At 67.8% G+C, this 57,671-nt stretch carries 46 protein-coding genes and 2 pseudogenes; 14 read left to right on the top strand and 34 right to left on the bottom strand.

Annotated elements, in window-relative coordinates; genetic code table 11:
• Positions 1–12 precede the first annotated feature (12 nt).
• The gene (locus QMK30_RS32315; protein ID WP_283521878.1) at positions 13–390 is read right to left on the bottom strand and encodes a nuclear transport factor 2 family protein; all 378 of its coding nucleotides are present in this window, start codon (positions 388–390) and stop codon (positions 13–15) included.
• Between the two features lie 137 nt (positions 391–527).
• Between QMK30_RS32315 and QMK30_RS32310 the strand changes: the two genes are divergently transcribed.
• From QMK30_RS32310 to QMK30_RS32300, 3 genes are all read left to right on the top strand, one after another.
• Positions 528–1,505 carry a transposase family protein gene (locus QMK30_RS32310; RefSeq protein WP_283521877.1) on the top strand — a complete coding sequence of 326 codons (978 nt, stop codon included), beginning with the start codon at positions 528–530 and terminating at the stop codon, positions 1,503–1,505.
• Positions 1,506–1,674: 169 nt separating this feature from the next.
• A complete protein-coding gene (locus QMK30_RS32305; protein WP_283521876.1) occupies positions 1,675–2,337 on the top strand; it encodes an NUDIX hydrolase in 663 nt (220 codons plus the stop codon).
• On the top strand, positions 2,334–2,744 hold the full coding sequence (locus tag QMK30_RS32300) for an NUDIX hydrolase (protein ID WP_283521875.1): 411 nt from the start codon (positions 2,334–2,336) through the stop codon (positions 2,742–2,744). The genes QMK30_RS32305 and QMK30_RS32300 overlap by 4 nt, the downstream gene beginning before the upstream one ends.
• A gap of 100 nt (positions 2,745–2,844) precedes the next feature.
• Here the strand turns inward: QMK30_RS32300 and QMK30_RS32295 are convergent, their stop codons facing one another.
• From QMK30_RS32295 to QMK30_RS32180, 24 genes are all read right to left on the bottom strand, one after another.
• The gene (locus tag QMK30_RS32295) at positions 2,845–3,663 is read right to left on the bottom strand and encodes a class I SAM-dependent methyltransferase (RefSeq protein WP_283521874.1); all 819 of its coding nucleotides are present in this window, start codon (positions 3,661–3,663) and stop codon (positions 2,845–2,847) included.
• Between the two features lie 125 nt (positions 3,664–3,788).
• Positions 3,789–4,991: a bifunctional class I SAM-dependent methyltransferase/NUDIX hydrolase gene (locus QMK30_RS32290; protein WP_283521873.1), complete on the bottom strand. Its 1,203-nt coding sequence runs from the start codon at positions 4,989–4,991 to the stop codon at positions 3,789–3,791.
• Between the two features lie 29 nt (positions 4,992–5,020).
• The gene (locus tag QMK30_RS32285; RefSeq protein WP_283521872.1) at positions 5,021–5,923 is read right to left on the bottom strand and encodes an NUDIX domain-containing protein; all 903 of its coding nucleotides are present in this window, start codon (positions 5,921–5,923) and stop codon (positions 5,021–5,023) included.
• A gap of 130 nt (positions 5,924–6,053) precedes the next feature.
• Positions 6,054–7,247 carry a M15 family metallopeptidase gene (locus QMK30_RS32280; RefSeq protein WP_283521871.1) on the bottom strand — a complete coding sequence of 398 codons (1,194 nt, stop codon included), beginning with the start codon at positions 7,245–7,247 and terminating at the stop codon, positions 6,054–6,056.
• Positions 7,248–7,318: 71 nt separating this feature from the next.
• A complete protein-coding gene (locus tag QMK30_RS32275; RefSeq protein ID WP_283521870.1) occupies positions 7,319–8,791 on the bottom strand; it encodes an NUDIX domain-containing protein in 1,473 nt (490 codons plus the stop codon).
• A 57-nt stretch (positions 8,792–8,848) separates the two neighbouring features.
• Positions 8,849–9,931, bottom strand: coding sequence for an NUDIX hydrolase (locus QMK30_RS32270; RefSeq protein ID WP_283521869.1), 1,083 nt, complete (start codon positions 9,929–9,931; stop codon positions 8,849–8,851).
• A gap of 110 nt (positions 9,932–10,041) precedes the next feature.
• Positions 10,042–11,979: an ATP-binding cassette domain-containing protein gene (locus QMK30_RS32265; protein ID WP_283521868.1), complete on the bottom strand. Its 1,938-nt coding sequence runs from the start codon at positions 11,977–11,979 to the stop codon at positions 10,042–10,044.
• Between the two features lie 233 nt (positions 11,980–12,212).
• Positions 12,213–13,325 carry a hypothetical protein gene (locus tag QMK30_RS32260; RefSeq protein ID WP_283521867.1) on the bottom strand — a complete coding sequence of 371 codons (1,113 nt, stop codon included), beginning with the start codon at positions 13,323–13,325 and terminating at the stop codon, positions 12,213–12,215.
• A 4-nt stretch (positions 13,326–13,329) separates the two neighbouring features.
• On the bottom strand, positions 13,330–15,375 hold the full coding sequence (gene fxlM, locus QMK30_RS32255) for a methyltransferase, FxLD system (RefSeq protein ID WP_283521866.1): 2,046 nt from the start codon (positions 15,373–15,375) through the stop codon (positions 13,330–13,332).
• A 36-nt stretch (positions 15,376–15,411) separates the two neighbouring features.
• Positions 15,412–16,479: a lanthionine synthetase C family protein gene (locus tag QMK30_RS32250; protein WP_283521865.1), complete on the bottom strand. Its 1,068-nt coding sequence runs from the start codon at positions 16,477–16,479 to the stop codon at positions 15,412–15,414.
• Positions 16,476–18,515: a lantibiotic dehydratase family protein gene (locus QMK30_RS32245; RefSeq protein ID WP_283521864.1), complete on the bottom strand. Its 2,040-nt coding sequence runs from the start codon at positions 18,513–18,515 to the stop codon at positions 16,476–16,478. Before QMK30_RS32245 ends, QMK30_RS32250 begins: the two co-directional genes overlap by 4 nt.
• Positions 18,516–18,645: 130 nt before the next feature.
• Positions 18,646–18,834 (bottom strand): FxLD family lanthipeptide, encoded by a 189-nt coding sequence (locus tag QMK30_RS32240; RefSeq protein WP_283521863.1) that lies wholly within the window; start codon positions 18,832–18,834, stop codon positions 18,646–18,648.
• 130 nt (positions 18,835–18,964) lie between these two features.
• Entirely contained in the window at positions 18,965–19,432 is a 468-nt protein-coding gene (locus tag QMK30_RS32235; RefSeq protein WP_283521862.1) for a DUF6082 family protein, read from the bottom strand.
• Between the two features lie 72 nt (positions 19,433–19,504).
• The gene (locus tag QMK30_RS32230; protein ID WP_283521861.1) at positions 19,505–20,080 is read right to left on the bottom strand and encodes a DUF6624 domain-containing protein; all 576 of its coding nucleotides are present in this window, start codon (positions 20,078–20,080) and stop codon (positions 19,505–19,507) included.
• Positions 20,077–20,649: a hypothetical protein gene (locus tag QMK30_RS32225; RefSeq protein ID WP_502963267.1), complete on the bottom strand. Its 573-nt coding sequence runs from the start codon at positions 20,647–20,649 to the stop codon at positions 20,077–20,079. The genes QMK30_RS32230 and QMK30_RS32225 overlap by 4 nt, the downstream gene beginning before the upstream one ends.
• 68 nt (positions 20,650–20,717) lie before the next feature.
• A complete protein-coding gene (locus QMK30_RS32220; protein ID WP_283521859.1) occupies positions 20,718–21,197 on the bottom strand; it encodes a helix-turn-helix transcriptional regulator in 480 nt (159 codons plus the stop codon).
• 134 nt (positions 21,198–21,331) lie between these two features.
• A complete protein-coding gene (locus tag QMK30_RS32215) occupies positions 21,332–22,585 on the bottom strand; it encodes an acyl-CoA dehydrogenase family protein (protein ID WP_283521858.1) in 1,254 nt (417 codons plus the stop codon).
• 87 nt (positions 22,586–22,672) lie between these two features.
• Complete coding sequence (locus tag QMK30_RS32210) at positions 22,673–23,314, bottom strand: GAF domain-containing protein (RefSeq protein WP_283521857.1); 642 nt, start codon at positions 23,312–23,314, stop codon at positions 22,673–22,675.
• Positions 23,314–23,901 carry a GTP-binding protein gene (locus QMK30_RS32205; protein ID WP_283521856.1) on the bottom strand — a complete coding sequence of 196 codons (588 nt, stop codon included), beginning with the start codon at positions 23,899–23,901 and terminating at the stop codon, positions 23,314–23,316. The genes QMK30_RS32210 and QMK30_RS32205 overlap by 1 nt, the downstream gene beginning before the upstream one ends.
• Positions 23,902–23,953: 52 nt before the next feature.
• Entirely contained in the window at positions 23,954–24,367 is a 414-nt protein-coding gene (locus QMK30_RS32200) for a DUF742 domain-containing protein (protein WP_283521855.1), read from the bottom strand.
• A complete protein-coding gene (locus tag QMK30_RS32195; RefSeq protein WP_283521854.1) occupies positions 24,364–24,879 on the bottom strand; it encodes a roadblock/LC7 domain-containing protein in 516 nt (171 codons plus the stop codon). Before QMK30_RS32195 ends, QMK30_RS32200 begins: the two co-directional genes overlap by 4 nt.
• A 74-nt stretch (positions 24,880–24,953) precedes the next feature.
• Positions 24,954–26,471 carry an ATP-binding protein gene (locus QMK30_RS32190; protein WP_283521852.1) on the bottom strand — a complete coding sequence of 506 codons (1,518 nt, stop codon included), beginning with the start codon at positions 26,469–26,471 and terminating at the stop codon, positions 24,954–24,956.
• A 28-nt stretch (positions 26,472–26,499) separates the two neighbouring features.
• Entirely contained in the window at positions 26,500–28,401 is a 1,902-nt protein-coding gene (locus QMK30_RS32185) for a glycoside hydrolase family 15 protein (RefSeq protein WP_283521851.1), read from the bottom strand.
• A gap of 233 nt (positions 28,402–28,634) precedes the next feature.
• Positions 28,635–29,060 (bottom strand): DUF6415 family natural product biosynthesis protein, encoded by a 426-nt coding sequence (locus tag QMK30_RS32180; RefSeq protein ID WP_283521850.1) that lies wholly within the window; start codon positions 29,058–29,060, stop codon positions 28,635–28,637.
• A 261-nt stretch (positions 29,061–29,321) separates the two neighbouring features.
• On the opposite strand from QMK30_RS32180, the gene QMK30_RS32175 reads away from it, so the two are divergent.
• Positions 29,322–30,707, top strand: coding sequence for an NsdA family TPR-like regulatory protein (locus tag QMK30_RS32175; RefSeq protein WP_283521849.1), 1,386 nt, complete (start codon positions 29,322–29,324; stop codon positions 30,705–30,707).
• 72 nt (positions 30,708–30,779) lie between these two features.
• Positions 30,780–31,262: an SAM-dependent methyltransferase gene (locus QMK30_RS32170; RefSeq protein WP_283521848.1), complete on the top strand. Its 483-nt coding sequence runs from the start codon at positions 30,780–30,782 to the stop codon at positions 31,260–31,262.
• Between the two features lie 227 nt (positions 31,263–31,489).
• On the opposite strand, the gene QMK30_RS32165 is transcribed toward QMK30_RS32170, so the two are convergent.
• Together QMK30_RS32165 and QMK30_RS32160 are read right to left on the bottom strand one after the other, a co-directional pair.
• Positions 31,490–31,960, bottom strand: a complete 471-nt coding sequence (locus tag QMK30_RS32165; protein WP_283521847.1) for an ATP-binding protein — start codon at positions 31,958–31,960, stop codon at positions 31,490–31,492.
• On the bottom strand, positions 31,960–32,541 hold the full coding sequence (locus tag QMK30_RS32160; protein WP_283521846.1) for a hypothetical protein: 582 nt from the start codon (positions 32,539–32,541) through the stop codon (positions 31,960–31,962). Before QMK30_RS32160 ends, QMK30_RS32165 begins: the two co-directional genes overlap by 1 nt.
• Before the next feature lie 246 nt (positions 32,542–32,787).
• Here QMK30_RS32160 and QMK30_RS32155 point away from each other — a divergent pair, with 246 nt between their 5' ends.
• From QMK30_RS32155 to QMK30_RS32140, 5 genes and pseudogenes are all read left to right on the top strand, one after another.
• A complete protein-coding gene (locus tag QMK30_RS32155; RefSeq protein ID WP_283521845.1) occupies positions 32,788–34,113 on the top strand; it encodes an NsdA family TPR-like regulatory protein in 1,326 nt (441 codons plus the stop codon).
• Positions 34,114–34,129: 16 nt separating this feature from the next.
• On the top strand, positions 34,130–34,684 hold the full coding sequence (locus QMK30_RS32150) for a GNAT family N-acetyltransferase (protein WP_283521844.1): 555 nt from the start codon (positions 34,130–34,132) through the stop codon (positions 34,682–34,684).
• A 14-nt stretch (positions 34,685–34,698) separates the two neighbouring features.
• Positions 34,699–35,184: a gamma-glutamylcyclotransferase family protein gene (locus QMK30_RS32145; RefSeq protein ID WP_283521843.1), complete on the top strand. Its 486-nt coding sequence runs from the start codon at positions 34,699–34,701 to the stop codon at positions 35,182–35,184.
• A 664-nt stretch (positions 35,185–35,848) separates the two neighbouring features.
• A complete protein-coding gene (locus QMK30_RS38955; protein ID WP_502963266.1) occupies positions 35,849–36,019 on the top strand; it encodes a helix-turn-helix transcriptional regulator in 171 nt (56 codons plus the stop codon).
• A gap of 287 nt (positions 36,020–36,306) precedes the next feature.
• Positions 36,307–36,601: pseudogene (locus QMK30_RS32140) on the top strand (leucine zipper domain-containing protein); the annotation flags it as partial.
• A 165-nt stretch (positions 36,602–36,766) separates the two neighbouring features.
• Here the strand turns inward: QMK30_RS32140 and QMK30_RS32135 are convergent.
• From QMK30_RS32135 to drmD, 7 genes are all read right to left on the bottom strand, one after another.
• Entirely contained in the window at positions 36,767–37,015 is a 249-nt protein-coding gene (locus tag QMK30_RS32135; protein WP_283521880.1) for a hypothetical protein, read from the bottom strand.
• 92 nt (positions 37,016–37,107) lie between these two features.
• Positions 37,108–40,182: an NB-ARC domain-containing protein gene (locus QMK30_RS32130; RefSeq protein ID WP_283521842.1), complete on the bottom strand. Its 3,075-nt coding sequence runs from the start codon at positions 40,180–40,182 to the stop codon at positions 37,108–37,110.
• A 729-nt stretch (positions 40,183–40,911) separates the two neighbouring features.
• Positions 40,912–41,646 carry a DISARM system phospholipase D-like protein DrmC gene (gene drmC, locus QMK30_RS32125; RefSeq protein WP_283521841.1) on the bottom strand — a complete coding sequence of 245 codons (735 nt, stop codon included), beginning with the start codon at positions 41,644–41,646 and terminating at the stop codon, positions 40,912–40,914.
• On the bottom strand, positions 41,639–43,672 hold the full coding sequence (drmB, locus tag QMK30_RS32120) for a DrmB family protein (RefSeq protein WP_283521840.1): 2,034 nt from the start codon (positions 43,670–43,672) through the stop codon (positions 41,639–41,641). The genes drmC and drmB overlap by 8 nt, the downstream gene beginning before the upstream one ends.
• Complete coding sequence (drmA, locus tag QMK30_RS32115; RefSeq protein ID WP_283521839.1) at positions 43,669–47,421, bottom strand: DISARM system helicase DrmA; 3,753 nt, start codon at positions 47,419–47,421, stop codon at positions 43,669–43,671. Before drmA ends, drmB begins: the two co-directional genes overlap by 4 nt.
• On the bottom strand, positions 47,418–51,455 hold the full coding sequence (locus tag QMK30_RS32110) for an Eco57I restriction-modification methylase domain-containing protein (protein WP_283521838.1): 4,038 nt from the start codon (positions 51,453–51,455) through the stop codon (positions 47,418–47,420). The genes drmA and QMK30_RS32110 overlap by 4 nt, the downstream gene beginning before the upstream one ends.
• Positions 51,452–54,655, bottom strand: coding sequence for a DISARM system SNF2-like helicase DrmD (gene drmD, locus QMK30_RS32105; protein WP_283521837.1), 3,204 nt, complete (start codon positions 54,653–54,655; stop codon positions 51,452–51,454). Before drmD ends, QMK30_RS32110 begins: the two co-directional genes overlap by 4 nt.
• 193 nt (positions 54,656–54,848) lie before the next feature.
• Here drmD and QMK30_RS32100 point away from each other — a divergent pair, with 193 nt between their 5' ends.
• From QMK30_RS32100 to QMK30_RS32085, 4 genes and pseudogenes are all read left to right on the top strand, one after another.
• Positions 54,849–55,175, top strand: a complete 327-nt coding sequence (locus tag QMK30_RS32100; protein WP_283521836.1) for a transposase — start codon at positions 54,849–54,851, stop codon at positions 55,173–55,175.
• 5 nt (positions 55,176–55,180) lie between these two features.
• The gene (locus QMK30_RS32095) at positions 55,181–55,939 is read left to right on the top strand and encodes an IS3 family transposase (RefSeq protein WP_283521879.1); all 759 of its coding nucleotides are present in this window, start codon (positions 55,181–55,183) and stop codon (positions 55,937–55,939) included.
• Positions 55,940–56,134: 195 nt separating this feature from the next.
• Positions 56,135–57,199, top strand: a complete 1,065-nt coding sequence (locus QMK30_RS32090) for an IS110 family RNA-guided transposase (protein ID WP_283521835.1) — start codon at positions 56,135–56,137, stop codon at positions 57,197–57,199.
• Between the two features lie 21 nt (positions 57,200–57,220).
• A pseudogene (locus QMK30_RS32085) lies at positions 57,221–57,442 on the top strand (integrase core domain-containing protein); the annotation flags it as partial.
• Positions 57,443–57,671 lie beyond the last annotated feature (229 nt).

The raw sequence follows: 57,671 nt of genomic DNA, 5'->3' as shown, positions 1-57,671 counted from the left end.
GGGCCCGCCGCACTACATCGGTTCGACGAGGGCGGCCCGCCATTCAGGCTGCGGGTCCGTTCCCAGGCTCGTCCAGTACTCCGTCCCACGGACGACCTGCCCGTCACGGACAGTCCAGAACGATGCCGCGCGAAAGACGCCAAGACTGTCGTGTGGCACTTCGACCTCGGAGACGACTTCGTCGCCCTCGGCCACCACCTTGAGCACCCGAATCGACCAGCCCTCCGGATATTCACGGTTCACCGCGACGAAGTTTTCCCGGCCGATGATGCGTTCGAGGCTGATCGGCCACTCGACAACGACATCCTCCGCGATCAACTCGGCGACGCCCGCCCAGTCCCGATCCTGGATCCGGTCCCACAGTGTCTCAATCACCTTTGAAGATTCCATCGACGGAGCTTCCCACAGCGGTCTGACAGAAGCCGCACCAACGGCGAGCCGATCGTTCCCGAGGTCGCTACGACCTTGGGGCAACGAGGGTCGGCCTGGTCCGTGACATAAGAAGGGCCGTACGGGTTAGGTGAGTTGTGAAGCTGACCTGGGCCCGTACGGCCTGCTCCCATCCTGCCCTCTGCGGGGTCTCTCGCGCACACTTCGGCGAGTTGCTCGAAGAACTCGCACCCCAGTGGGAAGCGACCCGTGAATCCGCGCTGTGTGAGCGACGTGGCGGCGTCCGGCGGCGCGCCGTGGGCGCGGGGCGCAAGCAACGGCTGGTATTCACCGACCGGCTGCTGGCCACCCTTGTCTGCCTGCGCCTCGGGCTGCCGCACGCCGCTCTGGCCGAGCTTTTCGAAGTCGACCGCTCGACCATCTCCGCCGCGATCCGGGAAGTCAGGCCCCTGCTCGCGGCCCGCGGCTTCGCCGTCCCCGACCGCCCAGGCCTGCGGATCCGCACCCTGGAGGACTTGTTCGCCTATGCCGGGGCCGAGGGGGTCGAGATCCGCATGGACGGCACAGAAGTCCAGGTCAGACGCCCACAGGTAGGGCGCCCCGGGCGCAAGGCATTCGTCTCCGGCAAGAAGAAGCAGAACACCATCAAGACGACCACGTTCAGCGACCATCAGGGCCGCACCCTGTTCTCGGGCGTGACCCGGCCGGGGCGGATGCACGACCAGACTGCCGTGCGCACCGAGGGCATCGCCGAGCAGTTCCGCCTGCAGCCGACGGTAAAGGCGAAAGTCGACTCGGGCTACCAGGGCCTGGCCAAGGAGTTCCCCGACCAGGTCAGCGCCCCGCCGAAGAAACCGGCGGACGATGCGTGCGAGGGCGACAAGCGGGCCTGGCGCGAGATGCGCCGCCGCCAGTCCTCGCAACGCATCGTCGTGGAACACACCAACGCCGAGTACAAGCAATGGCATCCGCTCCAGCGCTACACCGGTCGGCGCGAGGACTACGACGAGACCCACCGAGCCATCGCCGGCCTGGTCTCCGACCGATCCGCCCGCCGGGCGACCCGCCGCACGGCGAGCACCGAACTGGTCCTCGTCCGCACGACGGCCTGCTGATCACGCACCAGCCGAACCGCCAGGTCAACACGCCCCGACTTCAATTGCCCCCAAGGTCGTTAGAGTCAACCGGTGTTCGCTTCCCGCCGCCATGAAGCGGCAGTGCAACTCGCCTGCAGTCGGAGCGCATTGACCATGCACGTCGCCGATCGGATACGTGAGGGCCGCGATGGAAGTTGTAGACGTCTGGACCGGCCAGCTCGCCTGCACACTCCAATCCGCCCTCCGCATGACCAACGAGTCCTTCGCCAACCGCTTGGGCATCTCGCCACGGACCGTCGCCACCTGGCACTCCGACTCCGACGTCATCCCCCGCCCAGAGATGCAACAGCTGCTCGACTCCGTCCACGAGGACGCATCAGCCGCTGTCCGCAAACGATTCGCATCGATGACGGCGGCAACAGGCCAAGCGGACACCGCAGCCACGGCCTCCAAGGCCCAGGCCCTGCGCGTCGCCATCGCTGTCGTCGTTCGTGACGACGAAGTTCTGATGGTCTGCCGCCGTGGCGATGACGCATCCGGGATCACCTGGCAGTTCCCCGCAGGCGTCATCAAGCCCGGCGTCCGGCCGGAGACCACGACCGTCCGCGAGACGCTGGACGAGACCGGTGTGCATTGCGCCATCCGCCAGAACCTCGGCGAGCGGCTCCACCCGGTGACCGGCGTGCACTGCATGTACTTCCTGTGCGAATACCTCGCTGGGGACGCGACGAACAGCGATGCCGTGGAGAACGTGGACGTGACGTGGGTAGCCAAAAGCACGGTCACCCGCTTCATACCTGCTGACAAGATTTACCCGCCAATCCTGGAAGTGCTGGAGGAAGACATATGACCGAGCAGACGGCAGCGGAGCGGCCGGGTATCTCCGCCGCGATCGTGGTTCACGAGAACCGCGTCCTGATGGTGCGGCGCAGGATCTCCGAGGGCCAGTTGTCCTGGCAGTTCCCCGCCGGCGAGATCGAAGACGGGGAGACTTCCGAGGAGGCGGCCGTACGCGAGACGCAGGAAGAGGTTGGCCTGGCCGTGGCCGCGGTCCAGGCTCGGGGTGAACGAGTTCACCCCAAGAGTGGAAGGAACATGTCCTACACCGCCTGCGCGGTCACATCCGGCACCGCTTACGTGGCTGACAAGGACGAGCTGGCGGAGCTGAAGTGGGCTGCGCTTGCCGACATCCCGGAACTCGTTCCGTACGGCCTCTTCGAGCCGGTACAGGCTCATCTCGACAGCGTGCTGAGCTAGCTGACGGCGGGCCCGCCGGTGAGGGGCTACATCAGCTTCTCGAACATGTGCTGGAGCTACCGGGCGGTCGGCCGTTGGGCCGGGTCCATGCGCGGAGCTGTCATGACGATGTCTTCGAACGCAGGGAAGGGCCATGGCCGGATGCTTGTGAGGTTTCGGCAGCAGCTGGCTGGCGACTATAGACGGACACATGGTGCGTACTGGTCGCGGTAAACGGAGAGCCCTTCCAGTCGGCGGTTCGCCGTTCCAGGCGCAGCCCAGCGAGCTGCGCCATCAGGCCAAGTTCGGCCGGATGGGCATAGCGCATGACCTTCGGCAGAAGACGGCAGCCATCCGGGCCGACGCGTACTTCTTGGGCCCGGACGATCTGGTGCACGGGGTCGTGGACGAATGCGGACCAACTCAGGTGTTCTTCGATCATTTCGCGGACGATCATCTGCTGGCGTTCGGAGGACATGCCCGAGGTGTGCGGGACGGCCGGTTCGACGACGAACTGTCCCTGGGGGGTGAGGTGCCTGGCCGCGCTGCGGAAGCAGCTGACCTGATCCTCTTGTTCGGTCAGCAAGAAGAGCGTGCTCGCTATGACGTAGACGAGTGGGTAGTGCGTTCCAAGGTCGAACCGCGCCATGTCGCCGATCCGCGCCTGGACAGGCGAGCGCCCCTCAGGCGTCTGCTTTTGGTACTCTTCGAGACGGTTGATCATCTTCTGGGAGGCGTCAAGGCCGAAGACGGGCGTCCCCCATTCGGCCAGCGGGAAGGCAACGCGGCCGGTCCCGATGCCCAGCTCCAGGGCTGCGCCGTCTCCGGCGAGGTCGGAGAGTACGGCAGCGGCGGCACTCGGGTCCTGGTTACGGGTCTCCTCGTCGTAGTACTGCGCCCACTGGCCCCAGCGGGCGGCTTGCTGGTGCAGGTCCTTCATGATCTCCCCCTGTGGTCCTCGGTCGATTTCGGTGCGGTCTGCGCGTGACCCCGTTCCGTGGTGCCGCGCGAATACGCCGCTGGCGAGTCAGGGCGACAGGCTCGACGGTCTGAGGCGCCGAGGAGTCATGCCGGCCCGTCCACCGTCGTCGCGTCTGATGTGTCGCCGACGTAGGGAGTGAAGTACGCGGGGGTGTGGTCGATGGGCAGATCGGTGCGCCAGCTGGTGAGGATCTGGGCACTGCAGACGAACAGGCCGTCGGGAAGCTGATCGAGAGGGTGCCAGGCCCAGTCGCCGACGCTCTCGTCCGGCTGCGTAGCCAGCTGCCCGCGCCAGGCGTGGACGAGGGCGCCGACCGTGACCCGCAGGACACCTTCGACGTGGTCGACGAGCGTGCCCAGGAGCCTGACGTCTGCTGTGCGGGCGATCAGGCCGGTCTCCTCGCCGAGTTCGCGGATGACCGCTTCCGCGAAGGACTCGCCGGCCTCCACGCTGCCGCCGGGCAGTTCGAGGGTGCCGCGGCGGTGCCGGCCGAGCAGGATGCCCTGTTCGCTGTGCAGGATCGCTCCGACGCCCACGGCCGCGTGTGCGGCTGGCGCGCGGGTGCTGCGGGGTCGGCTGGAGACGCGCGCCGGCCGGGTTGGCAGGCGCCGGGCACGGATGAGCTGCTGGACGACTGTGGCGCTCTCGTCGGGTTGCGGTAGCAGGTCGATGGCCTCGACTCGGAAGCCGTACGAGGTGAGCAGGTCCTCCCACAGGTGCGGTGCCAGGACCCACATCTGCGTCGGCAGGGGCGGGTCGTCACGCAGCAGGATCATCTGCTCGCGGGGCGCCACCTCCGTGGACGGACCGCGGCCGTGCAGGTCGGTGTGCAGGAGCGAGAGGATCAGCGGGGCCCCCGGACGCAGGCCGTCGCGCAGTGCTGGCAGCGAGCGGTGCGGGTCCATGAAGGCGAGCGTCCCGATCGCGTACGCCGCGTCGAACGGCTCGGCTCCAGCCAGGTACTCGGTCACGTCTGCCTGGACGAAGTCCACGCCGTCAACGTCCGCGTGGACTGATACGGCTCGCTCGTGCTGGGTCGGAGACAGTTCGATGCCGGTGACGCGGGCTCCGTGTGCCTGGGCGAGATGGACGGCGTGGTGGCCAGCTCCGGATCCGATGTCCAGGACACGGCGGCCGGTGACGTCGCCGAGGACTTCCGTACCCGGCCCGATCCCTTCCCAGGGCGTCCAGCCGAGCCGGTCGGGGATGGGCGGGGTGTAGGCCCGGTCCAGTTGGCGCTGGCCGTAGATCTGCCAGGCCCGGGTGTTGGTGTCCTCGGCGGGCACGGTTTGCCTCCTCGTGGGGGTGCTGGGGGTCAGGTGTGCGTGATCAGGTAGGCGGGGCCCTCGCCGCGCCGGGCTCGTTCGATGGCGTCGAGGCGGGCGAAGGCGCGCGGCGCCATCAGCCCCTGCCAGGTCGCGTGGTCGTGCGCGGCCCACATGTCGTGCTCCGCGGGATCGAGGCGGATCCAGCCGAGCTGGTCGGCGGTCAGCTGACCACCGTCGAAGATGAGCCCCACCTTGTTCAGCGGCTGCCGCGGCCCGGCGTGCAGGAAGTGCGTCAGGAGCAGCTTCGGCGTGTCCAGCCCGAGTTCGAGGCCGGTCTCCTCGACCGCCTCGCGCCGGGCGGTCTGCAGTGGGTCCTCGCCCGGGGCGTCCAAGTTGCCGCCCGGGAACGGCCAGAGTCTCGAGCCGTAGACCGAGCGGAGCTGGACCGGTCGGTCGTGCTCGTCGCGGATGTAGAGGCAGCCGTACACCGTGTGGTGGGGGACGGTCTGCGCGTACTGCATAGGCGGCATCGGCATGGGGCGGCCGAGCCGGGCAGGGCGGTGGTCGAACGCGAGGGCGAGAACGCCGAGCGCTTCCTTGGCCGGCGGGTAGATGCTGCGGATGTTGGCGAGCAGCTCGCCGGGCAGCCCGTCCGGATCGATGCGCACTGTGTCCTCCGAGCTGAGCAGGTCCTCGAAGGAGGGGTACGGGGTGATCCGCTCCACGATGACGTCGAGGTCCCGCCCGGTGTCGCGGTCGTGGAAGACGACCGTGTCACCGGCTGCGACAGCGCGATTCTGCGGGTTGGCCACCCTCACTTCGATAGTCTTGCGCCCTGCTTCCACCTGGCGGTAGTACCGCCCGAGCAGGCGTATGTGGTGCTCGTATGGTTCGGTCCCGGCCGCCGGGCTCGGGACAGCTGGGATCGCCTGCTGGCTGTCGTCAGGCATACATGCCTCCGTTCGATGCGTTCCGACCGTTGCGACCCGTGGAGCGCAACCGGGTCAGGGTGCGGTGACCGCGCTTCTGCGTTGCCAGATCGGTGTGGGTGGCGAGGAACTGGACGAGGATGCCGGCGCGCTAGGGCAGCTCAATCGGTCCGTAGTGTGCGTGCGGCTCCTGCCGCATCAGCGCGTCGTACCGGTCCGCCGCCGAGAAGTGCCAAAACTCCGTTCCATAGTTGGTAAAACCCGCGTTCTCCATGGCGTCAAGCAGCAGCGTGCGGTGGTGGCGCGCGTGATCGCTGAGGTTCGGGGCGTGAGTGAAGCAGGCCCCGTCGCTCTCCTCGGGGGAGGCATTCACGCGGGTGCCGAGGTCGAGTTCGTGGCCGTCCTGGTCGACGAGGGTTACGTCAACGGCCGCGCCCGCGGAGTGGGGCGCGATCTCGGGTGGCGACACGTACCGGCTGCCAGCCTGGTGCAGCTGCCCAGCTGTCCAGCCGGGGTTCGCGGCGCCCAACTCGTCCAGGTACTCGGTGAAGTAGCGCTGCTGTAGAGCCAGCGGCCGGTAGCCCTCGATGAACAGCAGGTCGGTGCCGGCGGGCAGGAGCGAGCGGGCGTGCTCCAGCCGGGCTAGGACGCCCTCGCGGACGTAGGCGAACGCGCCCAGCGGATCTTGCTTGCGGGGATCGACGCGGAAGCTGTGGTCACGCACGTCCACGAGCGGCTCCCCGCACTCGCGCACCGGGATCGCGGCGACCCGCGGATCGGACATCAACACCAGACTGTTCATCGAGTCTCCCTGTGACGGCGTGCACTGCGGTGGCTGGATTGGGGAGGCAGAGGCCAGATCGGTTTCGCGCAGGATGCGCGCGATGGTGTCCTGCAGCGTGCTGTCGGCCGGGATCACGGTCTCCAGACTGCCGGGGAGCAGATCAAGCTCGCGGTACCAGGAGGCGAGGTGGCTGTCGGTGACTTGCTCTAGGTACGCGGCATCAGCCTTCGACGCGTGTCGGACAATCGTCGTTTCCAGCGGCACGTCCAGGTAGTAGCAGCTGGAGACGCCCCGGTGGTCCCGTGCCAGAGACGTGATCATGTGACCGTAGCGCTCGGCGTACAGGATCCCTTCGAGCACCACGTGGAAGCCGGCGTTCAGGGCTTCGCGTGCGATCCTGCCCAGCAGGGCGATGTTGGCGCCGCGCGCGGTGTCGTGTTCCCTGAGCACGTTGCGGCGGATCACGTCCTGGCCCACAATCGCGATCCCGCGGCCGTGGTGATCTCGCAGACCCTGGGCCACGCTTGATTTGCCTGACGCCGAGTTGCCGCGAATCACCACGAGGCGGGTGTCCTCTCGGCCGACCGCAGCCGCGGTGGACAGACGACGGTGTGCGTCGCCCGGTGTGCCAGTCATGCGGGCCAGCCCGTCTCGCTGTACAGCTCCCCGTTCTGGATCTTCGCGATAGCCAGTCGGGTGTAGGGGACGAGATCGTCGGGAAGGGCGGTGGGGTCCCAGAATTTCCACTGGGTGCACTTGTCCGGCTCGCGCAGTTCCGGCTCGCCCCGCCAGGCGCGTGCGCGGAAGAACAGGCCCAGGCGGGGTGGGTTCCTGGGCTTGCCGATGTGGTGGACGACGTGGACGAGTTCGACGTCCTTGCGCTCGATGTGCAGGCCGGCTTCCTCGTGTGCCTCCCTGATCAGGCAGGCGATGGCGTTCTCCTGTGCGAGGTGGCCAGCCAGGACGTGCCAGGTGGACGGCGCGAACGTGGAGTTGGGGTGGCGCAGCCCGAGCAGCACCGTCCCGTCGGGCCGCTCCAGATAGAGGTGGACGCCGATGATGTTGGGGACCGTGTCGTGCGGTGAGGCCGGACTCTCCTCCTCGGGTTCGGGCCCGCTCTGCGTCGCCGGAAGGCTGGTGGCGTGGCGCCGTACGAGGTCGCTGGTGGTGTCTGCGATGCGGAGACGGTGGAGGTCGTCGGGGGCGAACCAGGCGAGCATCACCCCTTCTGTCAGCTGGAGTTCGCGGGGATCGCCGTTCCAACGGCCGGCATAAATGGCGATGGGCACGCTCGCGCCGGCATCGTCGGAGGCGTACTCGGTGCCGAACGGGGGCAGGTCGACGAGGTCGAGGCCGGCCTCCTCGGCCAGTTCGCGCCTCACGGTGTCTTCCAGGGTGCCGTCCTGGCGCTCTCGGCCGCCGCCCAGCAGGGACCACATGCCCGGCTCCCAGATCCGGCCGGGGAAGTAGTCGCGAAGGTGGAGCAGGTACTCACCGCGGTCGTTGTAGATCAGGGCGGAGGCGTTGGCTCTCTCAGGTTCGGCCTCCGGGGTGAGCTTGAGCAGTTTCTCGCGCAGGGAGGGGGAAGTCACCCGGTCCACGGGACGCCACTCGATACCTCCGACCTCTTCTTCCTGCAGCACCACCTCCGCTTCGGTCTCGGAGTGCAGGCGGAAGAGGAACCGGAGGTCGAAGTGCTGGTGCCCGGGTTCACCCTTGCCCGGGTGGGCGTCGATGTCGTGGATGTCGATGTCGAACGGCACAGTCTCGTAGCCGGGCCACGGCGTGACGGCCTGGGGCGGGATCCCGGCCTCCTCGTGCAGCTCCCGCAACGCCGCCCCTGCCAGGGACTCGTCGGCGGGCTCGGTGTGTCCGCCGGGCGCGAGGACCTTCCCACTCGCCAGGTGCAGCACGTGCAGGACGCGGCCGAGAGGGTCGACGACGATCGCGCCGCAGGTGACGTGTCCGGTGAAGGTGGAGCGGCTGGCGATGTCGGTGGGACCGTCGAGGGCGTCCAGGAGGGCGCCGAGCTGCTCGCGCTCGTGAGGGTGGCGAGCGAGGTAGGTCTCGACGGTGGGTCGGATGTGGTCGTGCGACAACGACATGGGGCTACCTCAGAGGTACGTGGGGTGGGACGAATTGAGGTGGGGTGGTCGTTCGGGTCAGCTCAGCCGCATCCCCTCCGCCGGGATCTCCTCGATGACGGCGGCGCGAGCGGTGGGCAGGCCCCACCGGTCGCGTGCCGTATCCGCCGCGAGCTGGGCTTGCCGCGCTCCGGGCAGGCCCCAGCCAAGCAGCGCCGCTGCCTGAGCGGGGGTGGCGAGCAGGCGAGCGAAGGGGCGGCCGGTTGCGGGGTCGACGGCCGTCGGCCCGATGGCGGTGACCCGGGCAGCCAGGCGGAGCCGGGCGTTGGGCCCCACGCCGCCGTAGACCTCACCGGTCTCGTCCAGCACCCAGCCCAGCCGCACCGGATCGGCCAGAATGAGCTGGCCCTCCTCGGCGGCTTCGCGGTGCAGGGTGTCCTCGGGCGTCGTGTCGATGCTCTCCACGGTGCCGCCGGGCAGCATCGGCAGGGCGCCCCTTGGGCCGGGGGCGGCCACGACGACTACCCGGCCATCGGGGATGAAGCACCAAGCCCAAGCTTGTTGGACGGGCAGATGCCTGGGGACGGGGCCGCGGTTGAGGGGGCTGTCCCACATGGGGCGGTAGCGAACGTGGACATCGTGGCGGTCCAGCGCCGGGGTGCCGATGATGTGCCGGCCGTCGGCAAGGTGGGCGGTGGCGGTGTTCCCGAGCCGAGCCCTGTAGGCGGCGAGCATGATCTGTCCGTCCACGGGCCGCAGACGCTGCACCGCCTCCCGGGTCTCGAGGAAGGCGAACTCGGACAGTTCCTCGCGCGGCAGGCGGATTGCCTCCACCTGGTCGGGGGTCAGGATCCCCCCGTCGAAGACGAACCGGACCTCTCCGGGACAGGGCGCGTCGGGCCGAAGGTCGGGGCGGTGCGGAGAGAGGGAGTGGACGCCGAGCACCGTCGACAGGGGCAGATCCAGGCCCAGATCCTCGGTGATCTCGCGCTGGCAGGTGACGTGCGGGGGTTCGCCATATTCGACGACGCCTCCCGGCAACAGCCACGAGTCGTCCCTGCTGTAGGTGGGGTGGCCCAGCAGGACCCGGCCGACCGCGTCGGTGATGATTGCGGCGGCGCCGAGCCACGCCGCGTGCCGGGAAGCGGCGAACTGCGCCACGGATGGGTCGGTACCCGGTGCGACGGGATCCGAAGGGGAGACGGAAGAGGCCACGTGTCGCTGCCTTTCAGGACGGTGGGCAGGGGTGTATCCAGCGTGGGCCGGGGTGATCAGGCGCCGCCGCTCATCTGGCGCTGGAGTTCCCACAAGGACTTAAACAGCCCCGGTTCCTGGGTGAGTTGGGTGTAGGTGCCCTCCTGTACGATCCGGCCTTCGTCCAGAACCACGATCCGGTCGGCGAGGGCCACGTTGGTGAGCCGGTGTGTGATCAGCAATACCGCCCGGTCCTTGGCCAGTTCGCGCAGACCGGCGAAGATCCTGTGTTCTGCACGGGCGTCGAGGGCGGCCGTGGGTTCATCCATCACCAGCAGCGCCGCCTGCCGGTGGAAGGCGCGGGTAAGTACGAGGCGCTGCCACTGCCCGCCGGAGAGCTGCTGACCACCGAACCATTCGCTGGTCAGGAGGGTGTTCAAGCCGGAGCGCAGGCCCGGCAGTATCTCCGCGGCTCCTGAGGATTCGCACGCGGCGAGCAGCGCTGCGTCGCTGGTGTCGCCCTGCCCGAACGTGATGTTGTCGCGCATCGTCAGCGGTAGATACGTGAATTTCTGCGGCACCAGCGCGACATGCTCCCATGATCCCCACGGATCGAGGTCCGCCGTGGAGGCGTGGTCCCAGGCCACGTCTCCCTCGGTGGGCAGCAGCAGCCCGCACAGCAGGCGCGAGAGGGTGGACTTGCCGGAGCCGTTCTCCCCGACCAGCGCCACGATCTCGCCGCGCTTGATGTGCAGCGAGACGTTGCTCAGGCTGTCCTTGGGGGCACCGTCGTAGCGGTATGTGACGTTGCGGACCTCGAAGCGCTGCGGCGCGACGGCCAGGGGCTTGGTGCCGCGGGAGTCGGACATGGCCTGGCCGTGGGCGTTGTCGAGGAAATTCTGCCAGTCCTGCACGTACCAGCCGGTGCGCACCAGGCGGGCCCCGCCGGTGATGATGCCGCGCACCGAGCCGGTGGCGGTCTGGAGAGCGAAGACGGCGCCGCCTCCGGCCGCCAGGCTCATCCGTCCTGACGCCAGGAGCCACAGCAGCGCCGCCCACACCGCGAGCGAGGCGACCCCGCCGGCCACGGCTCCGGCCAGCCCCATCCAGGCACCGGTGTTCGCGGCATGGCGTTCAGCGGCGTTGACGGAGGCGGCCAGCTTCCGGTACCGACCGATCAGGAAGGGGCCGGCCAGGCAGGCCCGCATCTCCTCGCTGGATTCCTGGTAAGCCATGTGCCAGCGCAGTTTGCCCAGCATCCGGCGCCGCCCGGAGGTCTCCAGCCCGGCGAGGTAGATCACGCGGGCCGAGCGGACATAGGCGGCGGCTTGCGGCAGGCAAGCGAGGAAGAGAAGGGGAAGGAGCAGCGGGTGCAGGACGGTCAGCACGGTAGCGCCGGCGGCGAGCGTGGCGGTGGCCGCGAGGATGTCCTGCGCTTCTTCGACGAGGTCGGGGGTGACCTGGGCGCCGCGGTCGGCGATGTCGTAGGCGTCGTTGTAGCCGGGTTTGTTGTTGGCTGCCAGTTCCGCGCCGAGCGCGGCCTCGACCATCGTCAACTCCGCGGCTCGGCCGAGCACCGGGCGCAGACGGCCGGTCAGCCAGACGACCGCGATGCCCAGCACCGCGCGCAGCCCGGTGGCAGCGGCGATGACGGCCAGCTGCGGGGCGGCATCCCACAGCCGCTCGGTGATGTCGCCCGAGGAGATCAGCGCGTTGATCGTGCCCGTGACGGCCAGGAGGCCCAAGGCTGCGAGGACGCCGGTTCCGATCTGGCACACCATCAGTCCGATGGTCGCTCCGCGGTCCACCCGCCAGGCCATTTGTACGGAGCGCCGCACGAGTGAGGGCAGGCGCCGCGCCATGGTGCGCGACGTTAACTGGGAGCCGGCCTGGAGCCGTGACTCATCGCGGTAGAGGTACTCCTCTTCTCGAACACTGGCTTCCTGCGGTTCGTCGTCCGACCGGGTCCCTTTCGGTGGTTGCGGCGGCTGATCCTGTGTAATGGCCGAGGTCATCGTTCCCCCTAGGACGGTCGCTGCGGCAGAGTCGCCAGGTCTAACGACACGGCTGCGATATCGAACACACGTCATTCGGTCGTGCTGGGAAGCCCGCTATCTCCTGCGTGCGGAACCTTGCAGGCGCGGGATCCCTGGTCTGGCTTGGAGCGGCTCCGGGTGGAAATTGGCCGAAACGCCGACGCTGCCGTGCGGCGAAGAGAATCCGGCAGTTCCTCCCGGTCGTCCCGCTCCTAGCAGAGATCTCGTTCGGTCTTCAGCAGCCTTTCCAGCTCTGCCTCGGCATGGGCGACCGCACCCGTCAGCGCCTCGTAGTGGTGGGCGGGCAGTGCGCCGGATCCCAGTCCGGCCGCGGCGATCACCCCGTTGAGTGCGAGGGTCGAACCCGCGTCCAGCGCGGACACGGCGAGGGGGTGGTGCAGTACATCGCGGGCGGCGTAGGCGTCGAGCTGGGCCACGTTGGTGATGGTTTTGGTGAGAGTGCCTGCAAACGGCCCGTCGGGGTCCAGTTCGAAGGCAGTCAGGCCCGCCCGGGTCTGGAACACGGCGGTCGACGGATCGGGAGGGGTGAGGAGCGCGGCGGCTTCGTCCAGGACATGTTCGAGGTCGGCCTGCGCAACCGGTACGCCGACGTGACTGCAGTGGGCGCGCAGAAGCAGACAGATGGAGGTCTCCCAGGGCTCTGTGGGCTGGGCGGTGTCGATCAGGTCGAGGGCCTGCTGGTTTCGCCCTTGTTCCATCAGGGCCATGATTTTGATCTGGCGACCGTCGAGGAGCCGGTTGCCGATGCCGCGGTGGTGGGCCATGGCCTCGGCCGCTTCGGTCCACCGGCCGATGCGTGCGAGAGCGCGGGCGCCGTCCACGAGCACAGTGACCCACAGCTCCTGGCACACCTGCCGGTGATCGGCTTCGGTGCTGGTCAGGGAGGACAGGTCGACGACGCGGCCGTCTATCTCGGACTTTCCTCGCTGACGGGCGGCCTGGTTGAGGCGGGTGAGGAGATCGTAGGCCGCTTCGCCTTGGCCGTCGCGTGTCAGTAGCCGGGAGAGGTTGACCAGCGGCATCAGCGACATGACGCCGATCGGCCCGCTCAGGCGTCCGGCGTCGGCGAAGACCTGGTGCTGGCGCCAGCACAGATCGGTGGCCAGGCCGGACAGGCCGACGTCGGAGGTAATGAGTGCGGCGTAGTTGAGGACACTGCAGGTGCGGGCCACCAGGTCGTAGTGGCCCGCACCTGCAGGTGCGACGGTCAGCCCGGTGAGGTGGTTGATGCGCTCCTCCAAGGGAAGCGCGGGCGCCTTGGTGCGGCGGACCAGGGGTATCCGGCTGGCTATCGGGGGGATCATCGGCTCAGCCCTTGCGCGCCCAGTCGACAACGAGCCGGCTGTAGGGCTTGTCGACGACGAAGCGCGCATCGTCCGCCGTCAGCCGGTCCCGGGAGTCGGCGACGGCCATCCGGAAGCTGGGTTCGGGGGCGTCGTTGCCGCCACTCGCGTCCCAGGCCCGGATCTCGGTCACGACGAGGTCGGCGAGGTCGGAGCCGCCCTCGCCATGGCCGATCACGCCGACCTCCCAGTACCGGCCCACCGCGTCCTCACCCTCGCGGATGGTCAGGTAGGCGAGCGACCCGGCGTCGAGTGCAGCCATGGACCCCCACCCGAAGTGCGGAGTGAACCCGGGGCGCTGGCCCGGCAGTCGGGACAGACCGTTGGGCAGCCCGCAGGCCAGGTACAGGTACAGCCACTCCCATGCCGAGCCCTGCCGGAACTTCACCCCGGTGTAGAGCTTGGTCTGCTGCTGATCCAGCACCGTGCGCAGGGCGTCGCGGTCGACGTTCTGCTCGCTGAACGTCTCCAGGCGCACGTTGCCCTCTCCGGCCATCTGCACGAGGGTGTACACGTCGTCGCAGACGCCCTTGCGCAGCGGGACGAAGGTGGCCATCTCGCAGGAGACGGTCTTCCACGTGTCCCCGTCGCGTTCGAAGGCGAAGGAGCGGGAGATGCTGCCTCGGATACGCATCGGCAGGACCAGGCGACCGCCGGGCGCGAGCTGGTCGAGGATCTTCACGGGGACGTCGCCCGCGCCGACCGTGAACTGGATGCGGTCGTAGGGGGCATGCTCGGGCAGTCCGGCCGCACCGTCGGCCATCACCGCGGTGGCGTTCTCCACGCCTGCTTCTGCAAGGTGCTTGCTCGCGCCGGCGATGAGGTCCTCGTCGACGTCGAGGGTCCACACCTGCCCGCCGGGCGAGACGATCCTGCCGAGGAGGGCGGCGTTGTAACCGGTGGCGGCGCCGGCTTCCAGGACCTTGTGACCGGGCTGGGCTCCCAGCTGTTCGAGCTGGGTGGCGACGACAGACGGCGCGGAGATGCAGGAGATCATCTCCCCGTGTTCGTCGTGCTTGATCGGCACCGCGTCCTCCTTGTACGCGCTCTCTAGGTCGACGCCGGGCAGGAAGGCGTGCCGGTCGGTGGTGCGGAACGCGTCGATGGCAGCCTGGCTGCGCAGGTGGCCGCTGTCGACGAGTCGCTGGGCGAGTGCTTCGCGCAGCTGGTTGGGGTCGGTTACGGGTGTCACGGTGGTCTCCATTCGAGGGAGGTTAGGGTCCGTCTGGACGGACTTGCGGGTAGACACGTCAGCTCCTTCTCCGGTGGAGAAGGCGACGTGACGGCCGAGCCACGCGGTGGCGGCCTGCGCTTCGACAGGCACGCCCGCGCGGTTGAACGCGAAGATCGCATGGTGGGCGAGGACGCTCCGGATTCCGCGTATCAGTCGGCCGTCGGCGGCGAGCCGGCGCAGGCGGTGGCCGGCGTCCTCGAACGCCGCGATGCGCTCGCCCCAGCCCGCTTCCGGCTGCGGGCGCAGGGCGGCGTCCGCGTTCATCAGCCGCCGCATTGCGGAAACGGCTTGCTCCAGAGCGCGCCCCTGGGGCGGGTCGACGGGGGGCCGCAGGGCAGCCCACCGGGCGTACACGTCTCCGGCTTCGAAGGGGTCCAACCCCGTCGCGCGGATCATGGCGGACAGCAGCATCACACTGCGCTCGCGAGCGCCAGGGGTACCGGTCTCGGCGAGCGCGGCCGGGCTGTCGGCGCAGAACACGTCGTGCGCGACCTCCATGCCCTCGGGGCCGCCGAAGGCATGGATCTCTGGCTCGTAGATCCCGCCCGTCCAGCCGCTGATCACACGGTCGCCGACAAGCTGGTCCAGCAGGCCGGAAAGGGGCTGTTGGGTGCGCAGGCGCACGCCGGCGTCCTTGCGCAGGAAGTGGAAACGGCGTCCGGCGAGCGCGGCGGCCAGGGCGCGTGCGGCGTTGTGGTGCGGGTCGGGGAAGGCCACGGAGGCGTGCCACCAGGAGGTGTCCGGTGGGATGGGCAGGTTCTCGTCGTTGAAGGTCATGGGCAGGGAACTCCTTGCGAGGCGGTAGGGCGGGGGTCAGGTGAGCAGGAGGGCACGGGCCCAATCAGCGGAATCGACGCCGTGCAGTGCGAGTTGGGCTCCGGCGCGGCCTTCCAGGAAGCCTGGTTTGGGCAGGTGCTCCCAGTCGGCGGCCAGCCGTCGGTGCAGGTCCTGGAGGATTGGGGTGAAGCGTGCGGGCGCGGGGCTGTCGGCGGCGACCGTGCGGGCGAGGGTCAGCAGTCCGGCCCAGCCGTGGCAGAGGGTCGAGTCTGTGATGCGGGCGAGCTGCTGCGGGTCGGTCAGGATGGTCTCGACGGCGTTTTCGGCCGCTTGGCGCCGGGCGGGGTCGCCGAGGGCGAGCGCGGCGAGCTGTTGCGCGCGGGCGATGCCGGGCTGGCCGTAGCACCAGGACTGGCGTGCCGGTTCCGTCTCGGGTGGTTGGTCGACGTCCAGGTGGTCTGCGGTGGACCAGTAGTGGGCGCCGTGCCGGTCGAGCCAGGTCGCGAACGTGCTGATGGCCTCCTCCTGGCCGGGGACGCTGACTCCGGCGCGCAGGCTGAGGGAGAGGACTGCCAGGGGCCCCGCGATGCCGTGGGCCATGCCGTTGTTGCCGTGCCCGCCGGTCATCTCCTTCCCGTCCGGGCCGACCGCCGACCACCACCCCGGCCGCATCCGGCCGTCACCGCGGACGGGGTGTGCGAGCGCGACGAGGCAGGCGAGCACGTCGGGCAGCCGGGGCGCGATGGGGCGGGACAGCAGCAGCGCGGCGAGCCCGGTCAGGCCACGGATGAGATCCCATTCGGCGAGGTGGGGCAGCACGCCGGCCGCCTGACGGCGTTGGGCAGCGGCGAGCCGGGCGTCCACGACGCGGTCGACGGCCGCGCGGACGTCGTCGCCGGACCCGTTAGCACGGGCCAGGACGAACTCCAGGGCGGGTGCACCGTGGAAGAGGCTGGCGTTGCTGCCGGTGCTCACCCCCCGGGCGGTGGCTTGGGCGAGGTGGCGGCGGGCGATGGACAGGTCATGGCGCTCGACGTCGAGCAGGGCCATTCCAAGGGCGCCCTCGGACAGATCCTGCGTACGGGGAAGGGGCGTCGAGGTCATGAGCGCCTGGCCAGGGGGACGACGATGCTGTGGGCCCGGCCACCGATCCACCCGTCGGCATCCGGCGGGGGCGCGTCGTGGAGGGTGGCGACGCCGACGGGGCTGGCATCCAGGTGCGCGCGCAGCAGGTCCAGGTCGACGTCGCGGGTGAGGTCAAGGGCCAGCTGCTGGTCGTCCTCCGTCAGGAGTACCTGGTCCGGTACCTGGAACCGGGTCCGCCAGGCGTGGAGTTGGTCCGCCCACTGCTGAAGTGGCGCGGTGCGGGCGGGCAGTATGCGGCTGCGGATCTTCCACCGGGCGGCAGTGAGGATGGTGCGCCGGTAGGTGAGTGCCGGGGTGAAGGGCAGAGCCCAGGCGGCCCCCCAGTCGAACCAGGTCACCTGCGGGGACGCGGCCCGGCTGATCTCGCCGAGGAAGCGGGCCATCGGCGGGGTGTAGTTGTTCCACAGGAAGTTGATTGCGGTGGGGGCCAGCAGTTCCAGCGGCTTGCCCGTTGCGGACTCCACCAGCTGGGGGCGGCCGTCGGCGACAGCGACCGACAGGTCGGCGGGGAAGAGGACGTTCCGGTCGGGGCGGCGGAACTCGCCGACGCTGACGACTCGTGGCAGGGCCTGCGGCGCGCGGGTGAGCAGGTCGGCCGGCACCCGTCCGGCGTGGAAGGAGAGCTGCGCGAGTTCTGCCTCCGGATCGACGGTGGGCAGGGTCGCGTACGCCGCCTCCGTGCCCGGCAGTAGGTGCCAGAACCGGCCGGTCATCGATCCGGCCGAGCGGGAGACGGTCAGCACGCGCAGCCGAAAGTCCCCGCGGTTCAGAGCCGGGATGGAGCAGGCGTGGACTTGTGTAGCAAGTTCGAGGTGGGGTGCCAAGTTGTGGGGCTTGTCGCCGGCCGCTGTTTCCAGTTGCTCGATCATCGCCCCGGTCAGCGCGACGGTGTGGCTGCCTTCGGTGGCGGCGGTGCCGGCCAGCTCCAGCAGCAGGCGGTCGCGTCGCGACATCGGCCGGGGAGGTTCGCTCGCCGTGAGGAACCCGGACGGGAAGCCCACGCCCCTGTCGTGGTCCGTCGCCGTTTCCACCGGCACCATGGTGTGCTCGCCGTAGCGCTCGGTGAATTGCTCGATCCATCGTTGCCATGTCGGTGTTCCGGCCGGGTGGGTAACCAGGCGGGCCAGGACGGTCGCCGCGGTCTGCACTTCGGTCAGCACCTGCTCGGGCAGCCGCACGTCGGCGTCCAGCCGCAGGTCGCACGCTGTCCGCAGTCCAACGGCCTGAGCGCGCGCCGCGGGCGGTAAGACGTCGGTGGGGTCGGCGACGGTGGCGGGCGCACGCAGCGAGGAGCGCAGCAGCCGCACCCGTAGGAGTTCACCGAGCAGGCGGTCGCCCGCGCTGTCACTCACGGCGGGGAACTCCGCGACCAGCTTTTCGGACAACTGGCGGTACCCGATCGGCGATCTGGCCAGATCGAGGACGAGACGCAGTGCGGGGCTGACGGCGAGGCGGAACTCGGCGTCGCCCTCGGAGGGCACGTGGATGATCTGGTCGCGCTGCTGAATCAGGGTGTTGACGCAGACCTCGGCGTCGGCCATGCCCGAAGCGTCGCTCTCCCAGGTGCTGAGCATCTCCTCGAGTCCGATCGGCTCAGGGCGTGCCACAGCCTGGTGCTCTTCGCCAATGCGGACAGACGTGGTCTGGTCGAAGGCGAGCGGGGCGACGCCGGCGAACAGGCCGTAGGGGGTGGAGCGGTGGGCGTAGCGGATCGCATAGCGGGCGGTGGACAGCGCCGCCCGGCGCATCCGGCGCACCTTCGGTGTGCGGCCATTGATGATGGCCTGCACCTGGTCCGCCAGATGGGGGCTCGCTTGCGAAACGGTCCGGCGGAACTCGGTGTCGGACCACACCGTCCTCAGCCATGCGCGCCACTCCTCCGCGAGTGCCGTGCCCGTCGGCCAGGGCGGCATGGCGGGCTCGGTCGTGTGTACCGCGGCTCGCAGCATGGCCTGCCCCGCGGCCTCGTACAGACTGGGCCGGTGCCGTGTCATCAGTGCTCTCCTTAGCTTCTGGCGTGGCGTGGCGTGGCGTGGCGTGGCGCGGCGCGTCGTGGCATGGCAGGCGGGGCGGGGCCGGACGGGGAGAGCCCCCGTCCGGCCCGTGTTGCCGGGGTAGCCCGGCTTACGAGGTGGTGCAGGCGCTGGGGCAGGAGCTGCCGCAGTTGTCGCCCGTGCCGCACATCAGGACCGTCTCGGTCGCCGGTGTGCCCTCGATGAAGGTGATGTCGAGTCCGAACGGGTCGGTCTCGTCAGTGATCACGAGGTCCGACTGCGCGGGGGCGGTCGGCCTTTCCGTCTGCACGGCGGTCATGCTTGCCTCCTAGTGGCGATGAGTGGTGCGGGCCGGGGCCCGGTCGGGACCCGGATCTTGGTGCCAGACGGTGGCGGCGACTGTGGCGCGCCTGTTCCACGACGTCTGGGAGTCGGTGGTGCCCGTGTTGTCAGGCTGCTGCGGGCTGCGGTTCCTGGTGCGCCTTCGCGGCCTGGTCCAGCACCCTGGTGAACTGCTCGGCGCGTTCGTCGCCCTCCGCCTCCTGGGCGCGGAGGTCTCCGAAGCGGGACCAATACCGCCTGCAGACGTCGCTTTTCATGACCATCGAGGCGAAGAACGGCAGTCCTTCGTCGCGGACGAAGCCCAGCCGGTCGCGCAGGCTGAGGGCGCAAATGAGCTGGTTGGCAGCCAGTAACTGCACGTACTCCTCAACGTCCATGTCCTCGGGCTTCCACAGCTTGGCGAGGTCGGGGTTGGTGGACATCTGGGCCAGCCAGTCGAGCTGATTCCGCGCGACGGTCGCCTCGTTCCGCTCGGCCTGGTGCCGTGCCTCCTGCCGAAGCCGGGCGGCTCCGACCGCAGCGTTCGCGAGGGAGACGGCAGCGCCGGCAGTGAGGACAACGGTGGTGAGCTTCATACGTCAACGGTCCGTTTCAGGTCAGGGGGCGGTGGGTGAGTCGGATCGGTGGAGTGGGCGGGGCTCGCTGGGTCATGCGACCTCCGCGAGTACGACGGTCGAGGAGTCGTCGGCCTGGTGATCCTGGGCGAGCCGGCGACGCACCGTCTCCAAGGCGACGGCGATCGGTGACAGTCCGACGGAGGCTCTTCGCTGGTCCAAAGAGTCCGGCGCGCGAACCAGGCACAGCTCAACCCCTGTCGCAGTGAGGATCCGTTGGGTCCCGAACTCCTGCGGGCGACCGCTGTTGGCCAGGGTGCGGTCGTAGAGGTGTGCCCAGTGCTGGATGCGCGCGTCGCCGTCCTGGACTGCGCGTTCCAGCAGGGTGGTGGCCGCCCGCTGGAAGTCGGCGTCGTCGTCGGCGTGAAGAGCCAGGCTCCATGCGGCGCGCGCCGCATCCGGGCCGACGAGGCGGTGGCCGGGCCAGTCGTGTTCGGCCAGGATGCGACGCAGGATCTTGGTGTCGGCGTGGTCGGCGTGACGGCCTTGGCCGAGCTGTACGGCGTCGAGGTGGTTGCGCACGCGCTTGGCCCGCCGCGCTGCCGACTGCGTTGCGCGGGCGATGAGTTCGCGGGCGAGGTCCGGCCGCAGCGGTTCGGCGGCCGTCACGCGATGCTCCGGCTGTCTGCGATGGACTGCGGCTCGTGGACCTGGCATTTGATGAGTGCGCCCAGCCCAGAGCGCTGCTCGGCGATGAGTTCGAGGCGAGCGACCCGCTCCTCGTGCTGCCCCGTGCCCGATCCGCGCACGTCCCAGCCCATGTCGGTGAGCCGACGAAGGAATTGTGCAATCGGATCAACGTCGAGGGCGTGACGTGCCAGGACCTCAGCGCGCACCAGCGGTAGGTCCAGCCGGGCGGCGAAGTCCGATGCCCACAGAGTGATCAGCTGGACGGTGTCGTCGGAGCGGTTGGGCAGGGTGTGGACGGAGCCCAGGAAGAGGCACGGGCCCTCGCCCCATCCGAGGTCGGGGGCGCGCTGCGGGAGCATGCAGGCGAGCAGCAGCCCGTCCTCGAACAGCCCTGCCAGCTTCGCCTGCGGGTCGCGGAACAGGGCCGGGATATCGGTTCGGGCGGGTACTGGCAGGCCGCGCATGGCGAGCCAGCGCTGACGGTCTTGGACGAGTGCGACGGCCTCGTCGCGCTCGGCGTCCGTGCCCAGAGTCCTCATCTCGTACACGGTGGCTGGTGCGCGCTGGTGCCGGGGCGCGGGAGGCGGCTCGGTGACCGGCACGGCGGGTGACGTGTTCACTGGCTCGCTCCGTTCTCCACCGTGCCGGTCGGCCTGGCGCCCAGCAGGCCCCATGCGTGGGCCAGGATGACGAGCTGAGTGACGTCGGCGGCGCCCGTCACATCGAGCAGTTCGTCGAGTGCGGACCGGACATCGGCGGGGGCGATCTTGGCGGCGAGGGCGATGGCGTAAGGGGTGCTGTGCTCAGAGACCGCCCGCAGCAGTAGCTGCTGCTCCGCGTTGAGCTCAGGCGCTGGCCGGTCCGGCGTGGGCGGGGCGACTTGCTTGGCAGCCAACAGGAGTTGCGCGAGAACCTGTGGCTTGCAGCGGGGTGGGCAGTGGACGCTCACCCGGATGTCGCGGACGTACTGTCGGATCGTGTGGGGCGACAGCCCGGTCCTCGTGGCGATGTCTTGGGTGGTGAGACCGTTCACGAGATGCTGGGCGACGCGCTGGTGGGTCGGTTTCAGCGGTGTGATCGGGGCGCTGGTCGTCATGGACGGGGTCACGGCTGTCTCTCTCTGCTGCGTTGACGGTCGCCGGGTGGTCCGCCGGCCCTTGCGGGGGGCGGGGCCTGCGGTACGGGCTCGTGCGAAGCGGATTGAATTCGCGGGGTGCCGCAGAAGGGGGTTCATGCGGCGGTGGGGTCGGGCTGTGCCCAGGCAGCTTCGGCGGCGAGGCGTTCGGACCACTGGATGTGGTCCTCGTCGAAGGCAGCCTCGGCCAGGCGTATTCGCTGGACTTCGCCGGTTCCGGCGGGTGGGTAGGTGTGCTGGATGTCACGCCACAGGCGCTGGAGGACGTAGTCGCGGTCGAGGGCCTGGGCGCCGTGCAGTTCCATGGCGTCCTGGGTGGACTGCGTCGCCCACTGGTGGCCCAGGTACTTGGCGTTGATCAGGTCGGCGTCGCAGGAGAGGCCCCGGTCGAGGAGGTGCACGGACTGGTAGGCCAGGATGCGTGCGGCGCGCAGGCGGGCCTCCATGTCACCGATGCGGTCCCGCAGGACCGGCAGATCGGACAGGGCGCCCTGGTAGCGGGGGCGTGCCTTGAGGCGGGTAGCAGTGGTGGCGACGACCGTCTCGTGGATCCCGAGGCTGATCGCGGCCAGGTTGGGACGGCCGTACAGGATGCTGCTGCTCTGCGAAACGCTCAGTCCTTGGCCGATCTCTCCGACCATGTTGTCTGCGGGCACGCGGACGTGGTCGAGGTCGAGGCGGCCGGCGGAGAAGCCGTGCAGGCCGAGGCCGGGGCGGTGGTCGTTGACGGAGAGTCCGTGGCGGTCGGATTCGACCATGAACGCGGTCAGTGCCTGCGAGGTGCGCACGCCCGCCTCGGCGGTCCGGGCGAGTACGAGGTGGGCTCCCGCAAGGTGGCTGTTGCCGATATGGACCTTGCTGCCGGTGATCACCCAGTGATTGCCAGCCTTCTCGGCGGTGGCCTCGATGCCGCCGATGTGCCCGCCGGCGGTCGGTTCGGTCACGGCGATCGACAAGAGCAGCGAACCGTCCGCCACGCCCGGCAGCCAGCGGCTCTTCTGCTCGTAGGTGGCGAAGTGCAGCAGGGCGCCGACGGGGATCAGGGTGGCCTGCAGGATGGCTGCGGCAGCCGCCGAGACGCAGGCGATGCGGTGGATCAGGACCGTCTTGGCCACGTGGCCGGCGCCCAGACCGCCGAAGGCGGACGGGACGGTGACGGCGAACCAGCCCCGCGCGGCCATCAGATCGGCAACCTTGCGCTCCACGCTGCCTGGGGCGGCCTCCATCCGCGCGGCGCGCGGCGCGACGTGCTCGGCCGCGAAGGCGTCCGCCTCGTTCCACAGCAGTTCGTGGCTGGCGGTGAGATAGGGGCGCAGCGCCGGAGGCGGTGGGGCGGGTGTGGCGGGCATGGTCGTCTCCCTCTCCCTGGGTGGAATTCGCGCGGTGGAGCGGCCGGGGATCGCTTGCGGCTCCCGGGTGGGGGCGGTGGAACGGGCCTAGCGGACGGGCGCGGGCGCGATGCGGTCCATCGCCTGGGCACCGGTGCTGATGACGATGTCTCTGAGCCGTCGGGCCTCGCTCAGGGGCCGCTTCTCCGGGTCGATGACGCAGACCGTGCCCAGCACGGTGCCGCTGTCGTGGATGAGCGGGGCGCCGAAGTAGGAGCGGATCCCGACCGCGTCGACCACGTGGTTGCCGCTGAAGCGCGGGCTGGCGTGCACGTCGTGCAGCGGGAGGGCCTTCTTGCGCGCCACGACCTCCGGGCACCAGCCGTGGTCGTGGCTCATGGTGCGGCCGACGATGACGTACCCGCTGTCCGCGGGCGGCTGGTGCAGTCCGACGAAGGTCTGCTCCTCCAGGAACAGATTGACGAACCCGTACAGGAATCCGGCCTGCTCGGCCATGTCGCGGGCCAGCTCGTCGAAGTCCTGGCTGGCGGCGGTGGACACGCCCAGGCGTTCCAGCAGCTCATACCGCTGCGCCAGTTCGCTCGACTGCTGGGGCTGCGGGCCGGTGACGGCGGCGCCGGCCGGGATGGCCAGCCCGCGGGCGGTGTCCCGCATGCCGCGTTGCGGTAAGGACAGGGCGGATGGGGCGGCCTGCGGCACGAGGTAGGGGTCGTTGGGCTGATATGACATCAGGCGTCCTGGAGGGTCGTAGTGGATGTGGGGTGAACGCGTCCTGCCGGAGAGTTCTTCACGGCGTGGCCGACGAGGGTCAGCAGGACGCCGGCGACGTGGTTCGGATTGCGGGCGTCGCAGGTGACCACCGGTACAGAGGTGGGCAGTTCGAGGGCGGCGCGGACCTGTTCGGGGTGGTAGCGGTGGGCTCCGTCGAAGTGATTCACGGCGACGACGAAGGGCAGGCCGATGTCTTCGAAGAAGCTGACAGGGGTGAAGCTGCTGTCCAGGCGGCGGGTGTCGACCAGGATGACCGCGCCGACGGCTCCGCGGGAGAGGTCGTACCAGAGGTCGACGAACCGGTCCTGGCCGGGCGTGCCGAACAGGTACAGCTCCAGAGGCACGGGTGCGTCGGGCAGGCTGAGGCGGCCGAAGTCGAAGGCGACCGTGGTGGTCTGCTTGGCCTCGACGCCCTCCAGGCTGTCCACGTCAGCGCTTGCCTCGGTCAGGTACTCCTCCGTGCTCAGCGGTTTGATCTCACTGACGGCGCCCACGGCGGTGGTTTTGCCCGCGCCGAAGCCCCCAGCGATCACGATCTTCAGCACAGTCGGTCCACCGGATTGCGGGCGCGACGGAGTCCGCAGAGTCACGGTCGGGTCATCCGGCCTGGGGGTACGCGATGGCATCGGGCCACTTCCTCTTCAGGCCCGCCGAGAGGGCCGCCAATAGGTGGGTAGTGGGACGTTCATCCGCGTCTGTGCCGGAGGCGGCATAGGCATCGGTGACGGAGACGACCAGGGCGTGGGCGTCCAGGAGGTCCGAGATGAGGATCTTGACGGCGGTGACGGGGCGGCCGAGTCGTCCCGCCAGCTCGGTCACCGAACGCCGGTGCTCCCGGCACAGGGCGAGGATCTCCTCGCATTCCTCGGCCTGACCTGGGCCGGGCCGCCCGGGCCCGGCGTTCAGCACGGTGTCCAGGCCCAGCAGGTGCCGCGGCCTGGTGCGCCCGCGTGTCAGCGTGTAGGTCCTCACGAACGTCGAGTCCTCGGCCGCGTCGCCGTGTGTGCTCACCGGACTTCATCACCGGTGCCGACTCGGACGGGGGTCTGCATGTGAGTGTCGAACTTCCCTACCAGACGCCCCATTTCGAACCCGATAGTGCCTACGTCGGCGTCCGTGGTGGCGACGACGGCGAGGATCGCGTTCACCACACCGCCGCGGCCGGGGTGTTTGTCGAAGGCCGTGTTGGGACCAGCGCTCTGGACGAACAGCAGGCAGTCGTCTCGCTCGATGATGACCTGACTGGCCGGCCGCAGCTGGTTGCTGGGGCCGCGGGTGTTCGAGGCGAGGGAGGCCACTCCGCTGAGCGAGGCCGACAGTTCGTCCGCCCAGTCCTTGTCGACGTCGCTGTCCTCCAGCCGCAACCCGTCCCGCGACAGCAGGACGGCGTGCGTGACGCCCGGAACGTCGGCGGCGAACTGCCGCAGCAGCCAAGCCATGTGCTCCCGCTGATCACTCGCCGTCGCCTCGGATGCGGGTGCGACACCGGTCGCCACGTGGTTCATCTCAGGGTGGGTGCTCATGGGGATCGCTCCAGAAGGGGAAGGGTCGGCGGATGCGTCAGGGCCACCGGGAACGCGGAGGGAACGGGCGATGATCAGGGGCTGGGGTGCTCTGCCGAAGCGGGAGGAGAAGCGGCGGCCCCGCCGGCCATACCCGTGCGGAAGGCAGCTGCGAGCCCTGGCGTCGCCGCGGTCGCAGGGGCTTGCTCCCGCTCACGTGGGTGAGGGAATGAACCAGCTTGCCGCGTACGCCGGGGGAGGTCGGGCGCGGGAGCAGCGTGCCCCGTCTCGTCGGCCCTGGGCGCGCCTACGGTGATCGGGTGCTTGACCTGCCCTGCCGAGGAATCGGCCGTCGCTGCGGCGGCCTGCCCCGGCGACGGGGGCGCGGATGGGCGCCTTTCCGGGTGGCGGGCGCCCGCGTCACCGACGGGAGGAATCGCTACGAGGAGCCGTGCCGGAATGATGACCAGCGCAGTGGTGCCACCCGTCACGTTCTCCTGCAGGAGAACGGACAGCCCATGCGACTGGGCGATCTTCGCGGCGACCAGCAACCCGAGCTGTCCGGCTCGTACCTGCCCGCTGACGTCGACCTCGTCGGGGGCCTTGAGCAGACGGTTCATCTGTGCGCGCGTCTGGGGATGCATGGGGATGGCCCGGTCCTCGACCTCGACCGCCAGCCCGTTCGGCACGCGCTGCGCCCGCACCATCACCTTCGTCATCGGATCGGAGCACTCGCAGGCGTTCTCGATCAGCTCGGCCAACAGGTGTGTCAGGTCCGGACCCACGTGTCCCGGCAGACCGAGCTCAGTGCCCACGGATCCGGCCGCGACTGCTACGCGTGGGTACTGCACCACCTCGGAGATCGCACCGCGCAGCGTGGTCGTGACCGGGACCGGCCGGCGCACGCTGCGCAGCGACTGTCCGCCGAGCACCGCGGTGCTCTCCACCTGGCGACGCACCCGCGTCACGAGGTGGTCGATCTCGAAGATCTTCGCTAGCAGCTCCGGGTCGTCGGTCAGCATCTCCAGCTGGCTGAGCGCCGCCAGGGCCTTCCCAACCAGAGCGTGCTCCCGCATGGCCAGGCGGCGCAGCACTTCCAGAAGGACGACGGACTGGGACTCATCGTGGACGCGTATCAGCGAGGTAAGGGCCTGCACCTGGAGTGCACCCAATGCCTTGTCGATCTCTGCGGTCGCAGAGGTCGGCTGCGGCATCTGCATGTCCGGCAGCGGCGGCCGTGCCCCTCGGCACAGCTCGTCCGCCGACCATTGCACCGACTTCTCGATGGCCGCCGCAACCCCTGCGACCGCGGTCAGCTCCGCTGCGCGTCGTTCCTCTACGGCCGCCTGCACGGCACCAGCAGCCGTTAGCACTCCACGAGACGCCACCAGCCCGACGCCGGTCAGCCCGCAGACCAGGCCGACCAAGAGCCAACCGAGAGCTACCGCCGCCGCCCAGACGCTGAAGGCAACGCCCAGCAGCACCGCAAGAAGCAGCAGCGGCAGCACCACAGCACGACGGACGCAGTGCACCGTGAAGGCATCGGCCCGCGGCGACCGCCTTCGGCGGTGGCCGGTCGCGGCCGGCCGTGTCGGGAACGCGCTGTCAGACATGGAAATCCTCGTCATTGGGGAGGGACGGCTAGGCGTGCTGCGACGTCAGGGCCTTACAGGTCTGTCGCGGCCCGCGTGAGGGGGAACGGGGCGCCGGAACCGCGACCGCGCCTCCGTGAGGGGAGGACTGCGTGGACAGCAGATGAAGGAGCCGGGCGCTCTGGATCAGGCCCATGTGGCTGAACGCTTGAGGGAAGTTCCCGAGCTGGCGCTGTTCGACGGGGTCGTACTCCTCGGCCAGGAGCCCGAGATCGTTGCGCAGTGCGAGAAGACGTTCGAACAGGGCGTGGGCCTCATCCAGTCGTCCGGTCAGGGCCAGGGCATCCACGAGCCAGAAGGAGCAGAGGATGAAGGCGCCCTCATCGCCCTTCAGGCCATCCACCCCGGCGTGGTTGCCGATCGTCGGGTACCGGCGCACGAGCCCGTCCGGCGTGGACAGCTCCCGGCATACCGCGTCCACGGTGCCGATGACACGCGGGTCGTCGGGCGGAAGGAAGCCGACGCGGGGAATCAGCAGCGTGGCAGCGTCCAGTTCCTGCGAGCCGTAGGACTGTGTGAAGGTGTTGCGCTCCGAGTCGAACCCCTGGGTGCAGACTTCGCGGTGGATCGTCTCGCGCAGCTCGACCAGGGTGTCCAGGTTCATATCGAGGGCGCCGGCTTCGGCCAGGCGGATGGTGCGGTCGATGGCCACCCAGGCCATCACCTTGGAGTGCACGAAGTGTCGGCGTGCCCCGCGGATCTCCCAGATTCCCTCGTCGGGCTCCTGCCAGCGCTGGACCAGGTGCTCGATGAGCTTCTGGTGCAGGACCGCGGTGTCGGCGCAGTGGGCGACACCGTTCTGGTGCGCGAGGTACAGGGTTTCGATCACCTCGCCGTACACGTCGAGCTGCAGCTGGTCCGCCGCCCCGTTCCCCACCCGCACCGGGGCTGATCCCTCGTATCCGGGAAGCCACGACAGCACGTCTTCTCGCAGATCACGTTCACCGGTGATCCCGTACATGATCTGCAGGTCCTCCGGGTCGCCGGCGACCGCCCGCAGCAGCCATTCCCGCCATGCCTGCGCCTCCTGCCGGTACCCGGCCCCCAGCAAGGCCGCCAGCGTCGTGGAGGCATCGCGTAGCCAGGTGAAGCGGTAGTCCCAGTTCCGTCCGCCGCCGATCTCCTCGGGCAGCGACGTGGTTGGCGCCGCGACGATCCCTCCGCTCGGCGCATAGGTCATCGCCTTCAGCGCGATCAAGGAACGGACCACGGGCTCGCGAAAGGGCCCGTCGTAGGTGCATTCCTTCGCCCAGTCCTGCCAGAAGGCGAGCGTCTCGGCGAGCGCGGCCTCCGGGTCGGGAACGACCGGCGCGGCTGCGTGGGAGGGGCACCAACTGAGCACGAACGCCACGCTCTGTCCCGCGGCGACGGCGAAGGCACTGACGATGACGCCGTCCTTCTCCACCTGCTGGACGCCGGTGTCGAGCCACAGAGCGTCCGCGCCGGCCTCCGCGACCATGCGGCCTCCGACCTCGTGGATCCACGGGCTGACCCTGCCGTATCCCGGACGCGGACGCAGAGCCGAGACCATCGGCACCTCGCCGGTCACGCCCTCGACGATGCGGATCACCTGGGGTGCCCCGTCGCGGGGCGGCATGAAGTCGAGCACTCGGACCGAGCCGGTCAGGGTGCGCCACCCCGATTCGAGGACGAGTGAGTCACCGAGGTACCGGCGCTCGGCGACCGCTCCGCCGTCGGATCCGTCGGTAGGCGGGGCCGGAGCGATCTGCCAGGATCCGTGCTCCTGCGTGCCGAGCAGGCCGGCAAAGACGGCCGACGAGTCGAAACGGGGCAGGCACAGCCAGTCGATCGAGCCGTCGTCGCAGACGTGGGCGCTGGTCTGCATGTCGCCGATCAGGCCGTACTGCTCGATACGCGGAAAGCGATTCATCGTGTGGGTCTCCGTAGGCCCCGCGAATCCGGGGATGGCATTGGGGCCGCCGCAGCGGCCGGGAACGGTAGATGAGGAAGGACTCGGTGGTCACCTGTGCGAGGGCGGTCCCTTCTGCCCCGGTGCAGAGTCCTCGTCTTGGGGAGCGGCGCAGCCGGGTGCTCGGCCACCGCGGAGAACCAGCCACGCCATCGGGCCGAGAACCACCGCGATCAGAACTGCCCCGGTGACGGTCATACCCGGGGCACCGACGCGGCCAGAACCAAGCACGCGAAGGCGACAGCGAAGACCGAGCCGCGCAGCACGTTGATCCGCGGCTTCCACCAACGCCATCTCCGCGTCGGCTGCGCGGGTGCAACACCGTGAGCTTGCACGGTCGCGACAAGTGCTTTGGCGGCCTCGGCCAGCTTCACCAGATGCACTCTGCTGGACATGTAGCCGTCGGGGACTCCCGCCGAAGCGAGCTGCTGCGCATGGCGCGACGCGGGTGCTCCCGGTGGTACGACGAACCCGAGTTGGCTGATGTGACCGCGCAGGCGCCACCCGAGTTCTTCCACGTCGCCGGCGCTCTCCGGCAGCGGTGAGTCCTCGTCGAGCACGAGCGCCACCGTCTCTGCCGCGGCCACCGATTGATCTCGCTGCACATCGGGCAGCGCCATGGGGAGGCAACCCCGCTTGCCTTGGTCGTCGCGGTGACAGGGTTCCCGATGCAGGACCAGCGAGAGGGGCATGACACAACTCCTGTTTGAATCAAGCCAAGTTGAGTGGGATTCGCCGTGTAGTACCGACGACTGACGTGCAAAGTGAGTGATCCGGCCGCTACGTTGAGCGAACCTTGAATCTCCGCCGAGGGGTATGCCTGCAGGGCCGTCAAGGCCGCCAAAGGCGCCAAAGATCATTTCGGAACCGAGGGGCAGTCCATGGCCCGTGAGCGAAACCTCGCCCTCGCCGCACTTTTGCGCGAAGCGGGCTGGTCCCAGCCTCAAGCAGCCGCAGCGGTCGCCCGAGTGGCCGCCGAGAGCGGCATGCGGGAGCTGGAGGCCATCTCCCGCTCGCACATCTCCATGTGGGTCTTGGGCACGAAGCCCAGCGGAAGAGCGCGGCATATCCTGCGCGAGACGCTGTCCCGCAGGCTCCGCCGCCCGCTCACCCTGGCAGACCTCGGGCTGGAGGAGCCGACAAACTCCACCGAGAGTGGTTCCGACTGGAGCGTCGACCCTCTGACCGTGCTGGCCGAGCTGGGAAGCGACGATCTGGACATGCACCGACGCAAGCTGCTGGCGACCGCCGCATACTCCGCCGCCGGCCTCGCCTTGCCAGCTTCCTCGTGGTGGGCAGCCGCCCCCGCCGCAGCAGCCAGGCGCACGGCAGTCTCCCCCCGGCTGGTACGCCAGGCCGACATCGACGACGTCCGCGACCTCACCAACTTCTACTCCGCACGCGACCAACAGCGAGGCGGAGCCTCCGGGCGCTCGTCCCTGGCCGGCCATCTTCGCGACGAAGCAGCCCCCCTGCTGGGCAGCCGATTTCGTACGGACCGACACCGTCGCGACACGTACTCCGCCGTCGCGGAGATGACCTACCTCGCCGGCTGGATGGCCTTCGACGCCTCCGAACACCGCACGGCCCAGCGCTACCTCACCCTCGCCGCCCGCATCGCGGCCGAAGCCGGGGACGGGCCGCTCGTCGGCCACATCCTGCGCGCCCTCGCGCACCAAGCAGTGGACCTCGGGCACCCCCGCAAAGCACTCGCCATGGCCGACGCCTCCATGTCCCGCGACCGCTATGGTCAGGCCAGCCATCGCGAGAAGGCCCTGCTCGCGATCGTCCACGCCCGAGCGCTCGCAGCCGACGGCGACCGGCCCGGCACCCTCGCGGCCATCAGTCGCGCGGAGCGGGACCTCGCCCGCGCCGGCAATGACGATGCACCTGGCCGCGTGGACTTCTTCCAGGAAGCCTCCCTCGCCCACGAGACCGCCTGCGCCCTGCGCGACATGGGCCAGCCAGCCGATGCGGAGATCCACTTCCAGCGCAGCGTCGCCACCCGCCGTCGGCAGCAATACGCCCGGACACACAGTGTGACCCTTGGCTACCTCGGTGCCGTCCAGGTCCATCAAGGACGCCTCGACGAGGCATGCGCTACCTGGGGCCAGGCCCTCGATGCCATGGCCGGCGTCCACTCCGGCCGCGCCCGCGACGTCATCGTTCGGATGCAGAGCGATCTCTCGCCCGTCCGGCAGCGCGGGGGTAGCCGAGTCACCGAACTGGACCGCCGGGCCCGGGAGATGATGCGGGCCATAGGGTGACCGTGGAGCAGGCCAGTCGCTTCGCGTGGTGGCTGCCGAATGCGCAACTTTGAGGGAGAGGAACGAGCCCTGATGGCGACGTACGAGGTCGAATCGATCGCAACGGTGGTCGGGGGCCACACCCGCGTTCAGGACGACTACCAGGGCGGGGTCGAATCGATCATCCGGCTCAACGAGGCGTATCCCCTCGAAACCCTGCAGGGCATCGAGGAATTCTCCCATTTGACGGTCACGTGGCGCTTCCACTTGGCGCAGCCGGAAGACGTCCAGCTGCACGCGCGTAGCCCCAGGGGAAATCCGAGGTGGCCGACGGTTGGCACGTTCGGGCACCGCAACCACCGGAGGCCAAACCAACTGGCTACCAGCTACCCACGGTTGCTGAAAGTGGAGGGTCGGGATCTTCTGGTGACGGATCTTGACGCCGTCGACGGGACGCCGGTCATCGACCTGGCGCCGTACTTCGAGGAGATGGGGCCCCGAAGCGACGTCCGTCAGCCAGCGTGGCCGGGCGAGATGCTTGCCACCTACTGGCTTGACGCTTCGGCGCGTTCGTAACCCGGCTGCCCGTAATCCCTCGACGGCGGCGCTATCGGGGGCGGGCGTCTCGGCCTGCTCGCGGGGGCGCGGAACGTGAACCATGGGGCTGCGCCGTTGTTGCTGAACACCGCCGTCGTGTCGATGGAGCACAACGACACTGGGTTCGTGCGATACGGCCTCACCCGTCAGAGCCGCCAGCACCAGGAGAGGACCAGGCTGCGCGCCTTGTGCTGCGGTGCCCGTCATCAGCTTGCCGCCAATCTCAGCTTGCACCATGTGGTGGCGCCTGCGTCCTCAACACCCCAAGCACCTCGCCCTTCTTCGGCGAGCGACTGCACGAGAGCAAGGCCGCGGCCGTTCTCGTCGGCGTCATCGGGGGCCTTGGGGTGGGCGTGGAAGCTGGGGACACCGTCGTGTACGTCGATACGCAGGAAGCCCGAGCCGAGCGAGAGAGTCACCGTGACCTCCTGGCCGCCGCTGTGCACGATGGCGTTGGTAACCAGCTCGGAGACGATCAAGACCGCCTCGTCGGCGACATAGGCCAACCCGCGTGCGCTCAGCCGCTCTCGGGCCCGGCGTCGCATGACACCGACCTTCTCACCGTCCGCGGGCGGCGGAAGCTCACCCGGCGGTCGCTGCCTGATGTCGAACGTGGAACGCATGAGGTCGCCGTCGCGGTAGGGGCCGCGGCGCGGTCGTACGGTAGTCGTTGTCATCACGTCCTCTGGGGGGATCGGAGGACCGCCCGGACCGCGGATACCGCCCTGCTGAGGGGGCTCCGCTCGTCGTCGGGGGTGAGGAGGGAACGTGCTTCGGCAAGGCAGCGGACCAACTGCACCGGAGCGGTGAGCAGGGGGGCGTCGCCCACCACCGACTCGGCGCTGGGTGCCTCCAGCCACGCCACCGGTACGCCCGGTGCCGATGGCGCGAGTCCGGGGATACGCACTGCGTGGCCGGTCCCCAGGCACGTCGGAACGGCGTCGTACCAGGACGCCCCGGCGACCAAACTGCCCCAGCGGGCTGCAGTGCCGGGCGGCACGAGGACGGCCGCCGTGGTCAGGTTCGTGAAGCGGACAGCCGGTCCGACGGTCTGTTCGTACCGGCGCAGGATGTCGTACGCCAGCTCAATGAGGGTGAGGGGTGCGAGTACGACATCGAAATTGATGCCGGTCGGCAGCCGCCGGGGGAAGTCGGGTGTACGGAGCCAGGCGTTCATGGATTCCGCCGGCGAGGGAGTGGCCGCGGCGAACCACGCGGACAGGCGCTCGGGCTCGCCCGTCACGGTGCAGGTGTCCATGAGCCCCTCCCAGGTCAGCATCCGATTCTTAAGAACGCACAGTGCGTTTGATGTCACCTAGTGCATCGGAGGGACGGTGTAGTGAACAGGTCCTTTCGCCGGAACCTTGATCGCCTTCTACCCGCCCTTCTCCCGCCCTTTTCGCTCCCATTTCCGCCTCACCAGCGCTTTCGCTGACGACGCCTCACGCAGCCCGCGAGATGCCCGCTACGGTGAACTGACACCACTCGGTAAAGGGGGTATCCGGTGAGCCGCAGCCCGATGAGAGCGCTTCGCGAGAGCCGCAACCGGACCCAGGCGAAGGCGGTTGACGAGCTCAACTCCCTGGCGGGACGGCTTGCTGCCGAAAAGCGGGTCTCGAAGTGCCCGACCTTCACCGTCCGCCAGATGTCGAAGTGGGAGAGCGAGACGAAGCGGCGCCCATACCCGCACCCCGATACACGGGTGGTCCTTGAGCTGTACTTCCGGCGGCCAGTTGAGGAGCTGGGGCTCCGCCCGGGTGCTGAGGACGAGCCTCCTGACACTTCCGCTGTGCCTGTCGTGACGCCGGTTCCATTCATCGGGCAGTCGGCTGCCGCGATCCCGCTTTTCGCCGGCGGCGACCAGGAACCGCCGCCGTGGCTGGCTCAGACGACGACAGATGTGGCCAGCTCTGCGGACTGGAAGATCGCCGAGGACGAGGTCGATCTTCTCCGCGACGCTGCGGACGACATGGACGCGCAGGACCAGCAGTTCGGTGGCAACAGACTCTGGCGACCGACGCGTGCTCACCTGCTGTGGGTGCACCACATGATCGACCGTGGTATCTACGACGAGCAACTGGGCCAGCAACTGCACGCTCTCGCAGGAAAGTTCACTACTAGCCTCGGCTGGTTTTCCTACGACGCCGGGCTCCACGCCCAGGCTCGGCAGTACTTCTCCGAGGCCCTGAACGCCGCGATGTTGACAGGCGACGATGTGCTCTCCAGTCGGACGCTGAGCAACATGGCTCGCCAGGCCGTGGACCTGAACAAAGGGCGGGAGGCGATCCGCTTCGCCCGACTTGCGCAGACACACGCCGGTATGTGGCTCGCACCGACGCGTGTCACGGCACTCTTGGCTATCCGTGAGGCGCAGGGGCACGCGCGGGTCGGCGACGCCTTCAACTGCGAGTCCGCGATCAAGCGGGCCTGGAGGGAATGGGAACGCGGGGCGGACGACCGTGATCCTGATTGGACAACGTTCCTCAACCAGGCCGAACTGGTGTGCCTGGAGGGCATGTGCCGACTTGATCTCGGCCAGACTGCTCGCGCCCAGCAGCTCTTGGCGCACTCGGAGAAGTTGCAGGACGTGGCGCACACCCGCAACAGAGGGATGTGTCTCGGCCGGCTAGCGACCGCGGCCATCGGCGCAGGGGACATCGACCACAGCATCGATGCTGCGAGCAAGGCCATGGGGCTGATCCGGACTGCGGGCATGTCTTCCGCTCGGGCAGTCCAGCAGTTGAAGATCGTCCACGATGGACTGGCCCCTCATCACCGCGCCCGCGGGGTAGGGGACCTGCTTGAAGAGATCCGCGCAGTCGTCGCGTGATTCGGCAAAAGGAGAGATGCAACCAGTGGATGCGGAGTACCAGCGGTACGACGGGGCGTCGGTCAAGGCCATCGCTGACGAGCTGGTCGAGGTGTACGCCCGGGTGTACGACACGCCCCCGTACATCGGCGACCCGTTCTTCTCCGCCGACTCCTTCCGGGAGCGGCTAGAGGCTGCCTTCGGCAACGAGGGCTTCGAGACGGTGACCGCGCGCCGGGACGGGCAGATCATCGGGTACGTGCACGGCGCTACGCTGCCCGCCGATAAACCGTGGTGGAACTCGCTCGGCGACCGGAGGCCGGTGCAGCTTCAGACCCTCGCGAATGCCCGCCAGGTCTTCTGGCTCCGAGAGCTGATGGTCCTCCCCGAGTACCAGAGTCGGGGCCTCGGTAGAAAGATCCATGACACCGTGATCTCGGGACGCGCGGAGAGTGCCACCGCGCTGACTTGCATCGTCGACAATCAGCCAGCGCATGATGCCTACCTGCGGTGGGGGTACATGGTGATGGGGGAAATCAAGCACGCCCCGGAGTCGCCGACCTACAACGCCATGTATCTGCCCAGCTCGTGACGACCGGAATGATCATGTACCAAGCAACTGCACAGCCTTCCGCAGTCACGGCGACTTCCGGCCGCCGTGACCGACCTTCGCCGGATCCCGCGACCCTGTTCGCGTACGGGACGCTCCAGTTCGATGCCGTCCTCGAAGCGCTGATCGGCCGGATACCGCAACAGCTGTCGGCCAGCGCGCCCGGATGGCGCGCGGCGTCCCTGGAGGGACGCGTCTACCCGGGGCTCGTAGCGGCGCCCGGCTCTGCGGCGCCCGGCGTACTGTTCACCGACCTCAGCCGGAGAGAGTGGACGATTCTCGACGCCTTTGAGGACGACCGCTACGACCTGCGCGAGGTGACGCTGACTTCCGGCGGGCGAGGGCTCGCCTACATCTGGCCGGATGGCGAGGTCCTCGAAGAGGACTGGGACGTCGAGCAGTTCCGGACTCATCACCTTGGGGCGTACGCCGAGCGGTGTGCGCGGATTGCCCCGAAGCTGATCGCCGAAGCTGGCCAGTGAGCCGGGCGGCGTACGCCCGGGCGCAACGTGACGAGCGCTAGCTGAACGCTGTCCGTGCGGCAGCGCGACGACTTGTCCGAGCGCGGCCCCTGGGCGAGCCAGGGGCCGCGCTCATTGTCGGCCGGCGAAGGTATGCGCCGTGTTCACGGTGCCTGTGACGGCCCCTTCACCTCATCAAGGCTGAGACCAGCGATTCCTCGGCAGCTGATCGTGGGCATTTGGTCCTTAGACAGCGAAGGCAGCCGTTTCGCCAACGAACCTCGCGCCGTATTGGAGCCAGACCTAGTTGGCCTGAGACCGCTGCCGGTCCGTTGACGCTTACCGGACTAATGGGGAGTGGCGATCCATCAACGGTTCGCTACTTTCCCTCACCGACGGCGAGACCGAGCAGACGTCGGGTACGTGATGCGGCGCGCAACATAGACGACGATCGCCGGTTAGCCAAACCGGCGATCGTCGCGACCATTGAGGAGTTCGCGGACGGCTCCGCTCGTGGAGTCCTGCGGATGAGTGTGGCCGTCGATCCTTGGTCTCAGGATCCAGGGGATCGCGCGGATGTCAGACCTCGGTGGTTCGATTTTCGCCCCTTGACGGGCGAGGTGGTTTTGGAGGAACCGTGACGCAGGTAGTAAGTCGTTCGGATGAGTCAGCGGCTTCGCAGTTCATGGGAGTGAAGGAGCTGGCGGTCTATCTGGATGTGTCGACTTCCTGGCTCTACCAATACGGGACGCAGCTCGGTCTCCCTCGGTACAAATTCGGTCGTGGTCGTACCGCCAAGGTGCGCTATCGGCGCAGCGAGGTTGACCGGTGGGTGAAGTCGCAGCGTGTTGAATAGAGGGAGGGTCAGCGTGGAGGCCCCTCGTAACGTTGAAACACGCGGTTAAACAGGGCCCTTTATATTGCCCCAGCCGCTAGTGTCTCGTGATTCCGTTGACGTCACGTCTGCGGCATGCAACGGCACTGGTCAGCCTGCCTGTTGAGGAATCACATGAGGTACGCGAACAGAAACACGCGACACTAGGTGTATTGATTACGAACGTTGTTGACATGGGAGTCTTGACCAAAGGCGAAGACCTCCAGTGTGGTGAAGCTGTCTAGGACTGCACCGCACTGGAGGTCTTCGTGTCTCACCGTAATGCCCGGCTGACCGTTCACGGCAGACGTATCCTGGTCGAACGAGTCCTCGCGGGCCGTCCGGTCGCCCACTTTGCCGCAGAGATGGGCACATCGTGGCCAGCCCACCGCCCATAAGTGGGTCCACCGCTGGCGGGCCGAGGGCGAGGCCGACCTGCACGACCTGCACGACCTGCACGACCGCTCCAGCCGACTTCGCACGATTCCGCACCGCACGGCCCCCGTGACAGAATCCGCTGTCTGCTTGCTGCGGCATGCCCGCAAGCTTGGCCCAGCTCGCATCGTAGGGTCGAAGAGACGCTCCTCCGCTTTCTGGCCCCCCTGGGTGGTTATCGACAACTTGCCGAGTGGGCCGGTCGGTGGGGTGCTGTTCGGCATGTTGGAGTGGAGTGCCCCGGCAACTACGGGGCGGCGCAAGGAAGCTCATCCGATAGTGCGGGCCACTGGCTCACGGTGCGGGTGCTGGCTGAGCGTATTGGGACCAGTGCTCGCGTTGCAGGCGGGCCTTGAGGAGCACTTCGACGGCGGCCTGGAGGTGCAGGATCGCGTACTTCAGGTCCCGAGGCTCGGGCGGATCGCCGTGGGTGAGGTAAGTGGTGGCGCTCAGGAGATCGTCGATGCCGTTCTGCATCGGCGGGAAGTCGACGGCTGGCTGGCCGCCGATGAGTTCACGGCGGTTCCGGGGTCTGATCTCCAAGGTCTGCATCCTTTTTGAGGGCCAAGTGGCGTGGATCGAAGGGAGGCGAAATCAAATCCTGGCCCAGCGGCAATCACCCTACAGAGAGCAGCTCAAGCTCCGCGCAGCATCATACTGACAGCGGACGCGATGACGGCATCGGACAGCGACCGCCAACCGATTTCGTCATCCCGGGTGAGGGCCGCCGAGTCGTGCTCCGTGAGATCCCTGTGGGCGGTGCGAATCCTTTCGTGGTCCTGATCGCACATGGCCTCGAGGAGACGGAGCGTCTGCATCTTGAATGGCATGCACGTCATCCCGGCCTCGAGGCTGAGGTGTCCCGCGGGCATATGCGCCACCATGCTGATGAGGGTGGACAGAAGCGACTGGCACTCAGGGGCGGGCGATGCGTCGGCGCCGCCGATCAGAAGAGTCAACGCAATGCGGCACTCGGGCACGCCGGAGGCCACGGCCAGCCCAACACGCAAGCCGACGTTGTGCACGGTCCTGGCCATCAACTGTGGGTGCAACGGCCACTCGACCATGTACTCGCGGATGGCCTGCAGATTGCCCAGGGCATCGCTCCACCGACGCTGAAACGTCAGGGCCTCGGTCAGAAACGCGGTCAATTGGAGGCGCTGCGGGCGGTCAAGGCTCTTGTCCACCAGGAGTGTTCGACAGCGCAGTTCAACTTCCTCGTCCGACATGTGCTCGTTGCTCAACGCCAAGTTGATCTGGCGAATCTCGCGCTGTACCTTCGTGCGCCACGTGCCTGGCAATCGCTCCTGCAACGACTCAAGATCGTCTGAGAGGGCCTGTATCGCCGGGGCCTCAACCCCACGGCCCGCGTGACCGGCGAGGATCGTCAGGCAGTTGCCTACAACGAGGGAGACGTCCTCGGGCCGGGAATCGGCGAGTTGGCTGGCAAGGTCTCGGGCGCGGTAGAGGTGCTTCAGCCAGACTGCCGACTCTTCTCCGATGTTTCGCAGTACGTCGGCGAGCTGGGTGCGGGTCTTGAGTTCAAGCAAGGGAGCGGGCTCCTTGCGGGCGAGGAGGTGCGCCAGTTCGCTTTCAAGTGCCTCTCGGGCGTCGTCCAGCTCTCCCAGCAGGACGTATGCGCCAGCCAGGTTGCCCCACATGACAGCCAGAATGTCGGTGGCGATGCCCAGCCGCTCTGCGTGGTTGGCGAGGTTCTGGACGTGAGGCAAGACAGCGAGGAGGTGCTTCTCGTCGTTCGCCTCGATGAATGCCGCCAGCCACCCCTGCGCGTGGAACGCGGCCTGGCTCAGGATGGCGGGCACGTCGTCGCCGGATTCGACCAGTGTGCGGATGACGTGTTGCACGATCTCGTTGACGCTGATGGTGTCGTCGACGCCCTCACAGTGAACGGCCGACCATTGCTCCTGAGGCAGCGTGCACAGAGGCTCATCGCGCTGGGCCAGCGACTCGGTACGCAGTGCGCGATGCATCTCGTGGGCCGTGAAGGGCACCTTTACTGACGGACCCAAGACCGCTGGATGGCGAAGGCTCACGCGGGCGGCATTGCCGATGGACATCAGGGTGGCGAAGTAGAGCAGCCAGATCGGGATCTGCCGGGAAGCGAAGTAGGCTGCCCGGAAGAGCGCGTACGCGGCGCCATCCGAAGCTGGCTGCAGCTCCTGTTTGTTCATCAGGCGCAGTAGTGCCAACCGGATCGCGCCGACCAGCGTTTCGGGATATCCATGCGGGATGGAGTACCTGTCATCAAACGCCAGATCACGGATCTGCTCGAGGTAGGTGTCCGACTCGCTGAGTCCCAACTCGCAGCCGGCGAGATAGCCGCAGGCGAGCTCCATCGCCAGCGGCCAGTACTCGAGACGCTCTGCGAGAGCAGCGGCACTTCGTTCGCTGCGCGCGTCCCAACTTCCCTGCTGGCCCAGACGCATCCGGATCAGTGCTCTCGCCTGATCGGCAGTCATGACCTGTACTGCAACCCTGGCTGAGTGAGTTGCCCAACTGACCTGATTGGTCGAGGTGATGAGGATGTCGCCACGCCCGCTGGACGGCATCCAGGGCTGCACGAGACGGCGGTCAACGACATTGTCGATAATCATGAGCCAGGGTCGCGCCGAGGCGCCGAGCAATGTACGCACTCTGTCGCGGAGCCGACTGTCGTCCGCATCAGCGCCGTCGATCCCGCGGGAGACCAGCCAGTCATGAATGGACTGAAAGGAAACGCGCAGGGACGCGCTGCTCTCGCCGTTGACCCAGAAGATGTGGTCGTAGGCATCGGCCAGGTCGTGGGCATAGCCGGCGGCGATACTGGTCTTGCCGATGCCGGAAGGGCCGAGCACCGCGCAGAGGCTTACCGAGCGTTCCCCTCCACCGTCGGTCAGCGCCGTACGGATCTGATCGATCAGGTTCGGGCGGGGGATGTCCGGGGGAGCAGGCACCGCGCTCACCATGATTCCCCAGTCGAACTCGCCGAGCTCATATGCGAGATGGTGACCTGGAGTCAGTAGCTCGTCGCGGAACTGTGTGAGGGTGAACACCCCGTGGAACTCGCCTGAAGCGCGCCGGTGGATTTCGAATGCCAGGTAGTTCGTGAGGCGGCCCGCAGAGTCATGGCCGAGGCCGTCGCGGTGCTCGTTGCGCAGACGTCGCATGCGTTCCCGGAGCTGATCACGCAACTGATACCGCTCCCGGGGATCGACCGAGATTCGTGCCCGGTGGAGCAGGCCCAGCTCTTCGTCGCTCATCGCCGCAGGCTCTTGACGCCAGCGGCTGCGCTCCATCAACCGTTGAAGCTGCTCACGAAGCTCGTGCGGATCGTCGGTGCTTAAGGCCCGGTTGAGCTGCATGGCCTTGGGATGGAGCCGCATATTCGTGATCAGTCTGTACGACTGCGCCCGGGGTCGTGCACGGATCATTCGAAGGAGGATGCCGAAGGCGTCGGGGGCCGACATTTCCGTGCCTGAGCCGCCCGATTTCACCTGTACGGCATGCAAGGTGGCGTTGTCGTGGTCCACGAGCTCAAAGTCGATTGCGTCGGGGTCGGTCGAGTCTTGATCTGGTGTGACCGCGGGTTCGATCAGTGCTGCGCCGACACCAGAGATACGGCCTTCCGCTGCATCGAGGAGCGCTTCCAGCGTCACGAGATACTGGTACTGAAATCCATCTGCTGCCGCCTGACCACCGCGCTCCGCCACCCGCCGCCCTCCCATCCGTATGAAGGGTTCAACTTACCCGTAACCTCCGACAGCTGCGCTCGACGACTACGGAGCAAGAGTCAAGGGTGCGGGCTGTGCCCGCCATGATCGCTCCAGCGGGGCTGGCGAACGTCGGGTGGAACCCGTAGGCGCGGACGTGCTTCGTCTGGGCGTCGGAACAGGTAGGCCAGCAGCCTGAGTAGGAGGTCTGTGCGACAGCCGCCGCTCTCGACAACCTGGAGGACGAGGGCGCGTTCGCCTCCTACCCTGCGCGCGGCGGCGCGGAGGACATGCCCTGACAGTGCTTCTACTCCGAGGGCGAGTACGAGCGGGAGTTGAACCTGCCCGACCGCACCACGCGGAGCTTGGGCAGTACGCCGCGACGAGCAGTACCCCGTCCTCCAGCGGATCCGCCAGCTTGCCCCCGCCGCACGGAGTCAGCACCCTCGCGACGCAGCACGGTGACCAACTTTCAGTAGCAACGCGGACCCAGCCCAGTTAACGATGCCAGTCAACTCATAACGCGGTCGGCATCTGCGGGGTTATTCCGACGCCTGCCTTTACCTGCCGCATGTTTGGTCACTGCGCGCAGTTCGAGCACGTTTATGCCGGACACGGCTGTCCGCAGCCCTAATCGAGCGGCAGTAAGAAGTGATTGGGGTGGCGATGAGATCATCCGGGTTCCCTCCGCCAGTCCTTCTGGTCGAGCTCAACTCGAATCTGGCACCGTCAGGAGACTCGTTCGTACAGGGCCCCTTCAGTCTCCCGCAGCTCGCGCTCGACAGCTTCCGTGAGGTTCGGGTTGTCGATGAGGACGCCGAACTCGACGTTGTTGTTCTCTGCGCTCCAGGAGAAGTTCGCGCTGGTCACCAGTAGAAGGTGGTGATCGATGGCTAGGAACTTGGCATGGTTGCGGACGTACGTGCCGTCGAACTCCTTGGTGCGCCAGACCGCGGCTGGTGCCAGGTGAGCGGCGACTTGTTCGGTCGTCGGAGACCAGTGCTGTCCGCTGTCATCGGCGGCCCGGGTGTCCATGTAGACACGGACGGCGACGTCGTCGCGCTGTGCAGCTTCCCGTAGTGACTTCCAAAGTGACGAGCTCCGTTGGAAGTTGAAGGTCGAGCATGTGATGGCGTGGCGCGCGCTGTCGACGAGGCGGGTCACCGAGGTGGTGAGCGGCCCGGTCTGGGCGAGGTGCCCGGGCATGGTCCACAGCGGCGACAGTGTGGTCGGCAGCGCCCGGGCGCCCTCGATCGCACGCAGGACGCGGATCTGCTGGTTCGATGCCTCGTCGTTGCTAGCTACGGCCTGCAGCAGATGCCGGACTTCTGCTCGCTGGCCGGCCGCCACGAATTTGAGCGCGGTACTGAGGGTGTCGCCGTCGGCCAGCCGGTCCGCGATGCCTTTGGCTTCGGTCCCGGTGAGGAGCTGGCCGAGCTGTCGTGGTGCGTCTGTCTCACTCATTGACTCGGAAGTACCCGAGGTCGCTGCCGGGCAGGTTGAGGAGGAAGCGTCGGTCGAGGAAGCGGTTGGCGCGCTCGCAGGAGGTCTCTGATGCCATCACACAGCAATGGCAGGCGGCGCCGTGGAGGAAGTCCTCGGGGTCCTGCGGAGTGCGCCTGGAGCAGATGGGGTCGGAGGAGCAGCGTGTGGCTTTGCGCAGCGCGCTGTCGACGACTCGCTGGAGGCGCGAGGGCTCGCTGAGCTGCACGAGGCCGCCGAGGGTGCCGTCGCTGTCGGAGGCGGTGGTGCAGATGAGAAGTCCGGCTGATGGGTCGCGGCCTTCGGCGGCAGGCCAGGCGTAGAGGCGCTCGCTGAGGCTGGCAGCCGAGTATCCGCAGGTGAGGGCGAGTTCGCGGATCAGGGTGTGGGCGAAGGTGTGGACGAGCCAGTAGCGCGGAGGCTTCAGGCGGGTGTCAGGGTCGACCTGGCCTGCGGTGTCGGAGAAGCGGCGCTCGAAGTTCCTGCGGTGCGCGTCGCGGTGGGACGTCCACAGGTCGGTGTCCAGGACGCGCTTCTCCCATGCAGCGACCGCGTTTTCGTCGAGCTGGATGAAGATACCCTCCCCCCGGTCTTCGGTTGCTACAGTCCAGGCCGGTCGCGGCGTCCGGGTCAGCGGGGCCAGCCGGCGGGGGAGATCTCCTACTCGGTCCATGTCGTCGATCCGGGTGAAGCCGACCAGGGCGTTCACCTTGCGGAGGCGTTCGACCGCGAGGACGCGGGTGATTTCCGGCTGCAGTGTGTCGCCTCGCTCGCGGGTGGCGAGAGTGAGTCCGCTTTTGGGGTCTTCGACGCGGGTGCCGACGATGTCGCGCAGCAGGTAGCGCCATTCGGGGACGAGGAGGTCGACCGGGTCCCAGTCGCGGAGCTTCTCTTCCTGCTCCTCGGGAGTCTCAGTGGGCGCGGAGGCAACATGAAGGACTTGTTCCAGGTCATGGTCGGACAGACCGGTGACGTCGACGCCACCGTCCATGCCGAGCAGGTCCCTGATCAGGTCGAGGTTGGTGCGGTACTTGGCGAGTTTGTCGCCGAGCGCGGTGCGGACCCGGTCGGCCAGGTCGCTGGCCTTCTCCTCCTGGGACTCCGGCATGACGACGATCGACTGGGTGGCAGGGAACCACAGGTTGGAGGCACCGACGAGCATGAGGCGGGTTTCGTTGCGGCAGCCCTTGGGCTCGAAGGCGTCCAGGTGAGGGTGTCGCCCGCGGCACTGGGGAAGTTTCGCCTTACCGGCCTCGCCCTGGGCCTCGTTCATCGGGCGGCGCAGACCGCACGAAGCGCAGTGGATAACAGCCGAGGCCCCCTTGCCGGCGGTCCGGTCGACCATCTTCAGGGCGGGCAGTTCCGCTTTGCTGCACGGTTGCCCGCGGTGCACCCACAGGTCGTACGGGAACTCATCCAGGTGCCCGTCCACACAGGCCAGCAGGTACCGGGCCGGGATGGCGGTGCGCCGCATCGCTTTGCGTGGGCCGGTTCCCGCGCGGCCCGTGCACTTGGTGTGTTCGAAGACGGCCAGGTCTGTGCGGAAGGGATGCGTATTGCGGTAGTCGAACTGCGCGAGCAGTCCGAGCATGTCGCAGCCCGTGCACCGCAGCCACTGTGGGAAGACGCGGGAGGGGACGCCGAGGTCGTTGCCTTCGGCGGAGCGGCTGTATTTCTTCGGCTGCCACGGATACGGCCGCAGCTGCACGTCGGGTGATCCCATCATCCAGCGCACCACGTTCCGTAGCCGCGGGGCGTGGATCTGTGGGGGTGCGGATTCGCGCCGCTGCCAGATGCGGTCCCACTCGTCGAGCCCGGTGGGCATGATCGTGAACTGTGGCAGGTCCATGATCGCACCGGGGCCGTAGGTGTAGAGCAGGGAGGAGGGGCGGGCCGAGCCGACTTTGGCGCGGTTGTGCTTGGTGGCCTTCTCCGCCTCCTGCTCCAGGTCGCCCAGCGGGTCGACGGCGTGAGCGACGTCGTGGACGAATCGGGTCTCGTCACTCACGAGTTTTCCTCCGGCATCTGCCACTTCGGGGCGTAGTCAGGCGCCCGGTACACCAGACGTTCCTTGATCGGACTTACTAGCAAGTTGATCTCCGGCTGAACCTCACGCATCGAGTTCGCGACGATGAACGGAGGCGCGTCCCGGGTGTCGATGCCTGCCTTGGCGTTCTCCGCGCTCATCATCAGCGCGTCGTGTCGGGTGTCGTCCAAGACCTTTTCGTAGACCAGGGACTTGCGTAGGTCCATGAGGTGCTTGCGCCGCTTGCCCCACTGGTCGAGCCGGTTCTCCAGGCGCAGGCGGGCGCGGTCGGCGGCGTCCTCATCGCCAGCCCGGGCGATTCGGCGTACGAGGGCTTCGATGAGCTCACCTGCGAAGTGCTGCTCGGACTCGATACGCGCTGCACCGTCCTCCGGGGACAGCCCCTGGCCGTGACCGGCCCTGGTGGCCTGCAGGACCCTGGCCGCGCTGACCAAGACACCGTCCAGGCCGCGCTCCAAGGAGGTCACCGAGAACGGTGTGACCGAGAGCGCCTCGACCTGCGCATAGAACGTCTCGTGATAGTGCCGGAACTGCTCGAAGTGGGCGAGGTCCCTGGGCCGCGCCCAGTTCCCCAGTGCCAGAACCAGCCCCGGCCGGGCGCCGTCGCGGCCGACGCGGGAAGACGCCTGAATGTACTCGGCGGTGTTCTTCGGCTGGCCGACCACGAGCATCAGGCCGAGCCGGGGTACGTCGACGCCCACTTGCAGCATGGAGGTGGCCAGTACCACGTCGTACGGATTGACCTCGCGGGTGAGATCCGGCTTCTTCGCCTCCCGCAAGGCGCGCCGGTTGCGCTTGCCCGCCGTGGAATCGAAGCCGGGATCAAACGACATGGCCATCTGGTCCAGCGTCGCAGTGATGTCGGCGCTGGCCACCCGTGACGTCAGCTCGGCGACGTGCAGCGAACCGAAGTCGGTGCCGGTGCGGCGAGGCAGCTTCGACCAGGGGCGTCCCTTGGCGAGCGCAGTCTGGATGTCGTCGCTCATATAGCGTGCCATGCCCGCCAGTTCACGGGTGGCGCTGAAGTAGCCGACCAGGCTCATATACGGGTCGGCCACGCTGCCCGAGCGGTCAATCAGCAGTTGCCCGCCGGCCATGAGGACCTCGGCAACCCGGATCTCCGCCGTGGTCAAACGCACTCCCGTCGTGCTGACCCCGACGTACCGGCGCCCGGGGTTCTTCTCGGAGACTGGGATCTCCTTGGAGAAGAACGTGTTCCCGGCGTCCAGGACCTGCGGCGGGAAGATGGTGACGTCCCGCCCATACAGGGCACATACCTGGTCGGATGCGTTGCGTGCGGTGGCGGTGGAGGCGACAAGGAGCGGGCGCACCGGGCGCCCGTCCTTCGTCCGCCAGTCGGTCATTACATCGATGGCCACCTCGAACAGACCGACCGTGGTGCCGAGCGCTCCGGTGATCAGGTGCAGTTCGTCCTGGATGACAAGATCCGGGGGCCGCAGCCGCATGGCCGGACGTACGTGGGCGGCCGGGTGGCTGTCCTTCTTGGGGTGCTTGCTGCCGTCCTTGATGTCGCACTGCTGATAGTCGGGGTGGACGAAGCCGTGCCGCTCGCAATGCCGCGAGACATGCCCGAAGAGCGAGGCGGCCTCGCCCTCGCGGGCCAGGCGGGCGAACTTGTCCACCGTGGCGATGACGAACGCCGGCGCGAGACGGTAGATCTCCTCGTCCACCGTGAGCACCGGCAGCCCGTTGGGGACCTCACCGCCGTCGGCGAACGGGCACTCGGCCAGCTCGTCACCGCAGTACACATACACCCGGCGCAGCGCGGGCTCTGTGCGTACATCCCGCGCCTCGACCCGGGTCCCGCACCACGGGCAACGCTGGATCTGCAGCACCGTCAGTCGATAGCCACGGCCCCCATGGGCTTTCTGTAGCTGATCGGCAGCCTCGTCGTACCGCTTCGGACTCACATCGGTCCCGACCCACAGGCCGATCCGGAACGGCTCATCCCCCCACGTCGCCACGTCATCGCGCCGCGCCAGCTCAGCCGCGCACACCAGCGTGGTGGCACGCTGGAACTGCTGAGCAGTGAGCAGGCGCAGCGTGTACCGCATGAGGACAGCTACCCCAGACCGTCCATCCAGCGGTCCGTCAAAGGCATCCACGACGCCCTGACGGCGCCTGATCGCGAAGGTATACGCGGCAAGACCGAGATACGCCTCCGTCTTGCCACCACCGGTCGGGAAGAACAGCAGCTGCGCCTTGGCCAGATCTCCCGACCGCTTCTCAGCCGCCGGATCGGACAGCATCGGCAACTGCATGAGCACGAAGGCCAGCTGGAAGGTACGCCACGAATGCGCCCGTTCCTTCTTGTCGGCAAGGATCGCTTCGCGGGCCTCGTCAATGCCCTCCTCGGGTGCGCTCGCCCGCCGCTCCGCGACCTGCGACTGCACACGCTGATCGGCCATCACCCGGTTCATGAATCGGAAGCAGCGCAACGCCTCCTCGTCCCCGAGAAGAAACTCCAGTCCGTCGGCGAGCTGGTGCTGTACCCGGCGCGCGTCCTCAACCGCTTCCAGGCCCTCGGACCGCAAATGATCCGGAAGGGCCTCGGCTCTCCGCTGCTCGTCGTCCAACCAGGCCGTGTAACCCGCGACGATTGGTTCAAGTCCTGTGCGCAGCTCGACGGTTGACGCTCCCTGGAGCTTGCGCATGTCCAACAGGGCCGCACCGATCTCCTCGGCAGCCGTCTGCGGCGTCTCGCTCACCGGCAGCCACGTCGTCCAGACCTTGCTCGCCCTGCGTGCCCCCTCGACGGTCTTCCAGTCCACCGAGCAGGTTCGACCGTGAGCGAACTCCAGACGATTGCGGTACTGCAGCCGCAGCCGACGCAGCTCGTCGTCCTGCTCCTCACGCGTATCGAGAAGTACGTCGTTGACCGGCAGGAAGACCTCTGCCCCGCCTGCCGACACCGACAGCTTCGTCTGGTACAGCCATGCTTCAACCGGGATCTTGCGCGGGGTCTCCCGGTCGTTGCAGAGCGCCACCTCTATCAACCGGCAGCCACGCTCGGTGTCGTCGTAGCGATCCACCCGGAGCACGATCTTGTCCTTGAGTGTGATCTCCGTCGTTCGGGACGGCCCCAGGTCAGCGACCCTGATCGTCTTGGCGATGGCGTGGGGGGTGCGCTGGAAACGGCGGAAGGCAGGAGCGGGCGCCTCGCCCTCGCTGGCGTCTACGCCCTCACCACGCTTCTCCTTCACCGGCTCGTATGTGCCCCACGAGGCGGTGACCGTGAACTCGTCCAGGTCGTCGGGGATCTGGCACCGAAGCCCCATCGACGCCGGGATCATCAATCCGCGTTTCTGCGGCTGGTCCTCGACCTCGTCCTCATCCGAACTGGCACTGCTGTCATCGACCGCGGTCAGTGGGACACCCCGGCTCTCGGCGGCGTCCACGGCATCGCCTACGTCGCTAGCGGCCTCGTTCGAGCCCGCCTCGCCAGGGTCAGCGCGGCCGGCGGTGAGTCGTACGGGCGCGATCCGGCCGATCAGGTACGCCGAGTCGGGGACGCCTTCGAGGATCTCTTCCGGGCCGTTGGCCGGGCCGAGGAGCTCCCGCTCCAAGATGTCGACCAGGTTCTCGCGTGCCGTCCAGGAACGGTCGTCGGGGTCAAGGGCGAGGCGATACGGCGGGGCCTGGGGGGTGCCGGCGGTGGGCTGGGCGTTGTTGCGCTGGGGGGTGGTCACTCGTCGCCCTCCTCTTCCTCGGTGGCTTCATTGCTGTCGGAGGGACTGACAACGCCTTGTGAGGCAGCCCGGCGGTGGTTCTCTTCAAGGAGGCGGTCGAGGATCTCCACCCGGGCGGCGGGGCTCACCGTCCAGCGCTCCATCTGGCGATAGGTGTGAAAGCCGTGATCCAGGGAGACCTCGTCCCAACCGTAGGCGGCCATGACGGCTCGGTCGAGCTCGACGTGGATCTCGCGCAGGCGGGCCACGTCAGGGTCGGCGCTGTCAGCGATGCCGGGGTCGTTGACCAGGTTGTAAACCTTGGTCAGGCCGAGACCTCGGCGCAACATGATCTCACGGCGCTCAGTGTGGAGAATTCTGCCAAGTTCGGCCAGTCGGCCATCGTCTGCTGGTGGCAGGGGGAAGGTTTCGAACACGCCAGACGGGGTGTACCGCGGATCCTTGCGTAGGCCAGATCCGTATTTGATCGCCCACATTTGATGCGGCGCCGACGAGAGCACTGCCTGATCAAAGAATGAGTCGGTCGCAAATACCACCAGTGCGTCACCAAATACTCGGTCGTTGGAAATCCGGCTCGGCATAGCAGTGACAGAGTGCCTGGGCATGGCAAGGACTTCGCTCAGTTCTGAAATAGCCTTGCGTAGGCCAGGGCGTTTCTCGGCGAACTGCCACCAGTAGTCGCGATAAACCTTTCGATTATTCTTAAGGCGCTGCGGTCTGACTTGTTCGAGCGCCCTCTCGTACGGCAATGCGTACCGTTTTGCTGATTCTTCTTGGTGATTAGTAAAGTCGATGATGTGGCGAGAAGCGGAGCTGTCTGGGCGAGAATTGAGGTCCTCGCCTCCGAGGTACGGGAGAACCACATCGGAATTTCGAGGGTCGGCCTCTGCCCACTCTGCTGCTTCGATTGACGTAACTACAAAGCCTGAACCCGTAGGCTTGCATCCCTCGAAAGTGACGCCGAGATTTTCGGCCAACCGGAGGGGATTACCTTCAACCCTCCCCGTAGGTTCCAAGAGTGTCGAAATTCGCCGTACCGCGACATCGTCCGCAAACCTCGGGGTGTCACTCGCCACTGTACGGCAGGTTCCCCAAATTGCCGCGTATTCTAGGCTGGCGCTCGCGGCAGGCCATGGTCGGCTTTGAATGGACCGAGTAATGGTGAAGCCGTTTTGAGTCATTTTATCGAGGCTTACCTCGCGACTCTTCCCTTGGGCGATACTGTTCGTTGCAATTAGGCCGAGTCCCCCTGCCGGGGTGAGGAGTTTTTCGGCGCGAAGGAAGAAGTACGCTACCACGTCGGCATTTCCGCGATGCCCGGAAGCGCATACCTCAACGAGCCAATCCCGGACGTTCGTCCCCATCACCCCCGTGATGTCGGAACCGGCGAGAAATGGTGGATTGCCGATAATGGCGTCGAACCCACCTCGTTCCATCACATCCGGCACCGCCAGAATCCAGTGCAGCGGCTTCCATCGTGTGTAGTCCGTTGTCACGGTCGGAGAAAGTCCGGCCTCCTGGATGCCGTCGAGCATCGTCCGATCACGCTCTGCGTCCTCGCCTCCGGCGGGGTACGCGCTTTCCACGGCGATGCGCAGGTTCTCGTACGCTGCCTTGAGATGCTTGCCAGGCTTGCCGCCCCATTGCAGCCCTGCCGCGATCACGCCGTCGGCGACGTCAGCGAGTTGCTCGGTCAGTTCCTGGTACCGGCGCCACTGCCGACGCTTGGTGGCGGCCGAGCGCTGCGGGTCGTTGTCGTCGACCTCGCTGGCGAGCTGGCGTCGCAGGCGGGTGGCCTGGTCCAGGATATCGTCTACGTCCAGAGCGAACACGCTGAACTGATTGCCTGCCGCGGTGGGGTCGATGTGGAGGCGGCGTAGCTGGTCGGCGTCGGTCAGACCGAGGAGGGCGTTGCCGTGCAGCACCTTGTCATCGACGAAAGAGAACGGAAGCTTCGGGTCCAACGACACCAGCCACAGTGACAGCTTGCACATCTCCACGGCCATGCCGTTGATGTCGGCGCCGTACAGGCAGGTCGCGACGACGGTCCTTATGGCGTGGACGAGCAGGTCGTGTGGTGTCCTTCCGTACGCCACCCTCTCGCGCTGCCATGCCTCGACGAGGCGATCAGCTAGGTAGCGGGCTGCGGCCACGAGGAAGGCTCCCGAGCCGCAGGCGATGTCGGCGATGCGCAGTTCGAGAATCTGGTCAGAGTCGAGTGGTCGCCATGCGTCCTGGTTGGCGGTCTGGTGCGGACCGGGTGCGTAGACGAGAGGCTCAAGCGCGTACCGGACGACTTCCTCGGCCAGCGAGCGCGGTGTGTAGTGCGCGCCCGCCGAGGCCCGCGAGGGGGTCTCCACCAACAGGACACCGCCGGGCTCGACGACGAGGGGACGGCCTCGTAGGTCGCGGCGGATGATGCCGATGAACGGTCTTAGCCGCTCGCGTAGTTCGGGGTCATCGGTGACGTCGCGCAGGGCGATCTCGATGTCGTCGAGGGTCTCGCCCGCCTTCAGCGCCTTGCCGAGGGCGGCTTTGCTGGACGGCTTGGCCGCAGGCTGGTTCACCTTGACCCAGGCGAGGATCGCATCGGTCAGCGCGGCTTCGGTGTGCTTGACCGTGCTGAGTTCTTCGAGCGTGGCGAGGGGGACCTCGGGTTCGGAGCCCGCGCTACCGGTCAGGCCGACAACGATCTCTTCGGCGGGCTCGCAGGAGTAGCCGAGGAGACCCTCGTAGATGTAGCCGATCTGTTCGACGTCGATGTCGCGGAAGGAGATCCGGCGGGCCCCGCCGGGCAGTTGGGCGATCTGGACGGCGCGCAGGACTTCGAGCATGACGCGGTCGCTGACCGTGATGGCCAGAGTGTCCTGGGAGTCGCAGGCGGTGAGGAAGCCGAAGCGGGCAGGGTCGAACAGAGAGCCGCCGTACTCGGGCAGGCGGAGGTCTTCGAAGGACGCGCCCCGGTACAGGGCCTGGGAGGTGGCAAGGAGCCGGTGCCAGGTCAGGAAGGTGGCGTCGAGGGCCTGTTCACCTTCCTCCTTCTCCCGCGCGTCAAGGAGGTCGAGTTCGTCGCTGATTCCGTAGCCCATCGCGAAGAGCCGGCTCTGGGGCAGCAGCCCGCGCTCTTCGGCGAAGAGGAGGAAAACCACGCGCATCATGACGGTAACGGCGCCCCCGTAGACCTCTCCGCGCTGCGCTGGCAGAGGGTCGGCCTCGCCGCGTCGCCGCGCCTCCAGGGCACCTTCGGACAGGGCCTGGACGATGAGTTCGACGGCGCGGCGGACCTGGGTGCCGAGCGCTTCGGTGATCTTCTCGGCAGCGGTCACAGACTCGCCGAACAGTTCGGTGAGTCGGTCCTTTGGCTTGCCACCGATCAGGCGGCGTCGCTGGAGGAGTTCGATGAAGGCGTTGCGGGTCTGGGGCTCTTCGATCCAAGTCTGGGCGTCGACGATGCCAGAGGCGACCATAGTCTGCGGGCGGGCGCTGACGAGGGCCCACCAGCGGCCGTCGGTGACGACGCCGATGGGCACGCCGGAGGCGCGCAGCAGCTCCTCCATACGGTCGATGGGACTGGCCGACCAGCCGTCGGTGAGCGGATCGCGCAGGGACTCCGCGGGGTCGGTGATGAGGACGAGCGCCCCGGTGGTGTCGCCGTGGATGAGGGCGCCAGTGGCGCCTACGGAGACGCTGTAGTCGGGAGAGTGAATCTCGGCAGCGGCCGGGGCCAGCACTGTATAGGAGGCACCCCAGCGCAGGCCCTGGCGCAGGACGAGGTCGACCCAGGTGTCGCGGGCCTCGCGGTAAATATCGAGGGCGGCGTCGTCGTCCGGGTACTCGTCCCAGTTCTCCCACGCCTTCTCGAAGGCTGGCTTGGCGTCCTTGATGGCGTCGAGTGCACGGGCATCGGGCTGGGGGATGCCCTGGGGCCAGAGGCGTTCCAGGGCGGGGACGGCGAGGAACGGGCCATCGGTGTCGACGAGTTCGAGCCATGCACGATGCAGGTCGACGGCGGTCGGGGCGTACTTGCGGCTCATGCCTTAACCATTCCGTTCTTCGCGTCTTCGGGGGTGAGAGCGAACACGACCGCGGCGGCCGACATATAGGGCCTGATGTCGCTGTAGCGCTCCCGGATCGACGCGATCTCGCGCTCTTCCTCGTCGCCCAGGCTTTCCAGGCGTTCGTTCATGTGGTGCAGGTCGCGGCGGCGCTGCTTTTGCTGGTCGTCGGTGAATAGCAGCTCCTCCTCGGCGCGGATGGCCTGCTCCAGACGGTCACGGGACTCGCGCAGGTTGATCCGGAACGCGCCGAAGATCTCGTGGGCGCGCGCGATGTCGGAGTCCCGGCGCTGCGTGAGAGCTTCGGTGACCTTCTCCTGGCGGCTGGCGCTCTTGCGTTCCATCGCAGTCAGCAGGCGGCTGCGCAACCGTGCGCCGTCGTCGTTCCACTGCTCGGTGAGGTGGGCACGTACGTTCTCCTCTGCGAGGAGCAGCTTCTCGGAGTCGAGCGTTTCATCGAGGACCTGTTCGACCTTGGACTCCGCGAGTGCCTGGCCGCGCAGGCGGACACCGGTGAGGAAGACCTCCTCGTGGAGGCGCAGCCCGCCGCGGCCGACCAGGACGAGCCGGGAGACGGCGGCGACACAGGATTGGGGAAGATCGGGGGCGATGACGGCGGTGACTCGGTGGACCGGGGAGTCCGTGCTGAACAGCGCGGAGCGCAGGGTGCGGGTGGCCCGCTGCATGAGGGCGTGTCCGAGGTGGATGTGGACGAGGTCGGTGCGCTGTTGGGCGGCTTGGTCGTCGAAGGTGATGGGGCGCAGCACGCCCGGTTCAAGGCGGGTGTCCAGGCCGCGCAGCGCCGGCTGCCAGGTGCGGCCTAGGTTCGGGATCTCGAAGACCTGTGCTTCGGTGCGGTCGTCGCCGATCTCGACGAGCGGGGGCTGGGCGGTCAGGGTGAGCGCGGTGTCTACGACCCGGCGCGCGTTGGCGGGCGTGAGGTGCATGGCGGCCTTGGACTCGCTGTAGGTGTCCGACAGCTGGGTCAGCTTGCGGTTCAGGTCGATACCGCCGGCCAGTACCCGGGTGATCACCTCGTTGGCATCGTCCGGCGCGGTCAGCCGGGCCTTGCGCGTTGTACGGGTGGGAGCGAAGTGTTCCTGCACCTCCGCGTCGATGACCTGGTTGACCTTGCCAAGGTCCTCGGTGGCCCGCCCGACCTTCGTCGCGATGATTCCCATGAACTTCATGTCCGCGTCGTACGTCGTGGAGCTGGAGACGGGGACGAAGTGGAAGATCTCCGGGTTCTTGGTCTGCCCGTACCGGTCGATCCGGCCGATGCGCTGTTCCAGGCGAGACGGGTTGAAGGGGATGTCGAAGTTCACCAGGCGGTGGCAGTGGGTCTGCAGGTCGATGCCCTCGCCCGCGGAGTCGGTGGCGAGCAGGACGCGGACCGGGTGCTTGTCGGGGCTCTCGGTGAACCGGGCGCGGATCTTCTCCCGCTCCTCGGTGGGAGTCGAGCCCTGGATGACCTCGAGCACGTCGTTGTAGCCGCGCTGGCGCAGGATGCCGGCGATCCAGTCGAGGGTGGCCGCGTACTCGGTGAACACCACGACCCGTTCGTTGGTCCAGTGGCGGCCGTCGGGGCGGCAGATGGTACTCAGGAAGGACAGCAGTTCTTCCAGCCGGGTGTCCGGCTTGTGCTCATAGCCACGCCCCCACTCGACGAGCGAGGCGATCTCGCTGCTGGTGGCCGCGACCAGGGGGTCCGAGCCCTTCGAGTGGCGCAGCGCGGTGAACTCAGGGTGCTCGGCTGCGCCTTCCTCCTCGTCGGACTGGGCGCTGCCCAGGACCTCCGTGAAGTACGCGTACTCGTCGTCTACCCGCAGCTGCCGGTCACCGTCGCCAGCCTCCTCGTACAGCTCAAGGGTGCGGGCGAATGACCAGGGGCTGGATAGGAACCGCTTCTTCAGCAGCATCGCGACGATGTCGCCGCCCGATCCCTTGCCGTTCGCGCGGGCGCTATCCGTCAGGAGCCGCTCCAGCCGCTCGAACTGCTGCTGCTCCTCTTCGGACGGTGTGAACGGGAGGGTCCCGAGCTTCCGAGCCTTGAATCCCTTGTCGGGCAGGTCGGTCTTCAGCCAGCGCACCATCACCTCCTTCAGCGCCTTCTCATCGATGCTCGCGCCGCGAGTGAACCGGCGGCCGTCGATCATCTCCAGGAGGGCGGTGAACGACTCCGAGTAGCCGTTGTGCGGCGTCGCGCTCAGGAACAACCGGTGTTCGCATGCCTCCGCGAGCTTCTTGGTCGCGGTCGTTCGCTTGCTGTCCACCGCATAGCCGCGCTGCCCCGGAGCCGTCGTCGGGCTGGCCGGCGCCACATGGTGAGCCTCGTCGACTACCAGCGCGTCGAACGCGTACCGCCGGGCTGTGCCGGAGCTGCGCACACCGGCCAGCACGTCGCGCAGCAGACGCTGTGCCCGAAGCGACGGCAGCCACGCCATGCTCACGATCACGCGGGGGAAGAGCCGGAAGGGGTTGGCGTTCAGCCCGTGGCTGCGGCGCACCTTCGCCATCAACTCACTGTTGACGATGACGAAATCGAGGCCGAACTTCTCCCGCATCTCGTCCTGCCACTTCAACGAGAGGCTCGGCGGGCAAACGATGACCACGGAACGAGCACGGTGCCTCAGCAACAGCTCCTGCACGACGAGGCCGGCCTCGATGGTCTTGCCCAGGCCGACATCGTCCGCGAGGAGGAGGTTCGTACGCGAGGACTGCAGGGCCCGGCGCAGCGGCTCCAGCTGATATGCCTCGACATTTGCGCCACTTCGGAAGGGCGCCTGATACGAGTCCGCGTCCGCAGAAGTCACCGCCCCCCAGCGGACCGCGTCCACGAACGCGGCGAGCGTGTTCGGGTCGTCGAACGCCTCCGCGCGCACGGTTTCAGGTAGGCCCTGGTTCGGCGCGACCGTGTGGCCGACCTCCAGCTCCCAGACCACCGTCAGCTCCTGCCCGAGCCGGTCCTCGTCCAGCGACTGCAGGCTGACCACATGGGAGAGACCGGCAACGCCCTCGTCGGCAGGGCTCCGCGGCAGGCCCTGCCGCTGGACGTCAGAGACCGCCCAGGTGGAGCCCCGGACTTTGACGACCTGCCCCGGTTCTGGGACTGGCGGTAGGGCCACTGGACTCGGGGCACTGCTCGCTGCGCCCTGCGGATTCTCCGTAGCGGTCGCCACCTGGGCCGACTCCTTAGTCCATTGCTGTCATTGTCGTCCCGTGACGCCCACAACGCTTCGCGTCGTGTCTGCCGCCTAGAGGGTCACGAAACCCCAGTATCTCCGAGCTTGGGTAGGGGCCGCCGCAAGTAGGCAGGACTCGCTGAACCGCCCCGCTTTGAATGGAGACTCGATTTCGTGAAAGGATCGAGTCATGGCACGACCTTCCCGATACCCGCTTGAGCTCCGTCGTCGTGCGGTGCGCATGGTCGCCGAGGTACGCGACGACTACCCGACCGAGACGGCTGCTCTGCAGGCGGTTACCGAGAAGCTCGGTATCGGTTCCCGCGAGACGCTGCGGAACTGGCTGAAGCAGCACGAGATCGACGCGGGCCAGCGCCCAGGGACGACGACGGAGGAGTCCGCCCAGCTCAAGGCGCTGAAGAAGGAGAACGCCGAACTCAAGCGGGCGAACGACATCCTGAAGGCCGCGGCGAGTTTCTTCGCGGCCGAGCTCGACCGGCCACTCACACGCTCGTAGCGTTCATCGACGAGCACCGGGCCCGCTTCGGCGGTGTCGAGCCGATCTGCAGGGCGCTCACCGAGTACGACTGCAAGATCGCCCCTTCCACCTATTACGCCCACAAGAAACGTCTGGCCGAGCCCTCGCTCCGCACCCTGCGCGATGCGGACCTTAAGCCGGTCATCCACGAGGTATTCGCCACCAACTACCGCGTATACGGGGCCAGAAAGATCTGGCGGGAACTGAACCGGCAGGGCCATCCGGTCGCCCGCTGCACCGTCGAACGACTGATGCGCGAACTCGGCATCACCGGCGCGGTCCGCGGCAAACGGGTCATCACCACGATCCCTGGCGGCCAGGTCGACCGGGCCCCGGACCTCCTCGACCGGAACTTCGTCGCGAGCGCGCCGAACCGGTGCTGGGTCGCCGACTTCACGCACGTGAAGACCTGGTCCGGCGTCGTCTACATCGCGTTCGTCGTGGACACCTTCTCCCGCCGCATCGTCGGCTGGTCAGCCGCCACCAGCAAGGAGACCCAGCTCGTCCTGGACGCCCTGGAGATGGCCCTGTGGCAACGAGACCGGGATCAAATCCCTTACGAGAAAGGTGAGTTGATACATCACTCGGATGCCGGTTCGCAGTACACGAGTTTCAAGCTCGCCGAGCATCTGGACACTGCCGGCATCGCGGCAAGCATTGGATCAGTCGGAGACGCGTACGACTGTCAGTCTGTTCGTACCGGATCCCGCAAGGATCGGGTAGCCCCGGCCGTGTCGGTCTGACTCTTGCTTATGACTGGCCCCACGGGTGTCCTGGCGTTGATCTGTCGACCGCCGGCCGGGCACGCAGCAAGCGCTGCCGCCGGACGGACGTGACCTGATAGGAGCCTGGAGCCAACTCGTCAAAGCGTCCCCGTGACAGTCCTGTCCGCCCGGCCGGCGACAGCGTGCACTCCACGCTACCGACCGGGAGGAACAGTGAACAGCGACGAACAGCACAGGTCCGGGTACGTTGTGATCGGTGTCGACACGCACAAGCACGTGCACGTCGCAGCCGTGATGGACACGATCGGCGGCATCCTGGCGACCCAGACGATCCCCACCGACACCGGCGGCTTCCAGCAACTACTCAACTGGGCCGAATCCTTCGGCAGGATCCTCGCGTTCGGGATCGAAGGCACCGGCTCCTACGGCGCCACCCTGACCTCGTTCCTCCGCCGATCCGGGCACAAGGTGGTCGAGGCCGGCCGGCCCGACCGACGGCTACGGCGGATGAACGGCAAGTCCGACACCCTGGACGCCGAGAACGCCGCCCGCGCCGTCCTGGCCGGGTTCGCGACAGCCACCCCCAAGAGCGCCGACGGCGGGGCCGAGATGATCCGGCAGCTCAAGGTCGCCCACGATCAGGCTGTCGAACAGCGTTCCGGCGCCATGATCACCATGAAGGCCATGCTCGTCCACGCCCCCGACGCCCTCCGCCGCGAGACCGCCGGTAAGACACAGATCTCCCTGGCCCGGCACCTGGCTGCCCTGCGTCCCCAACGCCTCGAAGTGCCCGAGGACGCGCTGCGTCATGCCCTGCGGACCCTCGCCAAACGGTGGCAGTACCTGGACGCCGAGGCCAAGGAACTAACGCAGATGATCGCGGAGCTGGTCGACCGGACCGCCCCACAACTGCTGGAACCCTTCGGTATCGGCGTGGACACCGCCGCGGAAATCCTCGTCGTGGCCGGCGACAATCCCGAGCGCATCAAGTCCGAAGCCGCCCTCGCCAAACTCGCGGGCATCGCACCCGTACCCACCGGCTCCGGGATGACCAGCGGCAGGCACCGCATCAACCACGGCGGCCACCGCCAGCTCAACGCCGCGATCTACCGCACCGTCATCGTCCGCATGCGATTCCACCAGCCCACCATCGCCTACGTCACCCGCCGCACCGCCGAGGGCAAGACGAAACGGGAGATCATTCGCTGTCTCAAACGCTACGTCATCCGCGAGGTCTACCACCTGATCCGCCCCGCTCCACAAACCCTGCCGCAGTGAGTTGACAACTATAGGAGCGTCAACGCCCTGATGGAATCGACGATCGGTCTGTACAAAACGGAGTTGATCAAACCGCAGAGACCCTGGCGGACGCTGTCCGAGGTCGAACTGGCCACCGCGGAGTGGATCGATTGGTACTGCCACCGCCGACTCCACGGTGAGATAGGGCACATCCCGCCCGTCGAGTACGAGACCAACTATTACCTGACCACCACGAAACCCCAGGTCACAACCACAATCTGAGCTCTCTATCGAACCCGGGGCGGTTCACGCTGGCATCGCCTTGTGGCGCCCATATAGACCCTGCTTGGTTGGGGCGGCATCGGGCTGTCGCCAACTCCCCCTCTAGTGCGTTGGCCACGAACGTTGGCGGGGTTTGGTCAGGCGGCTTTGAGTCGTGGGCGGCCCCAGCGTTGCTGGCGTTCACTGCGGACTTTGGCGCGTTCTCGGCGTTGGGCGGACAGGACGTCGG

It is taken from the genome of Streptomyces sp. H27-C3, from assembly GCF_030063415.1.
Taxonomy (GTDB): Bacteria; Actinomycetota; Actinomycetes; order Streptomycetales; family Streptomycetaceae; genus Streptomyces.
The sequence above is the reverse complement of the archived record's forward strand: the minus strand, read 5'-3'. Positions and strand labels throughout refer to the sequence as shown.

Excerpts from the sequence above, each read along its gene's own strand:
- QMK30_RS32315 (WP_283521878.1), bottom strand. The coding sequence starts at position 390 with ATGGAATCTTCAAAGGTGATTGAGACACTGTGGGACCGGATCCAGGAT.
- QMK30_RS32305 (WP_283521876.1), top strand. The coding sequence starts at position 1,675 with ATGGAAGTTGTAGACGTCTGGACCGGCCAGCTCGCCTGCACACTCCAA.
- QMK30_RS32300 (WP_283521875.1), top strand. The coding sequence starts at position 2,334 with ATGACCGAGCAGACGGCAGCGGAGCGGCCGGGTATCTCCGCCGCGATC.
- QMK30_RS32295 (WP_283521874.1), bottom strand. The coding sequence starts at position 3,663 with ATGAAGGACCTGCACCAGCAAGCCGCCCGCTGGGGCCAGTGGGCGCAG.
- QMK30_RS32285 (WP_283521872.1), bottom strand. The coding sequence starts at position 5,923 with ATGCCTGACGACAGCCAGCAGGCGATCCCAGCTGTCCCGAGCCCGGCG.
- QMK30_RS32275 (WP_283521870.1), bottom strand. The coding sequence starts at position 8,791 with ATGTCGTTGTCGCACGACCACATCCGACCCACCGTCGAGACCTACCTC.
- QMK30_RS32265 (WP_283521868.1), bottom strand. The coding sequence starts at position 11,979 with ATGACCTCGGCCATTACACAGGATCAGCCGCCGCAACCACCGAAAGGG.
- QMK30_RS32260 (WP_283521867.1), bottom strand. The coding sequence starts at position 13,325 with ATGATCCCCCCGATAGCCAGCCGGATACCCCTGGTCCGCCGCACCAAG.
- fxlM (WP_283521866.1), bottom strand. The coding sequence starts at position 15,375 with ATGACCTTCAACGACGAGAACCTGCCCATCCCACCGGACACCTCCTGG.
- QMK30_RS32250 (WP_283521865.1), bottom strand. The coding sequence starts at position 16,479 with ATGACCTCGACGCCCCTTCCCCGTACGCAGGATCTGTCCGAGGGCGCC.
- QMK30_RS32245 (WP_283521864.1), bottom strand. The coding sequence starts at position 18,515 with ATGACACGGCACCGGCCCAGTCTGTACGAGGCCGCGGGGCAGGCCATG.
- QMK30_RS32240 (WP_283521863.1), bottom strand. The coding sequence starts at position 18,834 with ATGACCGCCGTGCAGACGGAAAGGCCGACCGCCCCCGCGCAGTCGGAC.
- QMK30_RS32235 (WP_283521862.1), bottom strand. The coding sequence starts at position 19,432 with ATGAAGCTCACCACCGTTGTCCTCACTGCCGGCGCTGCCGTCTCCCTC.
- QMK30_RS32220 (WP_283521859.1), bottom strand. The coding sequence starts at position 21,197 with ATGACGACCAGCGCCCCGATCACACCGCTGAAACCGACCCACCAGCGC.
- QMK30_RS32215 (WP_283521858.1), bottom strand. The coding sequence starts at position 22,585 with ATGCCCGCCACACCCGCCCCACCGCCTCCGGCGCTGCGCCCCTATCTC.
- QMK30_RS32210 (WP_283521857.1), bottom strand. The coding sequence starts at position 23,314 with ATGTCATATCAGCCCAACGACCCCTACCTCGTGCCGCAGGCCGCCCCA.
- QMK30_RS32195 (WP_283521854.1), bottom strand. The coding sequence starts at position 24,879 with ATGAGCACCCACCCTGAGATGAACCACGTGGCGACCGGTGTCGCACCC.
- QMK30_RS32190 (WP_283521852.1), bottom strand. The coding sequence starts at position 26,471 with ATGTCTGACAGCGCGTTCCCGACACGGCCGGCCGCGACCGGCCACCGC.
- QMK30_RS32185 (WP_283521851.1), bottom strand. The coding sequence starts at position 28,401 with ATGAATCGCTTTCCGCGTATCGAGCAGTACGGCCTGATCGGCGACATG.
- QMK30_RS32180 (WP_283521850.1), bottom strand. The coding sequence starts at position 29,060 with ATGGCGCTGCCCGATGTGCAGCGAGATCAATCGGTGGCCGCGGCAGAG.
- QMK30_RS32175 (WP_283521849.1), top strand. The coding sequence starts at position 29,322 with ATGGCCCGTGAGCGAAACCTCGCCCTCGCCGCACTTTTGCGCGAAGCG.
- QMK30_RS32170 (WP_283521848.1), top strand. The coding sequence starts at position 30,780 with ATGGCGACGTACGAGGTCGAATCGATCGCAACGGTGGTCGGGGGCCAC.
- QMK30_RS32165 (WP_283521847.1), bottom strand. The coding sequence starts at position 31,960 with ATGACAACGACTACCGTACGACCGCGCCGCGGCCCCTACCGCGACGGC.
- QMK30_RS32160 (WP_283521846.1), bottom strand. The coding sequence starts at position 32,541 with ATGGACACCTGCACCGTGACGGGCGAGCCCGAGCGCCTGTCCGCGTGG.
- QMK30_RS32150 (WP_283521844.1), top strand. The coding sequence starts at position 34,130 with ATGCAACCAGTGGATGCGGAGTACCAGCGGTACGACGGGGCGTCGGTC.
- QMK30_RS32145 (WP_283521843.1), top strand. The coding sequence starts at position 34,699 with ATGTACCAAGCAACTGCACAGCCTTCCGCAGTCACGGCGACTTCCGGC.
- QMK30_RS38955 (WP_502963266.1), top strand. The coding sequence starts at position 35,849 with ATGGGAGTGAAGGAGCTGGCGGTCTATCTGGATGTGTCGACTTCCTGG.
- drmC (WP_283521841.1), bottom strand. The coding sequence starts at position 41,646 with ATGAGTGAGACAGACGCACCACGACAGCTCGGCCAGCTCCTCACCGGG.
- QMK30_RS32110 (WP_283521838.1), bottom strand. The coding sequence starts at position 51,455 with ATGAGCCGCAAGTACGCCCCGACCGCCGTCGACCTGCATCGTGCATGG.
- QMK30_RS32100 (WP_283521836.1), top strand. The coding sequence starts at position 54,849 with ATGGCACGACCTTCCCGATACCCGCTTGAGCTCCGTCGTCGTGCGGTG.